We start from the raw sequence: 57,671 nt of genomic DNA, 5'->3' as shown, positions 1-57,671 counted from the left end.
ACACTGTCCGAGCGCGAGGCCGGCGTGGTGCGCCTGCGCTTCGGCCTCACCGACGGCCTGCCCCGCACCCTGGACGAGATCGGCCAGGTCTACGGCGTGACCCGTGAGCGGATTCGTCAGATCGAGTCCAAGACCATGTCAAAGCTGCGCCACCCGTCGCGCTCGCAGGTACTGCGCGACTACCTGGACTAGTAGAACGCCTCGGCTCACATACGAGTCAGGACTGGACTAACGACCCACGCCGCCATCCGAGACCGGATGCGCGGCGTGGGTCGTCCTTGCGTGGGTCGTCTCTTGTCGGTGGTGAATCGGCGCTCCCTCACCACGAACGAAGCGTGGAGATGCGCTCCCGGATCTGGTCGGCCGACGCCATCGGCACCGGAGGACCGCCACAGGCGTTACGCAGCTGTGAGTGGATCGCCCCGTGCGATTTGCCGAGTCGTCCCGAGTACACCGACACCAGTGTGTTGAGCTGCCGGCGCAGATCCTTGAGCTCGGCCGCCGTGGCCACGCGCTCGGCGGCGCCGGCATTCGCTCCGGGCCCGCTGGAGTTGCCGGGCAGCGTGGTCCCGGCCATCGCGGGATCGGCGCCCACCACGGCCACCTGGCCCGTCCCGGACGCGTGTGATGCGGAGCGGTGCTTGACCTGCTCCTTCTCACGCTGGCGGAGGAGCGCCTTCACGTCATCCGCACCCAGGAGACCGGGAAGCCCGATGTAGTCGGCCTCCTCCTCACTTCCGGCGAACGTCGCGGTGCCGTACGAGGATCCCTCGTACACGATCTGGTCGAGTTCGGCGTCGGCGCCCAGCGAGATGTAGCCGCCGTCCTCGTCGTCGTCGGTCTTCTCGTCCTGTTGCTGATTCGCCTGCGCGAGGAGCTGGTCCTCCAGCGACTCCTCGCGGTGCGGCTTCCCCAGGACGTGGTCGCGCTGGGCCTCCATCTTCGAGGCCAGGTCCAGCAGCACGGGGACGGACGGCAGGAACACCGACGCGGTCTCGCCCGGGCGTCGCGAGCGGACGAAGCGGCCGATCGCCTGCGCGAAGTACAGCGGCGTCGAGGCGCTCGTCGCGTACACGCCCACGCTCAGGCGGGGCACGTCGACGCCCTCGGACACCATGCGCACGGCGACCATCCACTCGTCGTCCGACTCCGAGAAGGCGTCGATCCGGCTCGATGCGGTCGGGTCGTCGGACAGGACGACGGTCGGGGCCGTGCCACTGATCTCGGTCAGCAGTGCGGCGTACTCGCGGGCGCGCTCCTGGTCGGTGGCGATCACCAGTCCGCCGGCGTCCGGCACTCCCCCGGCCCGGACCTGACGGAGCCGAGTGTGGGCGGCCTGCAGGACCGCGGGCATCCAGTCACCGTGGGGGTCGAGGGCGACCCGCCACGCGCGTGACGTCTGGTCGGCACTGAGCGGTTCACCGAGGCGCGCGGAAAACTCTTCGCCCGCGTTGGTACGCCACCGGGCCTCGCCCGAGTAGGCGAGGAACACGACCGGCCGCACGACACCGTCGGCCAGCGCGTCGGCGTAGCCGTACGTGTGATCAGCCTTCGAGCGCTGGTGCCCCTGCCCGTCGGGTTCGTACGTGACGAACGGGATCGGGCTGTCGTCGGACCGGAACGGGGTTCCCGTCAACGCGAGACGACGCTCGGCGTCCTCGAACGCCTCCCGGATCGCGTCACCCCAGCTCTTCGCGTCTCCGCCGTGATGGATCTCGTCGAGGACGACCAGTGTGCGCCGCGACGCCGTGCGCTGGCGGTGTTTGAACGGGTGCGCAGCGACCTGCGCGTAGGTCACCACCACGCCGTGGAACTCGGGCGGCAGGGCGCCGGAGGAGTTCGAGTACTCGGGGTCGAGGAGGATGCCGTTGCGTGCAGCCGAGGCAGCCCACTGATACTTGAGGTGCTCGGTCGGTGCCACGACTGTGATCGTGTCGATGGTCCGGTCCGCGAGCAGCTCGCTCGCTACGCGGAGTCCGAAGGTCGTCTTTCCTGCACCGGGCGTCGCCACGGCGAGGAAGTCCTTGGGCCGTGCCATGAGGTACTTGCGCAGTGCGGTGCGCTGCCAGGCACGCAGAGATCCCCCCGCGGCCGGCGTAGCGGCGGGTGCTGCGGTCTGATCCTGCGTGCCCGGGACCGCTCCGGGACTACTCACCAGGCTTCAGCGACTCGTAGACGCGCTTGCACTCAGGGCAGACCGGTGATCCGGGCTTCGCCGAACGGGTGACCGGGAAGACCTCACCGCACAGGGCGATCACATAGGTGCCCATGACCGCGCTCTCGGCGATCTTGCTCTTGTCCACGTAGTGGAAGAACTTCGGGGCGTCGTCCTCCGTCTCCTCGGTCGTAGTGACCTCGGGACGCTCGAGTGTCTTTGTCCGGGTGGTGCTCACCCCCTCATGATGCCGCACCCGACTGTCACCGCGCCAACGCTCCAGCGCCGGGGCCGGAGTAGTTTGGGATCCATGGCACCCGAGTTCCGGCGACACCGGTCCGACGATCGGGACGACACCTCCCGTCCCGTCGTCATCACCGGGGCACGCGAGTCCTACCGGGACGAACTCGCCGCTCGTAAGAAGCGGTACTTCCTGCTGATGAGCATCCGCATCCCGGCACTCCTGCTGGCCGCCGGGTCCCTCGCGATCTGGAACAACCCGTGGATCGCGTTGGCGATCGTGGGCGGGTCCATCCCCATCCCCTGGATCGCGGTGATCGGCGCCAACGACAGACCGCCGCTGCCCAAGTCCCAGGCGAGGGCGTACACCGCCGGCAGGCTCGGCACCCCGACCCAGGTCCGGTTGCCGGCCGGTCTCACCGGCGGTCCGACGTCCTCTGAGCACGCGGCACAGGAGCGTCGCGGCGAGCGCGAAGGCGAAGGCGCGGGCACGGGCACGGGCGGAGACGAGACCGGTCGGGAGACCGGTCCCCGCGCCACCACGGACCCCGCCGACGAGCCCGCCACCACCACCACCGACGAGAGCGACACGACACAGTGACCGGTACCACCCCCTCCCTGACGGGCCTGTCCCCCGCCCTGGCCAAGGCGTTCCGCCGGCACGGTTACACGGTTCCGGGGCTCGAGGACGCGCTCGGTTCGGACGCGGTCGACGCTCTGGGCCGCTCGGACGCGGCGTTCGTCCGGCGGAGCGCACGCGGGGCCGGCGCTACCGGTGCCCTTCTCCGGCTCTTCGTCCTGGGCGACGCTCTCCCCCGGTCCGAGGTCGAGGCGCTCCTGACGGACGTGGCCGTGAGCGACGGCGTGCGCGCCGGACTGTGGGAATGCGCTGCCGACGCGGTGCGGGCGCTCGTCGATCTCCGGCCGGTCGACCTCGGTCACGGGACCCGCTGGATCTTCTCGGACGTCGACGGGTCGATGGTGCACACCGTCACACGTCCCGACCACGTCCTCGGGGTCGGCCAGGCGACCCTGTCGCTGCTCCGGATCACCCCCTCGTCGCCGGTCGGGTCGGTCCTCGATCTCGGCACCGGTAGCGGCGTGCAGCTGGTCCATGCGCTCGACTCCGGGGCCGCGGGGACGGGGACCGACATCACGCCGCGCTGTCTCGAATTGGCGGAGGCGACACTGGCGATCAACTCGCTGTCCGGGGAGCTACTCCGGGGGCCGTGGTTCGAGCCGGTCTCCGGCCGCCGGTTCGACCGGATCGTGGCCAATCCGCCGTTCGTGGTGGGCCCGCCGGAGACGGGGCACTCCTACCGGGAGTCGGGTCTGTCATTGGACGGAGCCAGCCGGACGGTCGTCTCGGAGGCGCCCGAGTTCCTCGCTGATGGCGGGACCGCGGTGATGCTCGCGTCCTGGGTCGAGCGCGAGGAGGTCGACTGGCGGACGCACGTCGCCTCGTGGATCCCGGCCGAGGGCGTGGATGCGTGGATTCTCCGCAGGGACACCTCGGATCCCGGCCTGTACGTCTGGACGTGGCTGACCGACGAGGGGATGGACCCGCGGGACGAGTCCATGTGGCGTGCCGCGGACCGCTGGCTCGACCATTTCCGCGACAACGATGTCGCGGGTATCGGGTTCGGTTACGTCTATCTGCGCAGGGTCGACGGTCCGTCATCGGTGTTGTGTGAGGATCTCTCCCACCCTTTCGATGCGGGGCTCGGGGACGAGGCGGAGGCCTACTTCGGGCGCACGGCCTGGCTGCGGGAGACCGCCGAGCGACTCGGTGGCGAGGACGTCGCCCTGAATTCGACCGTGTTCACCCTGTCCCCCGACGTCCGTCTGCACGTGTCCGAGTCCCTCGCCCCGACGCCCCTCGCCCCGACCGACGCCGAGGGCGGTCCGTCGGAGAGCGAGACAGTCGTGGTCGAGCGCGTCACCGGCGCGCGGTGGCGGCACGAGATCGATAGGTTCACCGCGACGGTGTTGCGCGGTGCGCGGACCGGGGCGTTGCCGCTGGAGGACCTGGTGATCCTCGCCGCGGCCGCGACTGGCGCCGATCCCGACGAGCTTTCCGGGCCTGTCCGTCGGGTGGTGGCCGACCTGTTCCTGCACGGTGTCCTGGTGCCCGTGGGGGTGCCGGGCCTGGTACCGCCCGGCGCGGCCGCACTGTCGGCGTCCGACAGGGCCGCGCCGCGGCAGTCCGACGAGGTCGCGCCGCGGCAGTCCGACGAATCCGACCTGCCGCCCTCAGACGAGGAGCGTGGGACGTGAAGGCGGTGATCTCGCGCGTCACCGAGGCGTCGGTCACCGTCGGGGGCGAGGTGGTGGGAGCCCTCTCCGGCCCCGGACTGTTGGTGCTGGTGGGGGTCTCGGTCGACGACGACGACGCCGACGTCGCCACGATGGTCCGCAAAATCTCCGATCTACGAATCCTGCGGGACGAACGGAGCGCCGCGGAGGTCGGAGCTCCGGTCCTCGTGGTGAGTCAGTTCACCCTGATGGGATCCACGGCCAAGGGCAGGCGCCCGTCGTGGGTGAGGGCGGCGAAGGGCGAGATCGCCGAGCCGCTGGTCGAGGCGGTGGTGACAGGCCTCCGCGACCGTGGGCTCGAGGTGTCGACCGGCTCGTTCGGCGCGATGATGCAGGTCCACTCGGTCAACGACGGTCCGTTCACAGTGCTCGTCGAGACGCCCGGCAGTCGCTGACGGACCATTTCGTCACACGCCGTGACCGAAATCATTCTCCCGGGAACATTCCGGGCACCCCCTCCGTTGTAGGTGTACGTGACCGGAATCCGGACACGAGCCTGATCCGTCCACCAGCGACCGAACGCCAGCCCCGTCACAGGGCGCGGCAGGAGGAGGAGACATGACGTCAGCCACCACCCGATCGGATCTTCGGACGGGGGCGGATTCGGAAGGCCAGAGCCCCAGCGCCGACCTCGTCCGCGTCTACCTGAACGGGATCGGCAAGACCGCTCTGCTCAAGGCAGAGGACGAGGTGGAGCTGTCGAAGCGCATCGAGGCCGGGCTGTACGCCAAGCATCTTCTCGAGACCAAGAAGCGCATGAGCCCGGTTCGTAAGGCCGATCTGGCGACCATCGTCCGGGAGGGCGAGGCGGCCCGCGCCCATCTCCTCGAGGCGAACCTGCGTCTGGTCGTCTCCCTGGCCAAGCGTTACACCGGTCGCGGTATGCCGCTTCTGGACCTGATCCAGGAGGGCAACCTGGGTCTGATCCGCGCCATGGAGAAGTTCGACTACGCGAAGGGCTTCAAGTTCTCGACCTACGCCACGTGGTGGATCCGTCAGGCCATCACGCGTGGAATGGCCGATCAGTCCCGCACCATTCGTCTCCCGGTGCACCTGGTCGAGCAGGTCAACAAGCTCGCGCGCATCAAGCGTGAGCTGCACCAGCAGCTCGGGCGTGAGTCCACTCTGGAGGAGCTTGCCGAGGAGTCCGGCATCCCGGCACACAAGATCGAGGAACTCCTCGATCACTCCCGTGACCCGGTGAGCCTGGACATGCCCGTCGGCGCCGACGAGGAGGCACCGCTCGGCGACTTCATCGAGGACGCCGAGGCGATCAGCGCCGAGAACACGGTCGTCACGAGCGTCATGCATTCCGACGTGCGTGCCGTGCTGTCGACACTCGAGGAGCGTGAGCAGCAGGTCATCACCCTGCGGTTCGGCCTCAACGACGGCCAGCCGCGGACCTTGGACCAGATCGGGAAGCGCTTCGGGCTCTCCCGCGAGCGCGTCCGCCAGATCGAGCGTGAGGTCATGGCCAAGCTCCGTGAGGGCCAGCGGGCGGACAAGCTCCGCTCCTACGCCGGCTGACCCCGGCCCGCCGGAACGCTGGCGCGCAGTTCCCTACACGCCATCCCCCTGACGCTCCGGGTAGCACTCGACCCCGTCTCGTACACACGAGGCGGGGTCGAGTCGTCGGGGGCGCTCAGCGGAGTCGGCGAGGGCCTTCGTCGATGCTGAACTGCGGCGTCGTACCGAGCGTGACGCTCGCATAGAGCACGGCCACCCCGTCGGGTGCGGCGAGCCCGGGATCCAGCGCGAGCCTGCGCATCTCCGGTACGTCCTCGGCGAGACAGGACACACGCGCCATCAGCTCGATCAGCGCCTCCCTGTCGACCGGGGTGTCCCCCGCGTATCCAGCGAGAATCGGTGCGGCGCGGGGCCGGTCCAACAGTGTGGCGGCGTCGCTCGGTGAGATCGGCAGCGTGCTGAACGCACGATCGGCGAGGAGGTCTGACAGGAGTCCGGAAAGCCCGAAGGAGATCAGGGAGCCGAAGATCGGGTGATCAGCGACGCGGATCGTCACCGCGACACCCTTGGTGGCCATCTTCTGCACATGTAGTGACCCCGAGCCTGTAGTCGACTTGAGGAAGTCGAAGGCGTGTCGGACGGCGGCGGCGTCTTCGAGGTCGAGACGGACACCGGACTGGTCGCTGCGGGTACGCCACCGTTCGCTCATGGCCTTGACCGCGACCGGGTACCCCATTTCGTCGGCCGCCATCACCGCCTGGTCGACGTCGGCCACGACCCGGTAGTCGACGATGTCGATTCTGTAGCATTCGAGCAGCGCACGCACCTGGCCCTGGGTCAGGTCAAACGCGGGGACGCCAGCGTTGGCGTGGCACAGCGAGTCGACCAGTTCTCGCGCACGGGCGCGATCGATGTCGTCGAACTCCGCGGGTTCCTGCGCCGGCCGGTCGAGCCACTCCGCATACCGTCGGGCGCGCACCAGCGCGGACACCGCTCGTTCGGGATAGGGGTATGACGGGATCGATCCGCGGGAGGCCACACCGGAGTCGTCGGTGACCGTGAGTCCTTCCGGCAGCCCCTCCCCGGCGAGGAAGGTACTGACGACGGGCTTGTCCATCCCGTCCGCCGCCGCCCGGATCGCCTCGGCGTAGCCGCCGGGTTCGGTCGCGACCGGTGGGACGAACACCGTGAGGACGGAATCGACCTCATCGAGGGCGAGCACTTCGGCGATCGCCGACCGGAAATCATCCGGTCCCGCGCTGGCGCCCAGGTCGACCGACCGCGTGACGGTGAACCCCTGCAGACGAGCGGAATCTCCACCGAGTCGGGCGACCGCCGAGGAGTTGCCGACGATGCCGAGTCGGCTGCCGGCGGGAAGGGGCTGGTACGCGAGGAACGTGGCGGTGTCGAAGAGGTCGGTGATGGAGTCGACCTGGATCAGACCCGAGTCGCGGAACAATCCGCGGATCGCGGATGCGGTGAGACCCTGGACCCCCGATTCCAGGTCATCTGCAGCGCGCCGCACCACGATGACGGGTTTGTTCCGCGCCACGCGTCGTGCGATCCGGGAGAACTTCCGCGCGTTACCGAAGCTCTCGAGATAGAGCAGGACGACCTCGGTGGCGGAGTCGGTGTCCCAGTACTGCAGTAGGTCGTTACCCGACAGGTCGGCACGGTTGCCGGCGGAGACAAAGGTCGACAGCCCGAGCCCACGACGGGCGGCCGCCGCGAGAATCGTGATGCCCAGTGCGCCGGACTGGCAGAAGAACCCGACCCGACCGGCACCCGGGACGTGCTCAGCCAGGGTCGCGTTGAGCTGCACGTCAGCCGAGGTGTTGATCACGCCCAGGGCATTGGGGCCCACCACGCGCATCCCGTGGGCCCGTGCCTCGCTCACAAGGCGTCGCTCGGAGACGACGCCCGCGCTCCCCATGTCGGAGAACCCCGCCGAGATCACCACCAGGGTGGACACGCCCTTCGACAGGCAGTCATCCAGAACTTCCGACATGGACGCGGCCGGTACAGCCACCACGGCGAGATCGACCGGATCAGGAATGTCGCGGACGCTCGCGTACGCCCGCACGGACTGAACCGATTGGGCATCGGAGTTGACCGGGTACACCGGGCCGGAGAAGCCGTTCCCGATGAGATTGCGCAGGACCGTGTGTCCGATCTTGCCCACCTGGTCGGAGGCACCGATCACGGCCACGGAGCCAGGCGTGAGTACACGCGCGACGCTGCGGGACTCGGCGGCGGCCTCTCGCGAGTTGCGGACGTTCGTGAGCGCCTCGGTCGGGTCGATAGCGAACTCGAGATGCAGGGTGGACCCGTCGAAGGACCGGGAGATCTCGTACCCCGCCCGCCGGAAGACCTGGATCATCGATCGGTTCTCCGAGAGCACCTCCGCCTCGAAGTGGTCGATTCCGCATTCGGCCGCCGCACCCGCTAGGTGCTCGAGGAAGATAGAGCCGAGTCCACGGCCCTGGTGATGATCGGAAATGGTGAACGCCACTTCCGCGAAGGTCGAATCAGGTAGACGCTCGTAGATCGCCATACCGATGACCTCCGCGCCGAGTTCGGCGACGAACGCCATCCGGTCGCGGTAATCGACGTTGGTCATCCGCTCGAGCTCGCGGTCCGACAGCACGTCCCGGGACCCGAAGTAACGGAGATACCGCGTCCGCTCGGACAGACTCGTGTGGAACCGTGCGATCTTCGGGGCGTCCTCTGGGACGATCGGTCGGATCCGCACCGCCCGACCGTCGGATCCGAGCACATCAGCTGCCCATTCATGCGGATAGCCGGGTGGGTAAGTGTCCAGGGAGGTGTCAGTCGAGGCGTGCTCGGGTGGGTCCACAGCAGGTATGTCCGACGTGCCGGGACCCGCCTCGCCCGTCGTCGAGGTACCGGCCGCCGCCTCACCGGCCACCGCCTTACCGGCCACCGCCTCACCGGCCGCCGTGTCACCGGCCGAGGTGCGGTCGGCCACGGGGTCACCGGTCGGGGTCTCGTCAGAGTTCGCCATGGGGATCCTCCTGGGGCGGTGGTCGTCGGTCGGATTCCAGGTGTGGGTCAGTCCCGCGGATCGTCGGGATCGAGCCCGTGCAAGGGGAACACTGATCGCCTGGTGTCGAGGATGGACTGGTCCAGCCGTGCCAACGACCGGTCGAATACGTTGCCCGTGTCCACACCTGCCGGTTCCCACGGCGTGAACTCCGGCACCTCTCCGTCGCCCATCGTCTCCGGGACCCTGTCGGGCAGGGTGAGACGTCCGGCCACCTGTCGCCAGGACTCCGGGATGACCGTGGACGGGTCCACCGGTGTGCCGAGTACTTCCGCGATGAGATGTGTCCAAGACCGAGGGACGACGCGGACCAGCTCGTACCCTCCACCCCCGATGGCGATGAGCCGCCCGTCGCAGAGTTCGTCCGCCAGTGCGATCACGTCCTGATAGGACCGCCGGTGTCCGTCGACGCTCAGCGATAGGTCGGCGAGCGGGTCCTCACGATGGGAGTCACACCCGGCCTGGAGGATGATGATCTGCGGTTCGAACGCCCGGAGGATCCCGGGGACGACGGCGTGAAAACCCCGCAGCCACAGGCTGTCCGTCGCCGCGGGCAGGAACGCGAGGTTCACCGCGGACCCTTCCGCCCGTCCGACACCGGTCTCGGACGCCCACCCGGTCGACGGCCACAGTGTCGCCGGATGCTGGTGCAGCGAGACGGTGAGGACCCGGGGATCCTCGTAGAAGGCGGTCTGCACCCCGTCACCGTGATGGACATCGACGTCCACATAGGCGATGCGGTCGTACCCGTTGTCGAGGAGCCAACTGATGGCGACCGCGGCATCGTTGTACACGCAGAATCCCGCCGCGGCCGACGGCATCGCGTGGTGCATCCCGCCGGCCACCGACACCGCCCTCGTGGCCACACCGTCGGCGATCGCCCTGGCCGCGGCGAGAGTGCCGCCAGCGACCGCCGCGCTCGCCTCGTGCATCGCGGGGAAGGTCGGGTTGTCCGCCGTCCCCAGTCCGTGGCTCATCCCCTCGTGTTCGCCCGGAGGGAGGGTCCCGGCGTGCTTGACCGCGTCGATGTACCGGGTGGTGTGAATCCGGAGCAGTTCGTCGTCCGACGCCGAACCGGGCTCGATCAACTCGACTCCGCGGAGCACCCCGAGTTCCGTCGCCAGGGACATCGTCAGGTCGAGGCGGCGTGGACTCATCGGATGGTCGGCGGAGTGGCGATACTCCAGCAACGACGGACTCCACACCACCGACGCATCGACCCCGTTCCGGATAGCCGCCATGGTCTCCGTCCTCCCCTTCCGCCGGGACGTTCCCGGCGCCCGGATTCCCCGTCCGAGCCACATGCACTTCCCTGGCGAATCTACGCGGCGCCCGGCAGTGCGGTTCCGGTTTGGGAGGTCCCCACCCCGACTCGGAGCACGACGGTAGGCTCGAAGGTGTCAGCCCCTGCCCGCGTGCGGCGTCCACGGCCTCGGCAGTGGACGCGGCAGCGGAATCTTTCACAACAGTCTTTCTATCCGGAGGCATGAAGCGTGACGAATCTGGTGGACACCACCGAGATGTACCTCCGCACCATCTACGAGCTGGAAGAGGAAGGCGTCATTCCGCTGCGTGCGCGGATCGCCGAGCGGCTCGAGCAGAGCGGACCGACCGTCAGCCAGACGGTTGCACGCATGGAACGTGACGGACTCGTCCTGGTGGCGCCCGACCGTCATCTCCAGCTCACTCCCACGGGCCGTGAACTCGCCGTCGGTGTGATGCGGAAACACCGGCTCGCCGAGCGGCTCCTGGTCGATGTGATCGGCCTCGAGCTGGAGAAGGTCCACGCCGAGGCGTGCCGGTGGGAACACGTGATGAGTGACGACGTCGAGCGACGCCTCGTCGAGGTTCTCAACGACCCCCGCACCTCGCCGTACGGCAATCCGATCCCGGGTCTCGAACTGATCGGCTTCGCCTCGGACCCGGTCGATAAGTCGTATACGCGACTGTCCGAGCTCGAGGCCGACGTCACCCACCAGGTCCGGGTCCAGGCGATCGGCGAGAACATCCAGATCGACACCGAGTTGATCTCCGAGTTCCGTGCTGCGGGAGTCGAGCCGCTCAAGACTGTCACCGCCACTCGTCGTGGCCATCTCGTCGAGCTCGAGTCCGATGCCGGCCTCAAGGTCGAGATCGATGGAGACCACGCCCACGCCATCCAGGTGGAGATCCTCTCGTGAAACTTCTCGTCACCGGTGGTGCCGGCTACGTCGGGGGAGTCTGTGCCACGGTCCTGATCGAACGGGGTCACGAGGTCGTGATCCTCGACGACCTGTCGACGGGAAACCGCGACGCCGTCGCCGACGGCGCGACCTTCATCGAGGGGGATGTCGCGGACAAGGCAGCCGAGGTCCTCGATTCGTCCTTCGACGGAGTCGTCCACTTCGCCGCCCGGTCCCTGGTGGGCGAATCGGTCGAGAAGCCCGAGGAGTACTGGCAGGGCAACGTGGTCACGTCGCTGACCCTTCTCGACGCCATGCGGTCCGCAGGCGTCGGAAACCTCGTCTTCTCCTCCACCGCGGCGACCTACGGCGAGCCCGAACAGGTGCCGATCACCGAGGACATGCCCACGCGTCCGACGAACACCTACGGTGCGACCAAACTCGCGATCGACCACGCCATCACCTCGTACGCCGTCGCCCACGGGCTCGCGGCTACGAGCCTGCGCTACTTCAACGTTGCCGGGGCCTACGGAACTGCAGGTGAGAACCGCGTCGTCGAGACCCACCTCATCCCGCTAATCCTCCAGGTCGCCCTCGGCCACCGGTCGGATATCAAGGTGTTCGGCGACGACTGGCCCACCCCCGACGGGACGTGCATCCGCGATTACATCCACGTCGCGGATCTCGCGGACGCCCACCTTCTGGCACTCGAGTCGAACACTCCCGGCACCCACCGCATCCTCAACCTCGGTAGCGGCGAGGGGTTCTCTGTGCGCGAGGTGATCGACGTCTGCCGCGAGGTGACCGGGCATCCGATCCCGGATATCATCGCGCCCCGCCGCGCCGGCGACCCCGCCGTCCTGGTCGCCTCCAGCGCGAAGGCCATCGCGGAACTCGGGTGGAACCCGTCGCGGACCGACCTGCGCACGGTCGTGGAGGACGCCTGGGTGTTCACCGAGGCACTGGGCGACCGCGCGCACTCCGCACCTCGCTGACAGACCGGCTTCACGCACCGTCCTCGGCACCACATCGGCCCCGCTCCCGCACCACGCGGCGGCGGGGCCGACGTGGTCACGCCGCTGCGGTATGCCGGAGCTGATCCGGATTGAGCCCCCGCAGCACGCTCTCCAGCAGGAGCCCGGCCAGAGAATTGTGCGCATCCGCCTCCAGCGCAGCCTCGAAGGCGAACATCGCGTGCACCCCGCTTCCCGCGAAGTACGCCGTCGCCCCCAGCAGCAGAAGCGCCACCGAGCGCTCGCGTGGAGGCCGCCTGCGCGCCAGACGCCACCACAGTTCCCGGCGGCCATCGGCGTCCTGCGGCCGACGCCGTGCCAGGCCCCGATAGACCTCGTCCCGCACAGCGATGACGAGCAGACTCTGACCGATGACGGCCAGCTCGTCGTCGTCGATCTCCTCCCCCGCACCGAGACGCGCCGCCACCGCGTCGTGGCGCTCCACGTCCGCGGCCACCCTCGACTCGTCTTCCTCCCACGTCGACTCCCGCCTCGACCGGTCACGTCCCGCACGGGCACCGCGCCGTGAACCGGCGGGGTCCACATAACACGCGTCCTCGTCGCGCACGGCGTACAGCTCCGCGATCTGGCTCCGCGACTCCGCGCGGACACGCCCCTCGAACGCGTGGACCGCCGCGATCTGCGTCCCGGCGGGATCGATCTGGACACCCCTGACCATCCCGAACAGATCTACCCAGTCCCGTCCCTCGGCGAAACCCTCGACCCCGTAGGCGGCGACGACCGTGGTCCCGGCCCGCTCGAGTTCCTCTCGGAACTCCGCGGCGACGTCCTCCGCACGGAGTCCGGAGCGCAGCCCGGACGTACATCCCTCACCCACCACGATCAGAAAGGCCGCCTCCACGCCCTGACTCCGGCAGTACCGGGCGATCTCCAGCGCTTCACCCTCACCGGACGCCTTACGTGGAGCGACACCGAAGTCGGGCTCCCGATCCGGGTCATCGAGCTCGTCTCCGTCGTGGTCCCCGTAGATCCACTCGTCGAGATCGTGTTCCGGGAAACCGTCATCCCCGAGCCCGGGTACGTCGATCCGCATGACCGGACCCTGGCCACCCCCCGACATTTTGCTACAGACGATCACCACCGAGCAGGGATCCGGCGGATACCCCAGCATCGCCGGGACCGAGGCGATCAACTCCTCGGGCGAGGAGATCACCACCTGCTCCCGATCCTCGGTTCCGTTGTCGTCGAGGTGTCGTGCCGTCATTTCTCTGCCCATCCCTGTGCTTGTGCGTCCCCACCCCGGTGGTCGGCGTGGGATCCGCGGGTGGAGACCACCGGTTCCACCTTCGGGGACGGCCGATGCCGGATCGCCCGGTTGACCGGCCCCGGAGCGGAGCCCTGTGGACGCGCTGGACTCGTGTGGATTTGCTCGGGAATCAACCTGGCTGGCGTGACGTTGAGCAATGGGTGAGTACCCCGTACCGGAGGGACGAGCGGACGAACCGCACTGACCGGTACGGCGCGATACTCGACATGAGAGGAGTCGACATGGCCAGGCACAGCGATCTGTACCGACTGATTCAACCCGTTCCCGACCTCCGGTCGGCGGACGGCCGCGGACCCGTTCTCGTGCACGGACTCGAGGGGTTCACCGATGCCGGCCACGCGATCGAGGGCGCGACGGACCACCTCAAGGACTCACTCGACTCGCAGCTGATCGTGGAGTTCGACGCCGATCAGCTCATCGACTACCGGTCCCGGCGGCCACCGCTCAAGTACTCGTTCGACCACTTCGCGGGGTATGACGAGCCCACCATCCAGATGCACGCCGTCAAGGCCGCGGACGGAACCTCATTCCTGCTCCTGTCCGGCCTCGAGCCCGACCTGCGGTGGGACGGGTTCACCGAATCGGTCATCGACCTGGCCGGGTCGTTCGGTGTCCGGATGTCCATCGGACTCGGTGCGATGCCGCTCAGCGTGCCCCATACCCGCCCCACCACTTCGAGCGCCCACGCCAGCGACGTCGACCTGATCCGCGGTTTCACCGCGTGGCCGGGCGAATTCTCCGTGCCCGGGAACATCAGCTCGCTGCTCGAGCTCCGGATGTCCGAGCACGGGATCCCGTCGGCCGGGTTCACCGTGCACGTACCGCAGTACCTGGCACAGACCGCGTATCCGGCGGCCGCCCTCAACCTCGTCGGGAACATCGCGAAGATCGGCGAACTGGATCTACCGACCGGCGAGTTGGAGAAGTCCGTCGAGGAGTTCACCGCCCAGGTGGACGCTCAGATCGCGCACAGTCCGGAGATCCTGGGCGCGGTCGAGCTGATGGAGAAGCAGTACGACGAGTTCATGGAGACCCGCATGGGCTCGGACTCCCTCAACCCCGGCGGCAAGCCGCTACCGTCGGGCGACGAGATCGGTGCGGAGTTCGAGCGGTTCCTCGCCGAGCAGTCGGGCGACAACGGACCGGAGGTCTCCTGACCCGCGGGAGTGGCGGGGACGTCCGACGGTGACGATAGGCTCGGGTTCGTGCAGCTCCCCGATCTCCTCTCCGATCTCGACGACGTGCCCGCCGACCTCCATGAGGAGGCGGTGTTCGACGCGTTCGTGGCGTGGGCGGACAGCCGGGGGCTGAGCCTGTACCCGGCACAGGAGGAGGCGGTCCTCGAGATCGTCTCGGACAGCCACGTCATCCTCGCGACCCCGACCGGGTCCGGGAAGTCCCTCGTCGCCCTGGGCGCGCACTTCTCCGCGATGGCCCGCGGACAGCGCAGCTACTACACCGCACCGATCAAAGCCCTGGTGAGCGAGAAGTTTTTCGCGCTCTGTGACGTGTTCGGTGCGAAGAACGTGGGGATGGTGACCGGTGACGCGTCGGTCAACGCCGATGCCCCCATCGTCTGCGCGACCGCCGAGATCGTCGCCAACCTGGCCCTGCGCGAGGGTGCGGCCGCTGACATCGGCCAGGTGGTCATGGACGAGTTCCACTACTACTCGGAGCCGGACCGGGGGTGGGCCTGGCAGGTACCGCTCATCGAGCTACCCGATACCCAGTTCCTCCTGATGTCCGCGACTCTCGGTGACGTCGACTGGCTCCAGAGGGACCTCGAGACCCGTACCGGACGATCGTGCACGCACATCGGTGGTACCGAGCGCCCCGTGCCGCTGAGCTTCGACTACGCACTCACCGGCGTGCACGAGTCGGTAGAACTCCTGCTGCGGGACGGCAAGGCGCCCGTCTACATCGTCCACTTCACCCAGGCCGCCGCGCTGGAGCAGGCCCAGGCGCTCACCTCTCTGGCCGTCGCAGACAAGGAGCGGAAGGCGGCGATCGCCGGGGAGATCGGCGGATTCCGGTTCTCCACGGCGTTCGGGCGGACGCTGCGCAAGCTCCTCTTGCACGGCATCGGCGTCCACCACGCCGGGATGCTCCCCAAGTACCGTCGCCTGGTCGAGCGCCTGGCGCAGGACGGGCTGCTCTCCGTGATCTGCGGTACCGACACCCTCGGCGTGGGCATCAACGTCCCGATCCGGACCGTCCTGTTCACCGGTCTGACCAAGTTCGACGGTCGCCGCCAGCGCGTGCTCAAATCCCGCGAGTTCCACCAGATCGCCGGACGTGCCGGGCGCGCGGGTTTCGACACCGAGGGCTACGTGGTGGTGCTCGCCCCCGAGCACGAGATCGAGAACGTAAAGGCGGCGGCCAAGGCCGCCGCCAATCCCAAGAAGAAGGCGAAGGCGGCCAAGAAGAAGCCCCCGGAGGGTTTCGTCAACTGGTCGCGGTCCACCTTCGACAAGCTCGTCGGGGCGGCGCCCGAGAAACTCACCAGTCGCTTCGAGGTGAGCAACTCCATGCTGCTCAACGTGATCTCCCGGCCGGGCAGTTGCTACGACCACATGAAGCACCTGCTGCTGTCGTCGCACGAGACCCGGGCACGCACCCGTGGGCACATCCTGCGATCGATCGAGCTCTTCCGCGGTCTGGAGACCGCTGGGATCGTCGAACGGCTACCGGAGCCCGACGACGAGGGGCGGCACGTGCGCCTCACGGTGGAACTGCAGCGCGATTTCGCCTTGAACCAGCCGCTGGCTCCGTTCGCGATCGCGGCGATGGAGGTACTCGATCCGGAATCACCCACTCCGGAGCTGGATCTGGTGTCGGTCATCGAGTCGGTGCTCGACGACCCCCGCCCTATCCTCTACGCACAGCAACGTGCGGCACGCGGGGAGGCGATCGCCGAGCTGAAGGCCGACGGCGTCGAGTACTCCGAGCGGATGGAGCTCGTCGAAGACATCACCTGGCCCAAACCCCTGGACGACCTCCTGGCCGACGCCTACGAGGCGTACCGGGCGGGCCACCCGTGGGTCGCCGGGCTCGAGCCCTCCCCCAAGTCGGTCATCCGCGAGATGGTGGAACGCGGGATGACCTTCTCGGACCTGGTGTCGGCCTACGGACTCGGCCGCTCCGAGGGGTCGGTGCTGCGGTACCTCACCGACGCCTACCGGACTCTGCGTCAGACGGTCCCGGCCGAACTCCGCTCGGAGGAGTTCGAGGACCTCGTGGAGTGGCTCGGCGAACTGGTCCGCCAGGTCGACTCGAGTCTGCTAGATGAGTGGGAACTGCTCACCGATCCGAGCGTCTCGTCCGAGCAGGTCGCGGAACTGGCCTTCGGGGAGACCGCGGGCACGGCACGACCTGTGACCGCCAACGCCCGGGCCTTCCGGGTGATGGTCCGCAACGCGATGTTCCGCCGGGTGGAATTACTGGCCAGGGACGACATCGACACCCTCACGGTTCTCGACGAAGACGTCCCCGACCATCCCGACTGGGATTCCGAGATCGACCCCTACTGGGACGAGTACGACGAGATCGGGACCGGGCCGGCCGCTCGAGGCCCCTCCCTGTTCTCGGTGACCGAAGCAGGATCCGATGTCGAGCCCGGGACGTGGCGAGTCCGGCAGGTCCTCGACGACCCTCAGGGTGACCACGGGTGGGCGATCGAGGCAGTGGTAGATCTCGCCGCGAGCGACGAGGCCGGCGAGGCCCGGTTCGCCTCAGTGACACTGCACGGATGAGTCAGAATCGGAGCCTGCTCCGAAACCCGGATCAGCAGGTCCGTACTATGACCGGCGAGAAGTGTCGTCGTCACCCGAGGAGAGCCGTGTCCCCCCGCACCCTGTATTCGAGGCTCGCCCTGGCGGAGATGGTCACCTGGACCCTCCTGATCCTGGGCATGATCGGCAAGTACGGGTTCGGGCTCGACTGGGCCACCAGCATCGGCGGCGGGATCCACGGCTTCGTCTTCCTCTGCTACGCGGTTACGACCGTCGCCGTCTGGATCGACAAGAAGTGGCCGGCGGGAACGGGCGTCCTCGGCGTAGCCTCAGCGGTCATCCCGTACGCGACCTACCCGTTCGAGCGGTGGGTCGACCGTCGAGGCCTCCTCGAAGGGCCGTGGCGCCTGGGGCCGGACGGTGAGCCGGCCCGCTCGCTGCCCGAGAAGGTCGTCGCGTTCGCCCTCCGTTCGCCCGTGCTCGCAGCGCTCGTGACGCTCGTCCTGGTGGCGATCGTGTTCTCCCTCCTCCTGCTCGCCGGACCGCCGACCGAGTGGTTCGCGTGACCAGTACCCGCGAACCGGGTCGACGAGAGGCGAACAAGGCGGACAAGCAGCGCCGCATCCGACAGGCTGCGCGCGAACTGTTCTCCTCCCGCGGGTACTCCTCGGTCACCACGCAGGAGGTGGCGGACCTCGCCAGGGTCGGCACCGGAACACTGTTCCGCTACGCGCGGTCGAAGGGCGAACTGCTGTGCATGTTCGCCAACGAGGACCTGCGTCTGATCGTGGAGACCCCACCGGACACCGGCCATCCCCTGGACGATCTGATCACCCTGTGTGAGCCACTGTTCCTCGCACTCGAGAACCAGCCCGAGAACATCGTCGCGTATCACCGGCAGACGCTGTTCGGCGAGCCCGGCCCGCATCGCGAGGCGGCCCAGCACATTCTCAGGGAGCTGCGGGACAGCATCGGCCAGATCCTCGCCCGCCACGGCGCCGGTGACGCGGGTCCGGAGGATCTGACCGGCCGGGCGCAGACGGTGTTCGACGTCATGTACATGTCGATCGTGCGCTCCGGTGTCGACCGCACCCGTCATCCCGACCCACGGGGCGAACTACGTCGGCACGTGCAGCACGTGTTGTGCGGGGCTCTGCCGGCGGCGGCCGCAACTCCCCCGAGGCCCGTGGACGTCGGCGACGAGAACTGACGGTCCGGGTCGCCATCCCCGGGTCGCCATCCCCGGCGCGCCCTACCCCCGATGCGATGCCCCGGAGCGTGACGGGCGACACTGTGGTCATGAGCGAGAAGCACACGAACACGAGTCGTCCGGTGAAGGACGCCTCCACGGTCATGGTGGTCCGGGATTCCGACCGGGGGCCCGAGGTCTTTGTCGCCCGCCGTGTGAAGGGGATGGCGTTCGCGGCCGGGATGACCGTGTTCCCGGGCGGTGGGGTCGACGACGCCGATGACGACCCGACGGTGGCCTGGACCGGGCCGGGGCCCCATTGGTGGGCCGAGCGTTTCCGGTGCGACGAGGCCCGCGCCCGCCGACTGGTGTGTGCGGCTGCCCGGGAGACGTTCGAGGAGTGCGGCGTCCTGTTGGCCGATCACCTCGACGGGTCTCCCGTGTCCGACGCGGGGCGATTCCACTCCTCGCGAGCTGAGCTCGAGGCCCACCGGATGTCCTTCAGCCACTTCCTCGCCAGCGAGGAGCTCGCCTTGGCGGCGGGCAGGCTCCGTCCGTTCGACCACTGGATAACCCCCGTGATCGAACCCCGGCGCTACGACACGCGGTTCTTCCTGGCGGCCCTTCCCGAAGGTCAGGAGCCAGACGACCAGACCTCGGAGGTCGACCAGACGATGTGGTCTCGTCCCGCTGACCTACTCGCTGATTTCCGGGCGGGTCGATCGATGATCCTGCCTCCGACGTGGGTACAGCTCCACCGCCTGTCGGAGTTCAGCGATGTGGACGCGGCCCTGGCTTCGGAGCACTCGATCTCGCCGATCCAGCCGGAGATCCTCGAGCACGAGGGCGGCGTCCGCGTGGGGTTCGACGGGTCCGACGAGTACTGGGCGGACTATCGGCACGCCCGCGACACCGCGTCGAAGTGACGCCTGAAGCGCGGACACCGGCGAACCGCTGACGGACGGACCCGTGCGGTGGTTGACTGCGATGCATGTCGGAGTTCGAGTTCGACGTGGACGCGTCGATCGCTGCCGGGTGGGAGAGGTTCGCCTCACGCCTGGCCGGTTTCGTGCGTGACCTGGTCCCCGGTGCGACCTTCGACCTGACCGTGCCCGTCCCCGGCGTTCGCCACGATTCGACCCCGTACATCCGGTTCACCGCGATAGACCCCCATACCGGCGACGCCGGCGATTCCGGGTCGATGGAGGATGGCGTCCCCGGGACGGTGGAGGCCAGCGTCCCCGGGTCTGTGGTGGCGGTGGTGTCCGGCGGGGGTGACGACGACGAGCCGGCTCCACTCCGGCCCCACCAGTACAACATGCTCGCGGGACTCGGCTGGGAGGTCCCGCCGGTGGATCCGTACGCGCGGGGACCGCGGCTCCCGCGGATGCGTGTCCCCCTCCACGAGACATCGCACCTGGCCCATCTCGTCGCCGGGACGATCGAGCAGGTCTTCGGCATCCCCCACCCGGTCTTCCTCCACGATGTCGCCGATACCCCGTCGGGCGCACCCCTCGCCGAGACCACGCGTGCCGAGCCCGCGGCATCGACGACCTCCGCCCGGACCGCCCCGGTCACCCCGGGTCACCCGGCCACCCCGGCGTCGGATCCGGCCGACTTCCGGTCCGAACCGATCAGCGATCCGGATCAGGCCACGCGGGCCGTCCGACAGGCGCTCGACGAGGTGTACGGAGACCACGTCGAGTCCGACGACCAAGATCTCTTCACCGTGCCCGCGGGGTGTGTGGTGCTCCTCATCCGGGCCCATCGGTCGATGCCGTTGATCGTGTTCCGTAGCCCGCTCGTCTCGATGGTCGAGGACGCCGCTGCCGCGGAGACCGAGGTCGCGATACTCAATCGGGACTCCCTGTGGTGTCGGTACGTGTTCGACGGCAAGAGCATCTACGCCGAATCGGAACTGGTGGACAGGGTGTTCGTCCCGGTCAATTTCAAGATCCAGCTGGCCGAGATCTCCGCAGAACTCGATGACGTCTACCCTGATCTCGCCAGGAGGGTGTCGCCAGGACAGTGGCGTGACCTGCACTCTGCGGACGACCTCCGTTCCGACGATCAGTAACATGGGTCACCACCGGGACCGGCCCGGCTCAGCATCGTCTCAGGAGTTCCACATGCGTCGCGTCGCCATTGCCGCCATGCTCACGGCCACGATGCCGGTCACCGGCGCCTGTTCGGACTCCGACCAGCGACGTACCGCTCCCCCGGCCACTACGGCCTCGGGCCCGGTGGCCACGACCCAGCAGTTCGATCGCGCGTTCCCCGTCTCGGGCGAGAACTGGGATGCCACGGTCACACTGTCGAATCTGAGGATCGTCCCGACGAGCGCCTATGCCGACACGGTGTTCGCGCTCGACGTCCGCGTGGTCCAATCCGCGGGACAGCCGGAGTTCGGCCCCGACTCGGTCTCCGCCTACGCGCCCTCAGGCGACGAATACGTCCTCATCGAGAGCCCGGCAGGACTGGTCAACGACCCGCTGGTCCCGTCTGTGCTGACCTCGCCGGGTCAGGAGATCCAGGGGATGGTCGCGTGGAGGATGCCCGAGGGTGCCCGCATCGGTCGGGTCGAGGTGACCACGCCGGGGACGAAGGCGTCGGTCACCGTGACCCGCCAGCCGGTCGACCCGTCCGCTCTGCCGGCCGACACGGCGTCCTGAGGCCTCACCTCTCCCGCGGATCCGAGCCCTCCGTGTAGACCCAGCGGCCGCCCCGCCTCTGGAAGAGCGAGCGTTCATACAGGGTCCCGGGCCCGTCCCCGTCAATGTAGCGGGCTTCGAACTCGACCACGCCGTCGTCGTCGTCCTCATCCCCGCCGACCACCTCCACGACGGTCAGGCCGGTCCACTCCAGTCCTCCTGATGCGACCTCCCCGGGTCGGGTCCGCGGATGCCACGTCCGCCAGAGATGGTCGGGACGGTCCAGGACGAACGCCGTGTACCGCGAGCGCATCAACGCCTCCGCGGTCCGGGCCGGCACCCCGTCGTCGACCAGCGGACCGCAACAACTCCGGTACTCCGCCCCGCCACACGGACACGCGGTCATCGCTCGTCTCCCTCTCCCACGGCTCCGGCTCCGGCTCCGGCTCCGGCTCCGGCTCCGGCTCCGGCTCCGGCTCCGGCTCCGGCTCCGGCTCCGAAGAAGGCTATCCTGATCTCCGTCATGCCTTCATTGTCGTCCCTCCGGTCGGTCGCACGCCGTCGCATCGATCCCGATCTCGCCCCCATAAGGGTTCGGGCGTGCCGCGATCTCTGCAACTGGGTGAAGACCCCGGTCGAACGCCGGGGTGAACCGCTCTTCGCCTGCCAGGGCTGCGGTTCCCAGTGGGTTCCCAGCGAACACTGGACCCCGCGGGAGGCCTCCGGCGAGGTCCCCGCAGAGGTGCTGAGCATTCTCCGCGACGAAGCCTGAGCGCCCGGATCCGGCAACCTCCTCGCCGTACTAGGGTCGGTCCATGACCACACCCCCTCACCCCGTCTCCACAGCAGTCAGTTCCGGAACGGTCGACGCGACACTGCGTCGCAGCGCCTCGCGCGTCCCCACCCGGACCGCGCTGACGTTCACCGACCGCACGTGGAACTACGCCGAGCTCGACGCCGCCGTCGACCGGATCGCCACCCTTCTGCTCGATCGCGGCCTCGAGCCGGGCGCCCGTGTCGCCGCGTACGGCGTGAACTCGGACGCCTACCTCATCGCCTTCCTGGCGACCTCTCGCGCGGGACTGACCCACGTCCCCGTCAACTACGCTCTCACCGGCGGAGAACTCGAGTACCTGCTGTCCGACTCCGGTGCCTCGCTGGTGCTCGTCGATCCTGCACAAGCCGCGACTCTCGACGCGGTGATCGGGAACATTCCGGGGCTCACGTCGATCGCGCTTCAGCCAGCCGCGGGCGAAACCACTGACGGCACCGTGCTCGGAGCCGCGCTGGGCACCGGGGCGGTGACACCCGTCCACTCCCCCACCTCCGGCTCCGATCTGGCGCAGCTCCTCTACACCTCGGGCACCACCTCGCGGCCCAAGGGCGCCATGATGTCGCATACAGCCCTGCTCAGTGAGTACGTCAGCTGCATCCTCTCGCTTGACCTCGCCCTCGACGACGAGCCGCTCGTGGCGATGCCGCTCTACCACTCGGCCGCCATGCACGTGTTCGCGATGCCGTATCTCTCCCTGGGTGCCACCGTCCACCTCATGGCCGCACCCGAAATCCCGGAGATCCTCCGCCGTGTCGAACAGGACAAGATCCGGTCCCTCTTCCTCGCCCCGACCGTCTGGGTTCCCCTCGCCTCCCATCCGGACCTCGAGACCCGGGACCTGTCCAGCCTGACCAAGGCACAGTACGGCGCGTCGATCATGCCTGTCACGGTGCTGCAACGGCTCCGGGCCAAGTACCCGGACCTCGGGTTCTACAACTGCTTCGGCCAGTCGGAGATCGGGCCCCTGGCCTGCGTGTTGCGTCCGGAGGAGCACGACTCCCGCCCCGCGAGCGCAGGTCGCGCGGTGTTCTTCGTCGAGGCCCGGGTGGTGGACGACAACGGTGCCGAGGTCGCAGATGGTGAGCGCGGCGAGGTCGTGTACCGCTCGCCCCAGCTGTGCAGCGGGTACTGGAACAAGCCCGACGCCACCGAGGAGGCGTTCCGGGACGGGTGGTTCCACTCCGGCGACCTCGTCGTACGCGACTCCGAGGGCTTCCTCGAGGTGGTCGACCGCATCAAGGACGTCATCAACACCGGTGGCGTCCTCGTGGCCTCACGCGAGGTCGAGGACGCCGTATACCAGGACGAGCGGGTCGCCGAGGTCGCGGTGATCGGTACCCCTGACCCCAAGTGGATCGAGGCGGTCACCGCCGTGGTGGTGCTCAAGGACGGTGCCGAGGCGACCGAGTCCGAGATCATCGACGGGACCCGCGCTCATCTCGCACCGTTCAAGGTGCCCAAGCGCGTCGTGTTTGTCGACGAGCTGCCCCGCAACCAGTCCGGCAAGCTCCTCAAGCGCGAACTGCGTGAGGAGTAGCGCCTACGGCGTCTGACTGAACGCCCCTACCGCCGACTTGCGAGGTGGTGGGGGCGTTCACCGTATCCGGCCCAGGACCTCCGTCGCGATGAGGTCGGGGCGCGTCTCCGGCAACCAGTGCCCTTCCCCCGCCACGGGCACGAAACGGTAGTCCGCGGCCATCTGGTCGGCGGTGGCCTCGGCCCCACTTCGGGAGATCGCGAGGTCCTGCTCACCCCAGATCAGCGTCGTGGGCACCGTCACATCCGGGACCGCGTACCGCCGCATCGCCCGGTACCAGTTGAGGGCGCCGGTGAGGCCCTCCCTGTTCCCGATCATCTCGAGGTGCGCGGCCATCAGGTCCTCGGGCACGTCCCCGCCGAACATCGCCTTGAGTCGCTGTGCCCCGTCCTCGAGGAGCACATCCTCGGCTTTGCCCGCCTGCCGGAACAAGGCGAAATAAGCCGAGCGCTCCTGCTGGTCCGGATCGGCAGCCAGGGCGTCCGCAAACGCTTCGAGATGGGGAACGGACACCGCGACCATCGAGGCGAGCCGATGCGGATGGTGCCCGGCGATCCACCACGCGACGCTCGCTCCCCAATCGTGACCGAGCAGGTGCACGGGACCGAGGCCGAAGTGCTCGACGACCGTCAGCACGTCCTCGGTCAACCTCTCGATCGCGTAGTCCTCGACGGACGGTGGCCTGGCCCCGGGTGAGTATCCGCGCTGCATCGGGGCCACGACCCGGATACCGGCCGCGGCCAGTATCTCGGCGACGGACCGCCACTCCCACGCACTCTCGGGGAAGCCGTGGAGTGCCACCACGGTCGGGGCGGCCTGGTCGCCATGCGCGGGTGACTCGGCGTCCCAGACGAGGACCTCGAGCTCACCGACCCGGACGCCGACGGTCTCGGTACGAGGAGTCATGGCAGGACCATAGACCCTCCTCGTTCTCAGGGAGACCGCCTTCCCCGAGGAACCTGTATCGAGGCAGCCCACGGAGAGTTAAGTGCGCAGCGCTCGTGCCATGCGCGGACCAGCCACATCTCCACTACCAGCGGATCCACCCCGGACTGCGCGGCCCACGTATGTACCACCTCCTGGTAGCGCTCGAAACGGCGCGGGGTGAGTCGCGAGAACGAGTCCACCTCGGTCCAGCCCGCGTGGATCAGTGTCCCGACCCCCGCCGGGTCCACCGGCACGATCCACTGGTCCGACCACGCCATGGCGAGAGATGACAGATACAACGACGCCAATGGATAGCCGAGATCGGGGACGCCACCTGCACCCCGGCCCCACGGCGCACCGTACTTGAGGAGATTGAGGGCCTCGCCGGGCGAATCGACCAAGTCCACCACCTCGTACAGGACCAGGGGGAAGCCATCCGCGGAGGTGTGCTGCCACCGGCTCCCGTCGCGTCGTCGAGGAACCCGGAAGTCCGGGAAGCGGCGGGTTATCCCCGACCGCGTCGGGTGAGCCGACAGCCAGGCCGCGCACATGTAGAGCGCGGTGACGGCCTCCTCCAGGCTCCCACGGGCCCGTCGACCGGCCGCCCATAGATCGCTCCGCCGTAGATAGGCGGTGCCGGTGTCCGTCGTCTCCCCGTCCGGCCCTCCGCCCCGGAGCAGCAGGTCGATCCCGTGCAGGGCGAAACGGTCGTGCCAGAGGTCCAGATCGACCTCCACGTACTCGTCCGCCACCATCACGGTGGGTGGCTGGGCCCGGCACCAGCTGGCGCAGGCCTCAGGGAGCGGTGGAACGGTGCCGGGTCCGGTCGTCGTCATACCCGCACGGTGTCATGCGGGTACGACAACGCCGGACCGACGAGCTCCTCAGTCCTCCGCGAATGCCTCCAGCGGCGGGCAGGAGCACACCAGATTGCGGTCGCCGTAGGCGCCGTCGATCCGGCGGACGGCCGGCCACACCTTGGGGCGCCAGGACGAACCCAGCGGGTAGCCGGCCACGCTACGCGGGTACGCGTGGTCCCACTCGTCCGCCGATACGCTCTCCGCGGTGTGGGGCGCACCCCGCAGCGGGTTGTCCTCGACCGTCCACTCGCCCGCGGCCACGCGGTCGATCTCGGCCCGGATGGCGGCCATCGCGTCGCAGAACGCGTCGAGCTCCGCGAGGTTCTCGCTCTCCGTCGGCTCCACCATCAGGGTGTTGGGGACGGGGAAGCTCATCGTGGGCGCGTGGAACCCGTAGTCGGCGAGCCGCTTGGCGACATCGTCGATCGAGACGCCCACCGTGTCGATGAGCGGACGGAAGTCGAGGATGCACTCGTGAGCGACCCACCCGCCGTCACCCGAGTACAGGACCGGGAAGTGCTCGCCGATTCGGCGGGCCAGGTAGTTGGCGTTGGCGATGGCCGTCAGGGTGGCCTTCCGGAGCCCGTCCGCACCCATCATCCGGACGTACGCCCACGTGATCGGCAGGATCGACGCCGAACCGAACGGGGCCGCGGAGACCACACCGCCCGACCCGAGCCCGTCCACGTGCGGGTGACCGGGCAGGAACTCGCGCAGGTGCTCGGCCACGGCGACCGGGCCGACACCCGGTCCGCCACCACCGTGCGGGATGCAGAAGGTCTTGTGGAGGTTCAGGTGGCTCACGTCGCCACCGAAGCGACCGGGACGGGCGACGCCCACGAGCGCGTTGAGGTTCGCCCCGTCGATGTAGACCTGGCCGCCGGCATCATGGACGACCGCGCAGATCTCCTCGATGTCGTGCTCGTAGACACCGTGCGTCGACGGGTAGGTGATCATGATCGCCGCGAGTTCCGCGGCGTGCTTGTCCACCTTAGCCCGCAGGTCGTCCACGTCCACGTCGCCGTTCTCCCGGCAGGCCACCACCACGACCTTCAACCCGGCCATGACCGCCGAGGCGGCGTTGGTGCCGTGCGCCGAGGACGGGATGAGGCAGACGGTCCGCTCCTCGTCTCCGCGCGAACGGTGGTACTCACGAATCGCCAGCAGGCCCGCGTACTCACCCTGACTTCCGGCGTTGGGCTGCAAGCTCACCGCGGCGTAGCCGGTGATGTCCACCAGCCACTGCTCGACGTCCGAGACCAGCTGACGGATGCCCTCGGTCTGGTCGGCCGGCGCGAACGGGTGGAGTGCGTTGAACTCCGGCCAGGTGATCGCCTCCATCTCCGCGGTGGCGTTGAGCTTCATCGTGCAGGAACCCAGCGGGATCATGGTGCGGTCGAGCGCCATGTCCTTGTCGGACAGCGCGCGCAGGTACCGCAGCATCGCGGTCTCGGTCCGATATCGGACGAACGCCTCGTGCTCGAGGAAAGCACTCGTCCGGTCGCCGTAGGTCGGATCGACGAGCACCTCGAGCTCGGCGGCGTCGGCCACGTCCGCGACCCGGGCGCCGAATGCCTCGAGCACGAGTGCGACGTGGTCGCCGGTGGTGGCCTCGTCACACGAGACGGACACGTGGTCGTCGTCGACCTTCCACAGGTTGATCCCGCGCTCGGTGGCGGCGGCGAGCACCTCGTCGGCGCGCCCCGGAACCCGGGTCAGGACGGTGTCGAAGAACTCGTCGTGGACCACATCGACCCCGGCCATCACGAGGCCGTCAGCCAGCACCGCGGCGTGTGCGTGGACCCGCCGGGCGATCGCCGTGAGGCCCTCCGCACCGTGGTAGGAGGCGTACATCGCGGCGAGGACGGCGAGGAGCACCTGCGCGGTGCAGATGTTCGACGTGGCCTTGTCACGGCGGATGTGCTGCTCGCGCGTCTGGAGGGCGAGGCGGTAGGCAACCTTGCCGTCCGCATCGGTCGACACACCGACGAGGCGGCCGGGAAGGTTACGGGCGTGCGGGGTCCGGCACGCGAGGAAGCCGGCGTGGGGGCCGCCGAAGCCCATCGGCACGCCGAAACGCTGGGTGCTGCCGAAGCAGGCGTCCGCGCCCTTCTCCCCGGCCGGCGTGAGGACCGTGGCAGACAGGAGGTCGACGCCCGCGGCGACCATCACGCCGCGCTCGTGACACTGCTCGATCAGCTTGGAGACGTCGGCGACACGACCCGAGGAACCGGGGGTCTGCACGAGCGCGCCGAAGAAATCGCCCTCCGGGAGCCCACCGTCGATGAGGTTGGCGGTCACGAGCTCGATGCCGAGCGGCTCGGCCCGGGTGGCGAGGATCGCCGCGGTCTGGGGGAAGACGTCGACGTCGACGGCGAAGCGGGGGCTCTTGGACTTGCGGTTGGCCCGCCGCAGCATCGTCATGGCCTCAGCGGCGGCCGTGCCCTCGTCGAGCATGGAGGCGTTGGCCATGTCCATGCCGGTCAGGTCCGAGACCATGGTCTGGAAGTTGAGCAGCGCCTCGAGACGGCCCTGGCTGATCTCCGGCTGGTACGGCGTGTAACCGGTGTACCAGGCCGGGCTCTCGATGATGTTCCGGATGAGGACCGGAGGGGTGAGGGTGTCGTAGTAGCCCTGTCCGATCATCGACACGGCGACGGTGTTGCGCTTGGCGAGCTTACGCAGTGCCGCGAGGGCGTCGGCCTCCGACAGGGGCTCGGGCAGCGCGTCGATACCTGCCGCACGACCGTCCGAGCCGACCTCGTCGACGATGACCGACGGGAACGCCTTGCTCGCGATCTCGTCGAGGGACGAGACGCCGATGGTCTCGAGAATCCGGTTGAGCTCGGTGGCATCAGGGCCCAGATGGCGGGAGACAAACTCGCCTCCGGTCCGGGCGGTGTGCGGGGTCGTCGTCACAGGTGCTCCTCGAAGGGCGGGGCCACCCGGGTGGGTGACCTGCGGGCCGGTGCTAGCCTCTCCGCTCTGTCCCCTGCCGGATCCTGCCGGCGCCTGAGAGATTCACCCGGACTCGCACGCGAGCCGGGCTTTCCCCGTGGGCGGGTGGTCGGTTCCACCGCTCTCCAGAGGCGGTCAGTGACTACACGGTCCTGGTGCCTGAGAGATTCTCGGAGAGGGTTGCTCCTTCGGCGCCCACGGCATCTTCACCGCAGGACTCTCCCGTGAGTCGCGTGATCGCGCCCTCGAGTCTAGACGACGAACAGCCGTTACCCCGTACGCCGCGAGGCCCGGGCACGACGACGCGCCGCGAGTTCGTCCTCCACGGGGGCGACGACGTCCTCGTCCGAGACGGTCTCGGCCGGGAATTCGGAAATGGATCCGGCCAGCTCGCGCATGGCGCCACCGATACCGATACCGAACACACCCTGACCCCCCTGGAGGAGGTCGAACACCTCCTCCTTCGAGGTGCACTCGAACACGGTGCGACCGTCGGAGAAGAGCGTGATGGTGGCGAGATCCTGAACGCCACGGGACCGGATCTGGTCCACGGCCTTACGGATGTTCTGGAGGGAGATGCCGGTGTCGAGCAGCTGTTTGACGATCTTCAGGACCAGGATGTCCTTAAATGAGTACAGGCGCTGGCTTCCCGAACCCGCGGCGTTGCGGATCGAGGGCACCACGAGGTCGGTGCGGGCCCAGTAGTCGAGCTGCCGGTAAGTGATCCCGGCGATCTGACAGGCGATCGGGACACGGTAGCCACTCGTCCCGTCAGGGATCCCGTCATCGGGGAACAGCCCGGGTGACACCTCGTCGAACGAGCCCTGGGTGGCCTCGTCCGCCTCGCCGAAAAGGCTCTCCGCTCCGGTGATGACGGTCGGCTCCGGAACCCGGGTGTTGTCGGCCACGTTTGCTCCCTCAAGCTGTGGGTGCAGCCGCTCGTCGCAGCCGCCCTGTCCCGGGTCGAAACGACCCGGATCCTGATCTCGCGAACACCATCGGTGTAGTTCACGTGAGGGCAACGCTAGGCGTGGTGCGCCCCCCGATCAATAGGACACGCGGTAATCCTCAACCTCAACTTGAACTTTAGAGTCTGTCCCTGCCTGCGAGAAGGTAGCCGTGTGACTCCTGTGACTTCCATTTCTGCAGGTCACTGACGTTCAGGACGAGGCCCCACCGGGTTCCTCGGCAGGTCCACCCTCTCCGAGAAAATCATCCGGACTCACGTTGTCGAGGAACTCGCGGAACGCCTCGACCTCCTCGTCGCCCTGTCCCGCGAGCGAGATCCCGACCTCGTCGAGAACCTCTCTGCTCACCATCACCGGGGACGCGGTCCGCAGCGCCACCGCCACGGCGTCTGACGGCCTCGCAGACACGCGGGTCTCACCGATGACGAGCTCGGCGAAGAACGTCCCCTCGGCCACCCCGACGATCTCGACCCTGTCGAGCGGGTGCGAGAACGTGTCTAGAAGGGTCGCCACGAGGTCGTGGGTCAACGGCCGGCCCGGCCGGACCCCCTGTTGCTGGAGGCTGATCGCGGCGGCCTCGGCCGCTCCGATCCAGATCGGCACATACCGTCCCCCTTCCTTCTCGTGAAGGATCAGGACAGGTGCGTACTCGGGCTCCTCGAAACGGATTCCGACGACGTCGACCTCGCGCATGTTGCTCCCCATATTCTCCGCCTCTCGACGACTCCAGCGTAGCCCTGAATCCTGGCACGGCGAGCGGACCCGGCCCGGCGTCCGCGACACCGACCGGCCCCTGTTCCGGGTACGGCCCCGGCATCAGGATTCGAGCGCGTGTCGCACAGCGACGGTCACCAGCGTCGAGTGCAACGCCACGGACAGAGCGGCGATCTCGCGCGCCAGTTCCGCCGCGCGGTCTCGCGCATCCGCGTCGCTCTGCCTGGCGACCGGCCCGGCGATCTGCTCGATGAGACCGGTCTGCCGGTCAGCTGCGGTCCGGAACCCGCGCAGGTGACGTACATCGACACCGTGGCCAGCCAGGTCGTGTGCCGTACGGGCGATGAGAACAGCCTCCGGGTCGTAGAACCCACCCTGACCGGCCGCGATGAGCCCGGCGTCGATGAGCGAGTCGACGAGCGAGGCATCAACACCGGATTGGTCAACCACGTTTTCCCTGGTCAGCCTCTTGAGCGAATCGCTCCGGAAGTCATCCGGCTCAGAGCCCGGGACGGAGTCGGCGCCCGGCCGGGGCCTGAGCGCCGTCGTGGAACCGTCGGCGATCGCGGCGTCGAGAGCCTCGAGCTCCTCACGGATCACCTTGAGAGGCAGGTACCTGTCCCGCTGAGCGGTGAGGACGTACCGGAGACGCTCCCTGTCCTCGACACTGAAGCGCCGGTATCCGCTCGGGGTCCGTTCCGGCGTGACAAGACCTTCGTTCTCCAGGAATCGGACCTTCGACACCGTCAGGTCCGGGAACTCCGGACTGAGTAGTGCGATGACGCCGCCGATGGAGAGGTGCTTCTCCTCGGCGGCGCCGTGGCCGGCTACGGTCACTGCCCGGGCGTGCCAGTCAGGAACACCAGGCGGAACTTACCGATCTGCACCTCGTCGCCGTTCGACAGCGAAGCGGAGTCGACCGGCTCGCGATTGACGTAGGAGCCGTTCAGCGATCCGACGTCGACGACGGTGAACCCGCCGTCCTCACGCCGGAACTCGGCGTGACGGCGGCTCACGGTGACATCGTCCAGGAAGATGTCGCTGTCCGGGTGACGCCCGGCCGAGGTCGTCCCCTGGTCGAGGAGAAAACGCGAACCGGCGTTCGGTCCCCGCTTGACCACCAGCAACGCCTGGCCCTCGGGCAGCCCCTCGACACCCGTCACCGACGAATCCGACGGTGCGGACTGCTGATCGGTCTCGTTGAGGAGCTCGGCGCGGAAGACAGAGGTGGTCTCGGCGGTCGCCTCGGGCATGTTCTTGTTCTCGGTCACGTTCGTCTCTCCTCGTCTGAGCCCTGGCGTTGGGCTCACGGTGCGCTGCAATTGATTCTATGACGGACGGCCCGTCCGCGTGGGCGGGGGCGGGCTTCTGGGCCCACTCAGTCTTCGGTGACCTTGGCGTATCCGTCCGAATCGAGCGTCTGCTCCAGCTGCGCCTCGAGGTCATCGGCGTCTGCGACCTCCAGAACGATGATCCAGCCCTCGCCGTACGGATCCGAGTTGACCAGCTCCGGCGCCGCCTCGAGCGCGGAGTTGGTCTCGACGACCTTGCCGGTCAGCGGCGCGAAGAGATCCGAGACGCTCTTCGGGGACTCGACCTCACCGAACGGCTCGCCGGTCTCGGTCTCGCTGCCGACCTCGGGAAGCTGGACAAAGACGATATCGCCGAGCTTGGACTGCGCGTACTCGGTGATCCCGATACGAACCCGGGTGTCCGACACCCGCTCAACCCACTCGTGCTCGTCGGTGTACCGAAGCTGGTCGGGGATGTTCTGATCGCTCACAGGCGTGCCCTTCTCGAGTGGCTCACTGAAGAATTCCAACTGGCGACATTACACACTGTGCGGGCGGGTCCCATCAGCCGATCCGACCCGATGAGGCCGAATCGCCACTGCGATCCGACGCGCCTGCCAGAGGTAGATGCTCCCGCTCCACGCATAGAGACCCACGCCCCAGTACAGGCACGCTTCGCCTACGACCTTGAGGGCCTCCGCCCCGGCGACCCCGGCGTGACCGGCCGACAATAGCGGGAGAGACCAGAACAGCGCGAAGGTCGCCGCCTTACCCAGATATGTCACCTCGGGTTCGAGTCCCCGACGGCGATAGACCGGCAGGGTCACCACGAGCAGCGCGTCCCGGGCGAGGAGCACCACGACGACCCACAGGGGGATGTACCCGGCGATGGCGAAGGTCACGGGGACGACGGCGACGAGAATCCGATCCGCGATCGGGTCCAGCCTCTCCCCCCACGTCGACCGCATGTTCCACAGGCGCGCGATCTTGCCGTCGAGCCAGTCCGAGACGACGAGCACTCCGAGGAGCCACAACGCCAGCGTCGGGTCCTTCCAGCCGAGGATGGTGGCGACCAGGACCGGGATCAGTGCGATGCGCCCCAGTGAGATCGCGTTCGGCAGGGTCCAGAACCGATCACTGATCTCGGGTCCGCGCGCCGGATCATCGGACTCCAGACCGGGCGGGATCGCCGCGGAGAGGTGCCCTCCGCGCGGTGGCGGGATCTTGGCACCGAGGACCTTGCCCTCGCCCGTCCGCCATTCCCGGAGGTCGGTCTCCCGCTTGCCGTCGCGCGCCGCGTTCATCGGAATGTGGACATCATCCCGGAGAAGACGCTGCCCCCGGCTGCCATCGGGTTGTCATGGACCATGTAGGTCCACGTGGAGGTGGGTCGGGCCATGTCGTTCGCGGCGAGGTCCACCCCGTAATCGGTGAATTCGATGTCCGCGAATGTCTTCTCCGTCTCACGGACGGCATCGGAGGCGAGATCCCGGAAATGGTCGATCGCGATCCGGTGGAACTCGTCGAGTGGGTTCTCGCGCCCGAGCGCACGGAGGTGGATCGACTCCCTCACGTCGTTCATCGCCTCGAGGTGCTCAGCCCAACCACGGTCGAGGTGCCAGAGCGCGATCTCCCGGCATCCCCGGACCACCGCATCACGACCGTGCGCGCTGACGAGTTCCGCGCTCCTGTCCGGATCGTGCGCGGTGAGCTCGTCGAAGGCCTTCTCCGTCAGCAGCAGCGCCGAGCGTCGCTCGGCGAGGATGTCACGCTGCTCGGCGAGCAGGCGACTGTAGCGCCATGTGTTGGAGTGGATCTCCAGCATCTGCCCCTCGGTGACCCGCTGCGCGTGGTCGACGGCATCGCGCCCGCGATTCCCCTTGAGCAGGCCGGAGATCCGATCATGGGCGGTCGGGATCTTCTCGGCCTCCAGCGCGGCCGTGACGACGGGATCCTCCATCGAGGCGAAGAACACCGAACTCCCCGGATCTCCCTGGCGGCCGGCGCGGCCGCGGAGCTGGTTGTCGAGACGTTCGGTGCGGTGCCGACCGGTACCCACGACGTGGAGGCCACCCAGGTCGACCACCTCGTCACGCCGGGATTCGTCCGATCCGCCGAGTCGGATATCGGTTCCGCGTCCGGCCATCTGGGTGGAGACGGTAACGTTCCCGATATCGCCGGCCTCGGCGATGATCGTCGCCTCCTCCTCGTCGTTCTTGGCGTTGAGGACAGAACACGTGACGCCCTTCTCTGCCAGCCGACTCGCCAACTCCTCGGATTCGGCCACGTCATGGGTGCCGACCAGGACCGGCTGCCCCGTGCCGTGCACCTCGGCGATGTGGTCGACGAGCGCGCGGGTCTTGCTGTCCACGTCGATGTACGTGCGATCGGCCTCGTCGAACCGGATGTTGGGCCGGTTCGGTTCGATTTGTGAGACACCCAGGGAGTAGAACTCACGGAGCTGGGCGCCGGCGGCGAGCGCCGTCCCGGTCATCCCGCAGACCTTGGAATAGCGGCCGATGAACGCCTGGACGGTGAGACTGTCGAGGATCTTCCCGGCTTCGGAGACGGCGACCTCCTCCTTGGCCTCGACCGCGGCCTGCAGTCCGTCCGGCCAGCGCTGGAGCTCGGCGACGCGTCCTCGAGAAGCGTTGATCAGTTGTACCCGCCCGTCACGGACGATGTAGTCGACATCCCGGCGCAGCAGGAAGCAGGCGTGGAGCGCTACGTTCACCTGGACGAGAGTGGTCCCGACATGGTCCTCGTCGTACAGATCGTCTATCCCCAGTTCCGTCTCGATCGCGGCAGCGCCGTCCTCGGTGAGGAAGATGTTCCGTCGCTCGGAGTCCGTCTCGTAGTGGCGCCCCGGACGGAGCTTCCTCACCGCCGCCAACACCTCACCAGTGGGGGCCTCACCGGAGGTGGATCCGGCGAGCACGAGAGGAACCAGGGCCTCGTCCACCAGCACGGAATCCGCTTCGTCGATGATCGCCACATCCGTCGACGGGGAGATGAGATCGTCCGGGTTCGTCACCAACTGCTCACGCAGGACGTCGAACCCGATCTCCGAGACCGAGCCGTAGGTGATGTCGCAGGCGTAGGCATCCCTGCGCTCGACACGAGTAGAGGCCTCGGTGACATGACCGACGGAGAGTCCGAGGAGCTCGAACATCGGGGCCATCCACGCGGCGTCGCGGGCCGCGAGGTAGTCGTTCACCGAGATGACGTGGACGGTGTGCCCCTGGAGGGCGTAGCCCGCGGCGGCGATCGCCCCCGAGAGCGTCTTGCCCTCGCCTGTGGCCATCTCGACCACGTCGCCGGCGAACATCCGCAGTGCGCCCTGCAGCTGCACGTCGAACGGCCTCAAGTCGACCGTGCGGGTGGCGGCCTCCCGCGCCAGAGCGAGGAATCTCGCCTGGTCGTCAGCGGAGTCACCGAAAAGCGTGAGCCCGTGGGCGGCGTCGGCGAACTCGGCATCATCCAGTCCCGCCGCCCAGTCGTCGAACCCGTGGGAGGCGTCCACCGCGCTCTGCGCGCGTGACGTATCCCGGCCCTGGGTGGAGCCCATCAGCTTCCAGAAGCGGTTGGCAAATCCCACGCGCGAGGTCCTTCCCTGTCACGAACAGTTGCCACCACCGTACGCAGGCCGGGCCCGGTACGGCTGCACGGCCCACCGGTCGCTGAGCTACAGGTCAGAGTCGATCTGACCGCGTAGCCGCCGCATCGCCTCCGTCGACAGTATCCGGTCCCCGGCGCGGGCTGCCAGGCGCTCGGCAGCGAGGTCCGCCTGGCTCGAACTGTTCGGCGCAGAGTGTGGGCGCATCCCGTTCTCGCGCGCGATCCCGGCGTAGCGTTCCGCCTCGGCGACCGCTGCCTGCGCACGGGCCTCGACCGATTCGACGAGCTCGCGGAACGCGACCGCACGCTCGAGGACCTCCGCCCACGCCCCATCGATGTGGGTACCCAGCCCGGTCAACGTGGTGAACCCGTCACTCGCCGGGGCAAACGACGACGCCGCGGCGGCCTCGCGGAGCCGGCACAGGTCACCCGAGAGCCCGATCACCTCGGTCTCCGCATCGAACTGGAGCCGGATCTCCTCGACCGACCGACCTCCACGGCGATATGCCACGAGCAACCGGTCGTACAGACCACCCACCTCCATGATCATCGCGGTGTACATCTCCGGAATCCTCCGGCGATCGGCGCGGATGTGCGGGATCGCCGGCAGCGACTCGACGACCGTCTGCACCCGGTGCGGCAGAGTGACCCGACCCATCCCCCGCTGCCCGTAGGCCGCGGCCACGGTTCCCAATTCAGCGAGCGTGCGCGGGACCAGGGGCACCGGGGCCATCGTCGGAGTGGAGGCGAGGGCGTCGAAGAGTCGGCCACGATCATCGGTGTCCAGATGGACTCCCCGACGGCGATCGGCCCGGATGTCCTTCACGCGGAACGCGAACACACCGGTCCCCCGCGTGAATCCCGTCCGGAGGACCAGGTATTTGCGGTCCAACTCGGCGAGGCGGGTCCGTAGGGCCATGCGCAGCATCGACGACGCCGGGGAATCGATGATCCGCCGGAGGTCGTGACGCTGCTCCTCGATGATCCGCACCTGGTGGAAGCCCCCCACCGTGGGGAACGGGAGGTTGTGCCGAAGGCGGGTGCGCACCACGTCGACGATCCGGGGTTCGACGAGTCCGCACGCCACGAGCAGTGCTGCCCGATCCGACAGCTCAGGGACCGGGGGCTCACCTTCCCCGCGACACATCGCGTCCACATCGGACACGATCCTCCCCCGCGCCGTGCGCGACGTTCCGTCGCCGACCATGCGCCCCTCCTCGCCCCGCGCTCGAGAAGAACGCGTCGTTGTCACGGCTTACACACCCGATACAACGAGAGTCCGGGCGACGGTGTTCCACCAGGGTCTCGACTATCGGGACCATCACATCATCCCAGGAGCGCCCCGGTACACGGCGGCTCTTCTCCGCCAGGAGTGACCTCGAGCGATTCGTCCGGGCCGACTGCGGCCATGGCTACCGTGACGTGGTACCCCGGGACACCGAGACCGGGCGCGCCGGAGTCACGGTGACCGGGCGCGCCGGAGTCACCGCTCGAAACCGCGCCGGGAGTCGTCGAGGATTCTGGGCTGGTCCAGCGTGGACGGTGCCAGATCCAGCGGGCTGACGTCCCGGCCGAACTCACCTGCCGCTGCCAGCACCCCCTCGTCGAGGTATTTCAGTCCGTCCACGTCCTGCCGGAGCCGCAGAGGCGGCGGCTCCTGTCCTGTCCCCGCCAGCACGTAGCCCCAGTCACCGAAGGTGGGGACGTGGACGTGATAGGGCGTGGTGCCCCAGCCGGCCGAGCGGACCGTCGACTCGACGCGCCAGAACTGATGAGGTGTGGAGTACGGGCTGCCCGACTGCACCACCATGAGTCCGTCCTCGCTGACCACCCGCCGGATCATCGCGTAGAACTCCTGCGAGTACAGGCGGGACAGGGCCGCATTACGAGGATCCGGGAGATCGACGAGTACGGCCCCGAATCCTCCGGCCGGCACCATCCCGTCGCCTCCCCGGCGGAGCCACGTGAACGCGTCATCGGCGACCACGTCCACCCTCGGGTCATCGAGCGACCCGGCGTTGTCGTCGTACAACACCGTCCTGGCGAGTTCCAGGACGGCCGGGTCCAGTTCCACCTGGACCACCCTTCTCACACCGGGGACCTCCAGCACGTCCCGCGCCGCCAGCCCGTCACCGCCGCCGAGGATGAGCACCTCGGCTGGGCGACCCGACATCGCGGGCTGGACCAACGACTCGGTGTAGCGGTACTCGTCCAGGCTCGAGTACTGCAGTGTCCCGTCCAGATAGAGGCGCCGATCCGTACGCCCGTTGTACCTGGCGCTGGTGACGACGATCTCCTGATACGCGGACTGCGAGTGGGCCACCACGGGGTCGGGATAGAGGCGCGCCCTGGACCACTCGGTCACGTCGTCGACGGCGACGAGCAACAGACCCAGCAGGACCGCGACGACCGCCAGAGAAAATCCCGCCGCGATCGTCCGTGCACGCGGCAGGAAATGGCGGAGAACGAGTGCCAGGAGGATCGCTGCCGCGCCGATGTTGACCAAACCGGTCACCGCCGTGGCCTGCTGCATCCCCATCACCGGGAGCAGCAGGAACGGCCACACCAGACCACCCACGAGCGCCCCCAGGTAGTCGGCGGCGTTGAGATTGGCGAGGGTCCTGCCCGCCTCCTGCGCTCCGCTGCGGCGACCGGTCTGCAGGAGCGCCATGAGCAGGGGGACCTCGGCACCCACGAGCGCCCCGATCATCGCCGTGGCGAGAGCCAGCACGACGAGGGACGACTGCGTGCCGAGCGAGGTGAAGGTGACGTACAGCGCGGTCGCCGACACCCCACCGACCAACCCGAGCGCGGTCTCGATCCCCATGAACGTCGCCGCCGCGCGGTTGACGAACGGCTTGGCGAGCAGGGCGCCGAGCCCGAGGGCCGCGACGTAGCCCGCAACGATGAGGCTGGTCGCAACGATCCCACCGCCCTGGACCGTGGTGGCGAGGGTGAGCAGGGCCAGTTCGTAGATCAGGCCACACGCGGCGCAGGCGGCCACGGCGGCCAGGACGACCGGACGCCACCAGCGCCCGCCGAGAAACGGGACGACGACCTCCTCGCCCGCATCGACGGGCGGGCGGTCAGGCAATGGCTGCGGCGTTGACCGCGCCGACCGCGATGAGAGTCGCCGCGACGGCGAGCGAGGCGGTGCTGAACGTCGGCGCCGACACCAGGTCACGGAACCGACCCGGCACCACCAGTTCGAGGATCACCAACGTCACGGCCTGGAACACCACGCCGAGCAAGCCGTACACGACCACGTCGACGATTCCCCACAGCAGGTCATCGGAGGCGTTGGTCATGACGGTGACCACGATGATCGCCAGGGCCACCGACGAGGCGGCGTGGAGCGCGGCGGCATTGGGTCGATGATCGATGAAGATGTGTTGCCGGAGGCTTCCGGGGGTCAGCACGTCGAGGACGACGAAGCCGACGGCCAGTACCAGGGCGCCCACGCCGAAGTACGCCAGAGACAGCCCGATTCCGTCCAGCAGTTCGGGCAAACGGACAGCGGTGTTCACCGGTTCTCCTTCTGGTCGTGGCCACCTGGGCCGGTCGTGTGGGTCACTTGGCTCCGAACCCGCCGGAGCTCCCGCCCGACGAACTGGCCGGGCTCCGGGGTCCGAACGATCCGCCGAGGAACAGGAAGCCGCCGGATTGCAGAGTCCGGGAGTTCTCGTCGAGCTGGACCCGACACCCGAGTCCCCCGGAGGGGCCGACGATGATCATGTCGTCGCCGTAGCGCAGGTACTCGGTCTCGCCCTGCTTCTGGCTCGCGTCGGGACGTTCGTGGTCCCTGATGTCGGCGACGGTCGCGTCAACGTCACCACGGCAGTCGTAGGTGTTGGCGGCCTGGGCCGTGGGCGTGTAGTTGTCACGCACGTAGCGCACCGCGTTCTTGCCTCCCGCCACCAGGACGAGCCCCAGCAGCACGGCCATCACGCCTCCGACCAGCGCGATGAGGAGACCTCTCCTGCCCTTCACGCCACCACCTCCATCGCCGCACCCGAGATTGCGACCTCGACTGTGGACTCGGTGGTCACCACGTCGCCACCGGCGGTCGCCGGGTACAGGTGCCAGGTCCGCCACTGCCAGCCGCGCTCGTCGGCCCGGGCCTCGACCACGGTGAGTGCGCCCGCCGCCCCCGGGAACCGGCCCGCGAGGACGTTCTCGTCCTGCTCGCCGCGGGCGGTCAGATCGTCCACCAGTTCCCGGAACGCCGCAGCGGACAGCGTCTCGACCGCACCACGCAGACGGTGGGTCCCCCACTGACCTCGACTGGACTCAGGATCCCGGGGCAGCCCGTGACCTGCCGAAGCCCGGCAGGACACCTCCTCCGTGACCGTGTCCTCTCCGTCGACCACCATCGTGATCGCGTGGGATGCCCCGAGGATCGCCGCCCTGAGCGAGACCGGGAGGTGTGGGTGCTCGAACTCCTCGGTCGCGAGGGCTGCCGGCGCGGGTTCCGTGTCGACCCGGTAGCCCAGTTCCCGGGCAGCGACGTCGTCCGGCGCCACGTCCAGGTCGTGCAGGGTCACTTGACGTACCCCGGATCGCCGGCTGCGGGCGGCGCCGGGTAGACGGTCATCTCCCCCGGTGACATCGGGCGGCCCGAGGAGAGCTCCCAGCCCGCGTCGTCCCAGTTCTCGAACGAGAGCAGCGAACTGCCGTCGCCGGTCTGGTAGTCCCGGTACCGCATGCGTCCCTGCGGGGGCAGCCCCGTCGTTCCTTCACAGGTGTAGTGGGCCTCGCCGGACTCGTCCTCGCGGTAAACGCGGTCATCCAACACGAGCTCGGGTGAGGGCTGGAGGCCGTGCCCCTTGCGGGTGGTCCACCACGTGAGTTCGAGCTGTCCCTCGTCCTCCTCCACGCCGAGCCACCGGGCGCCGTCGCCCCCGTCGAGGAGGTGCTCCCACCACACGAAGCCGCCCTGACGCAGCGTGATGCTCCCGCGCACGACGTAGTCGACCCCGCCGTAGGCGACGATCGCGCCCGGACCGAGGTTCTTCGGCCCGAACCCCTGCGCCATCTGACCGGAAGCCAGTGGATCCACACGAGCCCCCGGTCCGGCGTTCTTCCCGCTGTTCCTGGACTTGATCACGAGTCCGATGATCGCGCCTACGACGACCACCAGACCGATCACGATGAGAAGTTCTCCCACCCGGCTCAACCCCTCCGCGACGCGTCGGCCCCCGAACCCGATCCGATCCAAGGGTTTTCCTGCGCAAGGCTAACGCACCGCGCCGCGTCGATGTGGTCTGGATACCCGCCGTCCTGTAGCGCCGAGACGCTCCGAGCACGACGAAGCCCCGGGGCGGATCTCTCCGTCCCGGGGCTTCATTGTGTCGGGCTGACAGGATTTGAACCTGCGACCCCTTGACCCCCAGTCAAGTGCGCTACCAAGCTGCGCCACAGCCCGTGACCGTCTCCGCTCCTCGCGGCGACTGGACTAGATTAGCGCACCCTTTTGCGTGACTGAAATCGGGGGTCATTTGCGCTGTCGACGCTCCTTCACGCGCACGTTCACCCGCACCGGAGAACCGTCGAAACCGAAGGTCTCGCGCAATCTGCGCTCGAGGAATCGACGGTAGTTGGCCTCCAGGAAGCCGGTCGAGAAGAGCACGAACGTCGGCGGCCGGGTGGTGGCCTGGGTACAGAACCGGATTCGCGGGAGGCGACCGCCACGCATCGGCGGCGGCGTGGCCGCGACGACCTCGTTCATCCACGTGTTGAGCGGGCCGGTCGGAATCCGCTTGTCCCACGAATCGAGCGCGATCTCCATCGCCGGTACAAGCTTGTTCAGTGCACGGCCGGTATGAGCCGAGATGTTCACCCGGTGCGCCCACGTGAGGATCTTCGACAGCTCGCGGTCGATCTCCTTGTCCAGGTCGTACCGACGGTCCTCGTCAACGAGGTCCCACTTGTTGAACGCGATCACCAGAGCGCGCCCTGCGTCGGCGACCATCGAGATGACCCGGAGGTCCTGCTCCGTGATGGGCTCGGAGGCGTCGAGCATCAACACCACCACTTCGGCGGCCTCGATCGCGCCCCGGGTACGCAACGACGCGTAGTACTCGTGTCCGTAGGCCTGGTTCACCTTGCGACGCAGGCCGGCGGTGTCGACGAATCGCCACGTCTTACCGCCGAGTTCCACGAGGGAGTCGACGGGGTCGACCGTCGTTCCGGCGACGTTGTCCACCACGGACCGGTCCTCGCCGGTGAGCTTGTTGAGCAGGCTCGACTTACCCACGTTCGGCTTTCCCACCAGGGCGACGCGGCGGGGCGCGTCGGTGACCTCGCGCATGGTCGCCTTGGACGGCAGCTTGGAGACGATCTCGTCGAGCAGGTCGCCGGTACCGCGACCGTGGGCTGCCGAGATGGCGAACGGCATGTCCAAGCCGAGGCCCCAGAACTCGGCGGACTCGAGTTCCGCCTTCTCGCTGTCCACCTTGTTCACCGCGAGGATCACCGGGGTCTTTGACCGGCGCAGTGTCTTGGCCACGGTCTCGTCACCGGCGGTGATCCCCACGGTGCCGTCGCAGACCAACACGATGAGGTCGGCGGTCCCCATGGCGATCTCGGCCTGCTGCGCGATCGAGCGGTGCATGCCCTTCGCGTCCTGCTCCCAGCCGCCGGTGTCCTGCACCATGAACGATCGACCGTTCCACAGTCCCTCGTACGACACGCGGTCGCGCGTCACGCCGGGGACGTCCTCGACGACCGCCTCGCGGCGGCCGATGATCCTGTTGACGAGGGTGGACTTGCCGACGTTGGGTCGCCCGACGATCGCGACGGTCGGGAGCACCTCGACGCCCTCGACCTCCGCCCGGATCTCGTCGGCGAAATCCGAGGCGATCGCGTCCCAGTCGGTGTCGTCGTCCCAGCTGTCCTCGATGGTCTCCTCACCGGGTCCGGTGGGCAGGTCGAAGTCCTCGGTACCGGTCACTGTGCGTTCCCTTCTGCGGTGGCGCCCTGAGACGCCTCGGTTCCCTCGGCGAGGGCGACCAACTTCTCGAGCACCTCGTCGAGCGTGAGGTCAGAGGTGTCGATCACCACGGCGTCCTCAGCGGGGCGCAGCGGACTGGCCGCGCGGGTGGAGTCCTTGCGGTCGCGCTCGATCACGGCGGCGAGGACCTCGTCATAGTCCGCCTCCCGCCCCGCGGCCAGGTCCTGGTCCGTGCGGCGCCGCGCACGCACCTCCGGGCTGGCGGTGAGATAGATCTTGACCTCGGCATCGGGGAGCACGACGGTGCCGATGTCCCGGCCCTCGAGAACCACGATGCCGCCCTCGGCAGCCAGCTTCCGCTGGAGCCGGACGAGGTTCTCGCGTACCTCCGGCACCGCCGACACGGCGGAGACGTTCGCGGTGACCCACGCGGTGCGAATCTCCTCGCTCACGTCCTCGGAGTCCAGCAGGATGCGTTCGGCGCCGGCGTCGGTACCGATCTCCAACGGCAGATCGGCGGTTGCGCTGATCACCGCGGCGGCGTCCTCGGGATCGATCCCGGCACGGAGTACTTGCAGAGTCGCGACGCGGTACATGGCGCCGGTGTCGAGGTAGGCCCCGTCGACCCGTCCGGCGAGCGTGCGGGCGAGCGTGGACTTTCCGGTCCCGGCGGGACCGTCGATCGCGATGCGCCGGCTCGGACGCGCGGCGCTCACAGCCCGACCGCCGTGAACAGATCGGAGATCTCGGTGCGGTTGAGCTTGCGGAACGATCCCGGGCGCTGGTCACCGAGCGCGACCGAACCGAAGCGGGTACGCACCAGGTCCTCGACGGGGAACCCGGCCTCGGCGAGGAGGCGGCGGACGATGTGCTTGCGGCCCTCGTGCAGGACGACCTTGACCAGCGAGCGTCCGTCGTGGACGTCGAGGAGGGAGAACTGGTCGACCTTCGCCGGGCCGTCCTCCAGCTCGATGCCCTCGCGCAGCTGCTTGCCGAGTCCCTTGCCCACGACGCCGGTCACGGTCGCCATGTAGGTCTTGGACACCTTGTACGAGGGGTGCATGAGGCGGTGCGCCAGCTCGCCGTCGTTCGTCACCAGCAGCAGTCCCTCGGTGTCGGCGTCGAGGCGTCCGACGTGGAACAGCCGCTGCCCGGCGTCGATCCGGTCGGCCACGAGATCGCCGACGCAGGGGCGCCCGCGCTCGTCGGACATGGTCGTGTGGACACCGCGCGGCTTGTTCAGCGCGAGGTAGACCATCTTCTCGTCGAGGACGATCCGGGTGCCGTCGACGCGGATCACCGCGGTGGCGGGATCGACCTTGAGACCCATCTCGCGGACGATCTTGCCATTCACCTCGACCCGGCCCCGGGCGATGAGGTCCTCGGAGGCGCGCCGTGAGGCGACTCCTGCCTGCGCGAGGATCTTCTGGAGCCGGACCGGTGCGCCTTCTCGGCCAGCGGATTCTGTCATGGGGACGTCACATCTCTTCGTCGTCGGTGGTGGGTGTGTCTGGTTCGGGGTCCGCCGCCCTGCGGCGCCGTCCCACGGGAATCCGCGGATCCTCCGCGGGGTCGTCACTCATCTCGTCGACCAGGTCGACATCCGGCAGCAACGGGGCGATGTCCGGAAGCTCGTCGAGCGACGCGAGGCCCAATCTTTCCAGAAAGAGCTCTGTCGTCCTATACAGCATGCCCCCGGTGTCCGCGTCGGTGCCGCATTCGATCGCGAGTCCGCGCGCCACGAGGGTGCGCATCACGCCGTCCACGTTGACGCCGCGCACGGCCGCGACCCGCGACCGGGTGACCGGCTGACGGTAGGCGATCACGGCCAGAGTCTCGAGCGCCGCCCGGGTCAACGTGGCGCGGGTGCCGTCCGTGAGCAGCCGCTCGACGTACGGGGCGAGTTCGCGGCGGGTGTAGAGTCGCCAGCCCTCGCCTGTGCGCCGCAGGTCCATGCCACTGCCGCTCGCCGTCAGGTCGTCGCGCCAGGCACGGAGTTCGGCATCGACCTCGCCCGCGGTGGCACCGGCGGCCGTCGCGAGGATCCCCTCGGCCGTCGGCTGGTCGACGACGAGGAGGAGCGCCTCGAGGCGGGCCCTCAGTGGCGGCACGTCGGGGTCGATGCTCAGCGTGTCGTCGTTGTCGTCGTTGCTGTCGTTGTCGTCGTCGGCCAGCGTGCCGGCGTCGCCCCCGCCCCCGTCAGGGTCGCCCGTCACACCCACCCCGTCCGGTTCCGACGACACGTCCGGGACCTCCGGGCGGTCCCCGACCGGCACGTCGTCACTCACGTCCATTCGTCCCTCCCCCTCGTCACCTGGTCGCCGTCCTCACCCGTCCAGCTCACCAACAGGTCCCCCAGCGCCTCTTCCTGGGTGAGCGCGACCGCGCGCGCCCGGTACAACTCCAACAGGGCGAGAAACCGGGCGACGACGACGAGGCTCTCCTCACAGCCGGCCACCAGTTCCCGAAAATCTACCCACTGACCGCGTCCCCGGAACTTCAACAGTTCCAGGACCCGACCGGCCTGCTCGGGAACCGAAACGACCGGCGCGTGGATGTGGGCCACCCCCACCTCGTCGACCGGACGCGGGCGGAACGCCACCGCGGCGATCGTGGCGAGCTGCTCGGCGTCCACGCCCAGTTCGACCTCCGGCAGGATCCCCAGGAACTCGTCGTCCGGCCCCGCGGTCCGCGGATACGAGTGCCGGGCCGTGCGGTCGAGCTCGCCGAACAATTCGGCGACCTGCCGGAACGCCCGGAACTGGAGTAGGCGGGCGAAGAGCAGGTCCCGCGCCTGCAGCAATGCCAGGTCCTCCACGTCCTGGACCTCGCCGGACGGGACCAACCGTGCCGTCTTGAGGTCGAGCAACGTCGCCGCCACCACCAGGAACTCCGTGACCTCCTCGAGTCCGGCCTCCACTCCCAGGTCGCGGGTGTAGGCGATGAACTCGTCGGTCACCGCGTGCAGCGCCACCTCGGTCACGTCGAGTCGACGCGAGTCGATGAGCTTGAGGAGCAGGTCGAACGGACCCGTGAAATTGGTGAGGTGGACCCGGAACCCGCCGGTCTCGTCCGGCTCGGTGGCTGGCTCCGGCACGCCCGCCCGGTGCGGATCGGTGGGGTCGAACGGCGGCGCCACGTGCCCGTCGAGCTCGGGCGCGCCGGTCATCGGAGACCTCACCTACCGCGCTGGATGACCTCGCGGGCCAGCGCCCGGTACGCCTGGGCACCTCCCGAGCGTGGCGCCCAGGTCGTGATGGGCTCCCCGGCCACGGTCGTCTCCGGGAAGCGGACCGTGCGGGTGACGAGGGTGTCGAACACCTTGTCCCCGAACACCTCCACGACCCGGCCCAACACGTCCCGTGCGTGCACCGTGCGGCGGTCGAACATCGTGATGAGGATGCCGGTCAGGTGCAGACGAGGGTTGATCCGGTCGCGCACCTTGTCGATGGTGTCGGTGAGCAGGGCCAGGCCACGCAGCGAGAAGTACTCGCACTCCATGGGGATGAGCACGCCGTCCGAGCACGCGAGGGCGTTGACCGTGAGCAGGCCGAGTGACGGCTGGCAGTCGATCAGGACGTAGTCGTACCGGTCCAAGACCGGGTACAGGGCGCGGCCAAGGGCCTGCTCGCGACCGACCTCGTTGACCAGCTGGATCTCCGCCGCCGACAGGTCGATGTTGGCCGGGATCAGATCCACGCCCTCGACGCGGGTGCGAACCAGGACCTCTTCGGTGGACACGGTGTGGTCCACGAGGAGGTTGTAGACGGTCAGTTCCAGTTCGTGGTGCGCGATCCCCAGACCGGCGGACAGTGCACCCTGCGGATCGAGGTCCACCACGAGCACCCGGCGACCATACTCCGCGAGCGAGGCCGCGAGGTTGATGGTGCTGGTGGTCTTGCCGACCCCGCCCTTCTGGTTGCACATCGAGAGGACGACCGCCGGACCGTGCGAGGTCAGTGGCTCCGGTTCGGGGATCGCCGAGAACCCCTCACCGGCTGCAGGATCGTCAGCTCCCAGCAGTTCCGCGCGGGAGAACAGCGCGGGATCCATCGCCCCAGTGTTCTGCGCCACCCGCGTCTCCTCTCGTCGCCTTCACCCGCGCCCGGGCCGTATCCCCGGCAACGTTACCGTGCCCGGGGGTGACACTCGGCCCAGACCTCGCGGAGCGTGTCGACGGTGACGAGTGTGTAGATCTGGGTCGTGGTGACCGAGGAGTGCCCGAGCAGTTCCTGGACCACCCGAATGTCCGCCCCGCCGTCGAGGAGATGGGTCGCGAACGAATGTCGGAACGAGTGCGGCGAGACCTCCCCCTCCAGCCCCGCGCGCCGGGCCGCGGTGGTCACCACGTTCCACAGCGTCTGGCGCGTCAACCTGCCACCACGGGCGTTGAGGAACAGCGCCGGGCCGCCCTTGCCCGAGCCGCCCTTGACCGACAGTGCCGGTCGAGCGCGCACGAGGTAGGCGGCCACCGCGTCGCAGGCAGGGCGGCCCAGCGGCACGATCCGCTCCTTGCCGCCCTTACCGCGCAGGATCACCGAACCGCCACCAGGCTGGTCGAGCCCCTCGAGATCGTCCACGTCGAGGCCGATGAGTTCGGCGGCACGCGCACCGGAGGCGTACAGCAACTCGAGCATGGCCCGGTCCCGGAGCCGGGCGGGCTCGGTGTCCGTTTCGGTCCCCCCGGCGGCCTCGATCATCGCGATCATCCGGTCGACCGGAACGGCCTTGGGCAGCCGCTTCGCGGGACTCGGCGGGGTCACCGCCGCAGCCGCGTCGACAGCGGTGACCCCGTCACGGGTGAGGAACCGGTGCAGTCCCCGGACCGCCGCCAGGGACCTGGCGACCGAGCTGGAGGCGAGCGCCTCGCGTCCCGCCTCCGGGTCCGCTGTCGACAACGCGACGCGGAACCCCTCGACGTGTGACTCGCTCACCGCGGCGAGGTCCGTCACCCCCACCGAGGAGAGATGACGGCGGTACCGGTCCAGGTCACGGCGGTAGGCGGCGAGGGTGTGGGGCGACGCGCCACGTTCGACGGCGAGGTGGTCCAGGTAGCCGCGGATCGCGGTCTCGACACCGGCGTCTCCGGCCATGTCCGACTGGTCCCGCGATCAGTCCCGGGCGAGCAACGCCCGGGCCGCGAGGATCCCCGACACCGCGATCCCGTTGACGATCCGGCCGTCGAGCACGGCGTCGACGGCCTCGTCGAACGGGATTCGGACGATCTCCATGTCCGCCTCCTCGTGCGTCGCCTCCGGTCGCCCGACCTCGCGCAGTCCGGTCGCCAGATAGATGTGGACGCGCTCCGTGCTAAAGCCCGGGGACGGGACGATCTCCACCACATCCCGCCAGTCGGTCGCCTCGAACCCGGTCTCCTCGAGCAGTTCCCTGCGCCCGGTCTCGAGCGGGCGCTCGCCGTCGACGTCGCACAGGCCCGCCGGCAGCTCCCACAGGCGCTCCCCCACGGCGTGCCGGTACTGACGGACCAGGACGATCTGGTTCTCGGAGTCCACGGCCACCACGGCCACGGCGTCGTCGTGACCGCAGATCTCGCGGTCCGCGGTGCCCCCGTCCGGCATCGTCAGTGTGTCGATGCGCAGTCGGACGATCCGGCCGTCGAAGATCTCTCGACTGGAGATGGTCCGGTAGTCATGCGAACCGGGGGCACCGGAGGGCGACACGGCTCAGCTCTCGTCGACCGACGCGGCCTCGGCGGCCGCCCCGGCTGTGGCCTCTGCCTGCGCCCCCTCGTTCTGGCCCTCACGCCACGGCTCCACCGGCAGACTCATCTCGTTCTCGTAGTCCAGGGAGGCCTTGATGAACGCGGCGAACAGCGGGTGCGGCCGGGTCGGGCGCGACTTGTACTCCGGGTGCGCCTGCGTGGCGACGAAGAACGGGTGCTGATCCCGCGGGTACTCGACGAACTCGACCAGGTGGCCGTCCGGCGAGGTGCCCGAGAACTGCAGTCCCGACTCGGCGATCTTTTCGCGGTAGGCGTTGTTGACCTCGAAACGGTGACGGTGCCGCTCGGAGATCTCGGTGGAGCCGTAGGCTTCGGCCACGATCGAACCCTTGGTCAGGGTCGCGGGGTAGGCGCCGAGTCGCATGGTGCCGCCGAGGTCGGCGTTACCGGCGACGGCATCCACCTGGTCGGCCATCGTGGAGATCACCGGGTGCTCGGTGTCGGGCTCGAACTCCGTGGAGGACGCGCCGGTCAGCCCGACCGAGCGCGCCGCCTCGATGACCGAGCACTGCAGACCGAGGCACAGTCCGAGCAGCGGGATCTTGTTCTTGCGCGACCACGAGATGGCCCCGAGCTTGCCCTCGATTCCGCGGATACCGAATCCACCGGGAATGAGCATGCCGTCGACGCCGTGCAGTGCCTCCCGGGCTCCCGCCTCGGTCGCGCAGGAGTCCGACTCCACCCACCGGATGTTGACCCGGGCGTGGTGCGCGAAGCCGCCGGCGCGGAGCGCCTCGGTCACCGAGAGGTAGGCGTCGGGCAGGTCGATGTACTTGCCGACTAGGGCGATCTCGACCTCTTCGCGGGGCTCGTGGACACGCCCCAGCAGGTCGCCCCACACCGTCCAGTCCACGTCACGGAACGGGAGGTTGAGCTTGCGGATGACATGGGTGTCCAGGTGACCGTTGAACAGGACACGCGGGATGTCATAGATGCTCGGCGCGTCCGGGGTGGCCACGACACCCTCGACGTCGACGTCGCACATCAGCGCGATCTTCGCCTTGAGGGCGTCCGGCACCTCGCGGTCCGCCCGGAGGATCAGGCCGTCGGGCACGATACCGATCGAGCGGAGGGCTGCCACGGAGTGCTGCGTCGGCTTGGTCTTGAGCTCACCAGAGGGCGCGAGGTACGGCACCAGGGACACGTGGAGGAAGAAGATGTTCTCCCGACCCACCGAGTGACGCACCTGACGGCAGGCCTCGAGGAACGGCTGCGACTCGATGTCTCCGACGGTCCCGCCGACCTCGGTGATCACGACGTCGGGCCGGCGGCCATCGGCGTCCGGATCCCCCATCGCGATGATGCGTTCCTTGATCGCGTCGGTGATGTGCGGGATCACCTGGACCGTCTCGCCCAGGTACTCGCCGCGACGCTCCTTGGCGATGACCGCCGAGTACACCTGACCGGTCGTGACGTTGGCGTTGGCGCTCAGGTCTCGGTCGAGGAAGCGCTCGTAATGCCCCAGGTCGAGATCCGCCTCGGCTCCGTCCTCTGTGACGAACACCTCTCCGTGCTGGAAGGGGTTCATCGTGCCGGGGTCCACGTTGATGTAGGGGTCGAGCTTCTGCATGGTCACCCGGAGCCCGCGGGCGGTGAGCAACTGTCCCAGGCTGGAGGCGGTCAGCCCCTTACCCAGCGACGACGCCACGCCACCGGTGACGAAGATGTGCTTGGTCGCGGACCGCGATGCGGCTCGATTCAGTGCCAAGGGGACTCCCGTGTCAAGACTCCGGAATGGATGAAAGCTGGTGCGGCTCCGGTGCACCCCACGGGGCTTCAGGCTATCACCGTGTGGGGCCCGGAGGGAGCGACGGCGCCGCTGCGGTCGCATCCTGCCGCGTCCCGAAGTCGCCCTGCTCCCCGTCGAGTTGTCCGGCAAGGGCGAGGACAGTTGCCAGTCGCCCGGCATCCGAGCCCACGGTGTCGACGGTGGATACGTCGCTCTGCCCCGAGGAGCGCAGGGCCACGACGGCGTCCTGTCCTCCCCCGGACGAGATCGGGCTCACCACGACGGTCCCGGCACCCTCGGCGTCGAGGGTCCTGGAGAGCGAGGCGATGCGGGCGGCCGTCGACTCATCGTCGACCGGTCCGGTGACCACCACGGCGAGTTGCCCCGGGCGGATGGTCCCCTTCTCGTACTCGATCATCCCGGCGTCCGCGAGGGTCGTCAGGACGGTGGCCCGGTCGTCGTCCTCACGATGTGGCTTCGCGTCCTCCTTGCGCAGCAGTGCGGCGCGTCCGAGTGCGGTGCCCAGCTGGGTGCCGAGGTCCGCGTCGGCGGCCGGGGCCGTCCCGATGGGCAGATTCGCCACGAGCGCCGACAGTTCCGCGTCAGCCTCTGGGGCGACCGCCTGGTCGGTGATCCGGATCCGTCCCGCGTCCACTCCGCCGGCCTCCGAGACCGCGTCGGTGACCGCCCGCACGTCCTCGTCGGACGCGCCGGGAGACACCACCACGAGCACCGGACGGTCTTCGAGCCGATCCGCGGTGACGGCCGGCGTGAGCTCCCCGGCCAGGGCGTCGAGACGATCCGCCTCCAGCCGGGTCTGCGTCAGCTCCCGCTGCGTGATCTCGAGCTGGCCCGCGGTCGTCTCCTGACGTTCGACCAGGGAGTCCCGGATGGACGTCGCCACGGACGTGGAGCCCAGCACCACGCCGATCGCCAGTGCGAGGAAGACCGCGACCAGCGTCAGAACGTGGCGACGCAGGCTGATCACTTGAAAAATCCCTGGACCCACAAGGCGAAGGTGTTCCAGGCCTCCACGGCCCAGACGAGCAGTTCCTGGGCGGAATCGCGGGCCACGACAACGGCAGCGACGGCCAGCAGCGCGGCCAGAACGACCAGTGCCAGCCCGATCCCGGCACCACGCGAGCGGTACAGGGTCGAGCACGCCTCGGCCGAGACCAGGCGCGAGGCGACGGTGGTGTCGACCATGGTCGACGACGGCGTCGCGTCCGCGCTGAAAGCGTTTTCGAGTCCGCGGGTCCGGCCGGTGGCGACGATCATCTCGGCGCCGCCGTGGAAGGCGAGCAGGAGTGCCATGTCACGCGCGGTCGCCGCCGCGGGGAAGGTCGTGGCGCCCACGCCCAGCTCCGTGATCCGGTCCAGGCCCTCGGCCCGGCCATCCCGGTCCGCCGGGACGACGAGAACCGCGCCGTCGGTGAGGACCTCGTCGGCGACCGACGTGGGGGTGGCGACAACGACGTCGGCGCTGAGCCGGGCCGCGCGCAGGTACTCGGCACCGGCGTCCACGCCCACCAGGACGGGGCGGTACTCGCGGATGAATGGCTTGAGATCGGCGAGCTGCTCTGCCGAGCCCTCGTCGGCGGTCACCACCACGACGTGGCGGTCCGCGAACTCGATGTCGAGTTCCGGCAGGCCCTCGCCGTCGAGCAGCAACTGGTGCTCGATGCTGAGGAACTCGGTGGCGTTGGCGAGGTGCGCCAGCGCCGACTCGACGTAGGCGCTCTCGGCGGAGTCGACCTCTGACACGAGGGTGGCCGAATCGGCTTCGCGACCTCTGGCGAGCTCGTCATCGGACTTCTGCGCGTACACAACGCCCTCGTCGATGCGGACCCGGGTGCCGTCCTCGACCGTCGACAGGTCGGCGTCCTCGATGACCGGGATCGTCGACTCGGCGAGGATGCGGTACGCCGCACGCGGCAGCATCGTCTCCCCGTGCCGGGGCACGTGGACGACTGCGGCCACCTCGGCGGCGACCACGGCGCGGGCGACCTCGGCGGACGTGCGGTTGAGATCGAGCACCGCCACGTCCTTGGGCCCGAGCTTCTTGGGGACCGCAGACCCCGCGGGGATCTGACGGACGGCGCCGAGCACTCCGGCGAGGTCGGTGGAACGACGATTGAGCAGACCCGACATCTTCATGCACAGGAGTATCACGCGTGTCATTCACGCATCGACGGAGGTAGACCCGGCGTGTCGCCCTAACGGTCGAGTTGAGCTTGAGACTTCTGCCGTTGGGCCGTGTCCAGGAGCTCGCGCGCGTGGGCGAGGCCGGTGTCCGTGTCGTCCAGACCCGCGAGCATCCTCGCGAGCTCGGTGACACGGTCGGTGTCCGCAACTGCCCGCACCCCGGAGACCACGGCACCTCCGCCGCCGTTCTCCGCCGCACCCGCGTCGGTCCCCTTGTGCACCACGAGATGCGTGTCCGCGTATGCGGCGACCTGCGCGAGGTGGGTCACGGCGATCACCTGGTGCGTCCGGGCCAGCGTGGCCAGGCGCTTTCCGATACTCAACGCCGCACGGCCGCCGACCCCGGCGTCCACCTCGTCAAACACCAGGGTCCCACCCCCGGAGCGTTCGGCGAGGACCACCTCGAGTGCGAGCATCACGCGGGACAACTCACCACCGGACGCCCCCTTGCCCAGTGGAACCGCCCCGGACGGTCCGTCCAGTTCCAGGCTCACCTCGTCGAGTCCCGACTCCGTCGCCCCCGACAGTCCGTCACCGGAGGGGGTGACCTTGACGGCGAGTCGTGCACCACCCATCGACAACTCCGCCAGCTCGGCGGACACGCGATCCGCGAGGTCGGCACCGGCGGCCCGGCGGATCTCGGTGAGCGCCGCTCCCCTGTCCTCGAGTTCGGCTGCGAGCCGCGCCACCGTCGCCTCGAGTTCCGCTACCGCGGAATCGGAGGTGTCGACCTCGGTCAGGCGGACCCGCGCCTTCTCTGCCCAAGCGATCACGTCGTCGACATCCGTGCCGTACTTGCGCGTGAGAGTCCGCAGGTCGTGCCTACGCTCGAGTGCCGCATCCAGGTCAGCCGCATCGACGGGGAGTTCGGCGAGGTAGAGCCCGAGCTCCGTCGCCGCGTCTCCCAGTGCGGCGATCGCCTGGCCGAACGAGGTGGCGATGGGGTCCAGGTCGGGATCGCCGGCGCCGGAGAGCCTCTGGCGTAACTGGTCGAGCACCCCGACGAGTGGATCGGTCGACTCACCGTCGCCCGTCAGTGCCTCGTGTGCCTGCCCGGCGACCTCGCGCAGTTCCTCGGAATCGGTCAGCCGCCGGATCCGTGCGTCGAGTTCCTCCTCTTCACCGGGGTGCGGATCGAGTGCGTCGATCTCTTCGAGGCCCAAGCGGAGGAGGTCGGCTTCCCGGGCCAGCTCGCGAGCCCGTCCGGTGCGCTCGGCGAGCGACGCCGCGGCCTCCCGCCACTGCCGGAAGGTGGAACGGTAGGCGTCCAGCGCAGCCCGGGCCTCGTCTCCGCCGTGCGTGTCGACCGCGTCGCGCTGATGGTCGGCCCGGAGCAGTCGCAACTGATCATTCTGCCCGTGGACCGCCAGCACCGGAGCGCAGAACCGTGCCAGCGTTCCCGCCGGGACTGATCGACCTCCGAGCCTGGCGCGGGACCGACCGTCCGCGCCCACCCGTCGAACGGCAATCACGCTGCCGTCCTCGTCGAGTTCGGCATCCGCGTCCTCGAGGAGTTCATCGAGTTCCCGACGATGGGATTCGTCGACCGTGGCGGCGGTGGTGAGATCGAATCGCCCCTCGACGAGTGCCCGGTCCGCTCCCCGGCGTACGCGACCCGGATCCGCTCGTCCGCCCGCCAACAGCCTCAGTCCGGTGACCACCATCGTCTTTCCCGCGCCGGTCTCGCCGGTGAGCACGGACAGTCCTGGTGAGAAGTCGGCTATGGCCTCGTCGATGACGCCGAGGCCACTGATCCGGAGTTCGGTGAGCACGGTCCCACCCTAGGCGAGGGGACGGACACCTGATCGTCCGCGCCATCCCGTGACCGGCAACTCGAACTTGGTCACGAGCCGGTCCGTGAACGGCGAGTCGTCCAGTCTGACCCACTTGACCGGCCTCGATCCGCGGATCACCTCGACGCGGCTCCCCGCGGGCGCGTCGATCACGCGACGACCGTCGAGCACCACCACGGACGGCCCCGAGTCCACACCGGTCTCCACGGCGACCCTCGAGGTGGGTGCCACGACCATGGGGCGGGCGAAGAGCGCGTGCGCGTTGTTCGGGACCACCAGGATCGCATCGAGCTCGGGCCAGACGATCGGTCCTCCCGCGGAGAACGCGTACGCGGTCGACCCTGTGGGCGTCGACACGAGCATCCCGTCACATCCGTAGTCACTCACCGGCCGTCCGTCGATCTCAACGGAGGCCTGCAGGACCCCCTGGCGCGAGACCTTCTCGATGCTCACCTCGTTGAGCGCCCAGTCGTGGCCGAGACGCTTCTCGCCGTGGATGACGGTCGCCTCGACGGTCATCCTCTCGACCACCCGGTAGTCGCGATGCGCGATCTGTTCGACAACCGCGCTGAGCGAGTCGACCTCGGATTCCGCGAGGAAGCCGATGTGGCCGAGGTTGACCCCGAGAACCGGGACGTCCGCCGACGTGGCGTACTGGCATGCGCGCAGAAACGTTCCGTCGCCGCCCAACACCAGGACGAGCTCGCAGCCGTCGGCGGCGTCGGGTAGGTCGGGCACCGTCTCCACGGGCAGCGATTCGTCGACGACGACTCCGGTGTCCTCGAGCATTCGGACGGCGATGGCGTAGCTGGAGCACGCCTGGACGACCCGCTCGACCTTGGCCACGATTTCGGGCCTGCCGACGTTGGGGACGAGCAGGATACGTCGCTGTTGAGTCGGAACAGTGTCAGTCATTGAGGCCCTTCTTCCACCGCGGTCCGTATCGCGGCCTCGGCGTCATGATCGAGGCCACCGGGTGTCGCGTCGTCGACTCTGCGCAGGTGCAGAAAGTACTCGACGTTCCCCGACGGTCCCGGCAAGGGACTGGCCACGCATCCCCTCACCTGTAGGCCGAGTCCGGAAGCCTTACGAGCCACTGCGGTCACCGCCTCGATCCGAAGCGACGGGTCACGAACCACGCCACCCTGCCCGACCCGGTCCTTGCCCACTTCGAACTGGGGCTTGACCATGGGCAGCAGGTCCCCTCCCGGCCGCACGCACCGGGCCATCGCCGGGAGTACCAGTGCGAGCGAGATGAACGACAGGTCGGAGACAACGAGATCCACCTCGCCGCCGATGTCCTCGGGTCCAAGTGCACGGACGTTCGTCTTGTCGTAGACGCCGACCCGCTCGTCGTTCCGGAGCCGCCACACGAGCTGTCCGTAGCCGACGTCCACGGCTTCGACGCGCCTCGCTCCCCGCGACAGGAGCACATCTGTAAATCCGCCGGTCGAAGCCCCCGCATCAAGACAACGCAGCCCGTCTACGTCCACGTCGAACGCGTCCAGTGCCCCGACGAGCTTGTGCGCACCCCTCGACGCCCATTCGGGTTCATCCGAGGCGGTCAGCGCGATGGAGGTGGTCGGTTCGACCTGGGTCGCGGGTTTGGTCGCCGCAACACCGTTGACGATCACGCGGCCGTGGGCGATGAGATCGCGGGCACGCTCGCGGCTGTCACACATCTTCCGGCGGACGAGCTCCGCGTCGAGTCGGATTCGCTTGGCGACCATCAGTGCTGGGTATCCAGAGAGGCGAGAGCTCGAGCGAGGAGTTCGTGTGCCCCGTCGAGTGCGGCGACCTGGTCGTCTCCCACAGCCTCGGGCTCGTCCACCGCCGGCACTGCGACACCGACCGAATCCGCGAGGAGGTCATCGAAGGTCACCCGCAGCTCGTCGGTATCGAGTCCCTTGGGGCCCGGAAGTGGATGCGGTCTAGGTGTGCTCACGGAGCCCAGGTTAGTCGACAGTGAATCCCGCATCCGAGAGCCTGGACCGCACCGCCCCGGACCCGGCCACGACGAGGGACACGCCGCGCTCCCACCCCTGCCTGATCACAGCCCGTGCGAGTGGCGTGCCCACGAGACCGTCGGGAAGCTCTTCCACCACCAGGGCATCGGCCGAAGCGCTCGCGACGAGCGCCGGCGCGTTCGCGATCGAAAAATCCTCCCCGGCAACGTTGACCGCCGTCAGGTCGTCGGCGAGGTGGGTTGCACGCCTGGCCGGAGGCGCTGCGAGGAGATCCGACGGGCCGTGCACACCGGACAGCACCATCAGTGAGGGCATCCCTGCGGCCACGGCACCCTCGATGTCCGTGTCGAGACGGTCGCCCACGACTAGAGGCCGACGGGAATCGACCCGCGCGGCTGCGGCGAGGAGAACCCCGGCCGCGGGCTTGCCCGCGACCACGGGTGAACGGTCGGTGGCGGTCATCATCGCCGCGACCAGGGCTCCGTTTCCGGGGAGCAGCCCACGTTCTGTCGGCAAGGTCGCATCGGTATTCGAGGCGATCCACGGGACACCATCCCGAATCGCGAGACAGCCCTCCGCGAGATCTGCCCACGTGAGCTCTCTCGACAACCCCTGTAGGACCGCAGCGGGCCTGTTGTCCGCCGACAGCACGACCTCGTATCCCGCATCCCTGACGAGGTCACGAAAACTGTCGTGGCCGACGATGAGGATCCTGGAGCCGGCCGGTACGTGATCGCCGAGCATCACGACGGCTGCCTGCGCGCTGGTCATGACCTGGTCAGCGACCGCGGAGAAACCCATGTCACGGAGGTGGGAGGCGGTCTGCTCGGGAGCGCGGCTCGCGTTGTTTGTCACGAAAATAACAGGAAGACCCGAGGCCTCGAGCCCGGCAGACACCCCGGGGATGGGCTCGGTACCGCGGATCAGAGTGCCGTCGAGGTCAACGAGTAGCGCATCGTGCTCGGTAGCAAGGCTGGAAATGGACACGACGCTGTTCAGTCCACCAGCTCGGCAAGACGCGCTTCTGCGTCGGTGAGCTGTTCGGGGTCCGCCTCGACTGCATGTCCGAACCACTCGATCGCCTCGGCCTTGTGACCCGCGGCCAGCAACACCTCGGCGTAGGCGTAGTCCAGCCGCGCGGCTTCCTCACCGGTGGCGTCTGCCGACAACCCGGCGTCTTTGAGAGTCACCAGTGCCGCGTCGAGCTGGCCCATATCCACGCGCGCTCCGGCCTCGACGATGCGAAGTTCGATGAGGTCCTCCCCCTCGAGCATCCGCGACTCGTCCCCGCGGGCGAGTTCGATTGCACGTTGGGGCCGCTCGAGTCCACGCTCGCAATCCGCCATCATCGCCAGCAGGCCGGGGCCTCCGGAAATGCGGCGCGCGGCACGAAGCTCACCGAGCGCCTCGGACCACTCGGCGGCACGGTACGCCAGAACGCCCAGGGTCTCCCGGACCACGCCGATACGACCGGCACGGTTCTTCGCTGCCCGGCCGTGAGCGAGTGCCAGCTCGGGGTCCTCGTCGACGAAGTGCATCGCGGCGACGAGGTGCTTCGCCACGATCTCCGCGTTGGACTTGTCCAGGCTCCGCAGATCACGACGGATCTCCATGTCGAGGTCTGAGGCCTCGATGTCCTCGGGAAGCGCCGGTTCATCGGCACGCGCGGCGGCACGGACCTCTTGCCTGGGACGACCGGCTCCGTGCCTGTCAGCATCACTTCTGCGAACGGGCCCGTTGCGCCTGTCTCCAGCGTTCCGACGGTCCCCGTCGCCGCGCGAACCTTCGCGCCGGCTGTTCGTACCTCGGCCATCACTGCCCCGCTCGCCCGGACGCGACGCACGTCGCGGTCCTCCTGAGCGCTGAGCAGATCGGCCGTGGGACTGGTCTGAACTGCGGTAGCCGCCGCCTCCTGCGGAGCGACCTCCCGAACGACCGCCGGCACGCTCGCCGTCATTGCCCCGCTCGTCTCCGGCGGACCGGCCGGCACCATCCCGACGCTCACCATTCGCTGCGGAGTCTCCGCCGCGACGCGGCGAGCTTCCGTCGTAGCGCTTACCGCGGCGCTCCCCGTACGAGCTGTTGTCTCTGCGGCCTCCACTCCCGGCGCGGTCGCCACGGCGGGGGACGTCGCGATCTCCGCGGCGGGGGCTCTGGTCTGCGTTCTCTGACCGGGCATCGTTCACGACGTTCACCTTACGTGCAATGGGAAGCCAATTCGGCTTCGGGCTTCTTCCGTTCAATTACGTGGAAATGCCAGCAGCGGAAGGAACTGGTGGGTTCCTTCCGCTGCTGTG

55 protein-coding genes, 1 tRNA gene and 1 riboswitch (1 of these 57 running past the window's edge) are annotated in these 57,671 nt (G+C 68.7%); of the genes, 15 read left to right on the top strand and 41 right to left on the bottom strand.

What is annotated here, in order from left to right:
• Positions 1-192, top strand: the 3' end of a protein-coding gene (locus tag OPF83_RS11970) for an RNA polymerase sigma factor (RefSeq protein WP_264887683.1). It extends 1,215 nt beyond the left edge of the window; 192 of the gene's 1,407 nt are visible here — the last part of the coding sequence; its start codon lies beyond the left edge, outside the window; its stop codon occupies positions 190-192.
• Between the two features lie 127 nt (positions 193-319).
• On the opposite strand, the gene OPF83_RS11965 is transcribed toward OPF83_RS11970, so the two are convergent.
• Together OPF83_RS11965 and OPF83_RS11960 are read right to left on the bottom strand one after the other, a co-directional pair.
• Positions 320-2,155, bottom strand: coding sequence for a DEAD/DEAH box helicase (locus OPF83_RS11965; protein ID WP_264887682.1), 1,836 nt, complete (start codon positions 2,153-2,155; stop codon positions 320-322).
• Positions 2,148-2,393, bottom strand: coding sequence for a DUF3039 domain-containing protein (locus OPF83_RS11960; RefSeq protein ID WP_182630864.1), 246 nt, complete (start codon positions 2,391-2,393; stop codon positions 2,148-2,150). The genes OPF83_RS11965 and OPF83_RS11960 overlap by 8 nt, the downstream gene beginning before the upstream one ends.
• A gap of 72 nt (positions 2,394-2,465) precedes the next feature.
• On the opposite strand from OPF83_RS11960, the gene OPF83_RS11955 reads away from it, so the two are divergent.
• The 4 genes from OPF83_RS11955 to OPF83_RS11940 all read left to right on the top strand — a co-directional run bounded on the left by OPF83_RS11955 (position 2,466) and on the right by OPF83_RS11940 (position 6,238).
• Complete coding sequence (locus OPF83_RS11955; protein WP_264887681.1) at positions 2,466-2,996, top strand: DUF3099 domain-containing protein; 531 nt, start codon at positions 2,466-2,468, stop codon at positions 2,994-2,996.
• A complete protein-coding gene (locus OPF83_RS11950) occupies positions 2,993-4,672 on the top strand; it encodes a methyltransferase (protein ID WP_264887680.1) in 1,680 nt (559 codons plus the stop codon). The genes OPF83_RS11955 and OPF83_RS11950 overlap by 4 nt, the downstream gene beginning before the upstream one ends.
• On the top strand, positions 4,669-5,106 hold the full coding sequence (gene dtd, locus OPF83_RS11945) for a D-aminoacyl-tRNA deacylase (protein WP_264887679.1): 438 nt from the start codon (positions 4,669-4,671) through the stop codon (positions 5,104-5,106). Before OPF83_RS11950 ends, dtd begins: the two co-directional genes overlap by 4 nt.
• Positions 5,107-5,269: 163 nt before the next feature.
• Positions 5,270-6,238 carry a sigma-70 family RNA polymerase sigma factor gene (locus tag OPF83_RS11940; RefSeq protein ID WP_264887678.1) on the top strand — a complete coding sequence of 323 codons (969 nt, stop codon included), beginning with the start codon at positions 5,270-5,272 and terminating at the stop codon, positions 6,236-6,238.
• Between the two features lie 115 nt (positions 6,239-6,353).
• Here the strand turns inward: OPF83_RS11940 and OPF83_RS11935 are convergent, their stop codons facing one another.
• Both OPF83_RS11935 and OPF83_RS11930 read right to left on the bottom strand, forming a co-directional pair.
• Positions 6,354-9,203: a GNAT family N-acetyltransferase gene (locus OPF83_RS11935; RefSeq protein WP_264887677.1), complete on the bottom strand. Its 2,850-nt coding sequence runs from the start codon at positions 9,201-9,203 to the stop codon at positions 6,354-6,356.
• Positions 9,204-9,250: 47 nt separating this feature from the next.
• Entirely contained in the window at positions 9,251-10,483 is a 1,233-nt protein-coding gene (locus OPF83_RS11930) for an acetoin utilization protein AcuC (RefSeq protein ID WP_264887676.1), read from the bottom strand.
• Between the two features lie 252 nt (positions 10,484-10,735).
• Between OPF83_RS11930 and OPF83_RS11925 the strand changes: the two genes are divergently transcribed.
• Together OPF83_RS11925 and galE are read left to right on the top strand one after the other, a co-directional pair.
• Positions 10,736-11,422: a metal-dependent transcriptional regulator gene (locus OPF83_RS11925; RefSeq protein WP_264887675.1), complete on the top strand. Its 687-nt coding sequence runs from the start codon at positions 10,736-10,738 to the stop codon at positions 11,420-11,422.
• Entirely contained in the window at positions 11,419-12,399 is a 981-nt protein-coding gene (gene galE / locus OPF83_RS11920) for a UDP-glucose 4-epimerase GalE (RefSeq protein WP_264887674.1), read from the top strand. Before OPF83_RS11925 ends, galE begins: the two co-directional genes overlap by 4 nt.
• Before the next feature lie 76 nt (positions 12,400-12,475).
• Here the strand turns inward: galE and OPF83_RS11915 are convergent, their stop codons facing one another.
• The gene (locus OPF83_RS11915) at positions 12,476-13,642 is read right to left on the bottom strand and encodes a DUF4192 domain-containing protein (protein ID WP_264887673.1); all 1,167 of its coding nucleotides are present in this window, start codon (positions 13,640-13,642) and stop codon (positions 12,476-12,478) included.
• Between the two features lie 284 nt (positions 13,643-13,926).
• Between OPF83_RS11915 and OPF83_RS11910 the strand changes: the two genes are divergently transcribed.
• The 7 genes from OPF83_RS11910 to OPF83_RS11880 all read left to right on the top strand — a co-directional run bounded on the left by OPF83_RS11910 (position 13,927) and on the right by OPF83_RS11880 (position 21,297).
• Positions 13,927-14,862 (top strand): proteasome assembly chaperone family protein, encoded by a 936-nt coding sequence (locus OPF83_RS11910; RefSeq protein WP_264887672.1) that lies wholly within the window; start codon positions 13,927-13,929, stop codon positions 14,860-14,862.
• Positions 14,863-14,910: 48 nt separating this feature from the next.
• Positions 14,911-17,457 (top strand): RNA helicase, encoded by a 2,547-nt coding sequence (locus tag OPF83_RS11905; protein WP_264887671.1) that lies wholly within the window; start codon positions 14,911-14,913, stop codon positions 17,455-17,457.
• An 86-nt stretch (positions 17,458-17,543) separates the two neighbouring features.
• Entirely contained in the window at positions 17,544-18,002 is a 459-nt protein-coding gene (locus OPF83_RS11900) for a DUF3817 domain-containing protein (RefSeq protein WP_264887670.1), read from the top strand.
• On the top strand, positions 17,999-18,646 hold the full coding sequence (locus OPF83_RS11895; protein WP_264887669.1) for a TetR/AcrR family transcriptional regulator: 648 nt from the start codon (positions 17,999-18,001) through the stop codon (positions 18,644-18,646). The genes OPF83_RS11900 and OPF83_RS11895 overlap by 4 nt, the downstream gene beginning before the upstream one ends.
• An 89-nt stretch (positions 18,647-18,735) precedes the next feature.
• Positions 18,736-19,551: an NUDIX hydrolase gene (locus tag OPF83_RS11890; protein WP_264887668.1), complete on the top strand. Its 816-nt coding sequence runs from the start codon at positions 18,736-18,738 to the stop codon at positions 19,549-19,551.
• 65 nt (positions 19,552-19,616) lie between these two features.
• Positions 19,617-20,702 (top strand): hypothetical protein, encoded by a 1,086-nt coding sequence (locus OPF83_RS11885; protein ID WP_264887667.1) that lies wholly within the window; start codon positions 19,617-19,619, stop codon positions 20,700-20,702.
• Between the two features lie 52 nt (positions 20,703-20,754).
• Entirely contained in the window at positions 20,755-21,297 is a 543-nt protein-coding gene (locus tag OPF83_RS11880; protein WP_264887666.1) for a hypothetical protein, read from the top strand.
• 4 nt (positions 21,298-21,301) lie between these two features.
• Here the strand turns inward: OPF83_RS11880 and OPF83_RS11875 are convergent, their stop codons facing one another.
• Both OPF83_RS11875 and OPF83_RS11870 read right to left on the bottom strand, forming a co-directional pair.
• Positions 21,302-21,682, bottom strand: coding sequence for a YchJ family protein (locus OPF83_RS11875; RefSeq protein WP_264887665.1), 381 nt, complete (start codon positions 21,680-21,682; stop codon positions 21,302-21,304).
• Positions 21,679-21,801, bottom strand: a complete 123-nt coding sequence (locus OPF83_RS11870) for a hypothetical protein (protein WP_264887664.1) — start codon at positions 21,799-21,801, stop codon at positions 21,679-21,681. The genes OPF83_RS11875 and OPF83_RS11870 overlap by 4 nt, the downstream gene beginning before the upstream one ends.
• A 290-nt stretch (positions 21,802-22,091) precedes the next feature.
• Between OPF83_RS11870 and OPF83_RS11865 the strand changes: the two genes are divergently transcribed.
• Positions 22,092-23,648: a fatty acyl-CoA synthetase gene (locus tag OPF83_RS11865; protein ID WP_264887663.1), complete on the top strand. Its 1,557-nt coding sequence runs from the start codon at positions 22,092-22,094 to the stop codon at positions 23,646-23,648.
• A 57-nt stretch (positions 23,649-23,705) separates the two neighbouring features.
• Here OPF83_RS11865 and OPF83_RS11860 read toward each other — a convergent pair whose 3' ends face one another.
• The 34 genes from OPF83_RS11860 to OPF83_RS11695 all read right to left on the bottom strand — a co-directional run bounded on the left by OPF83_RS11860 (position 23,706) and on the right by OPF83_RS11695 (position 56,987).
• The gene (locus tag OPF83_RS11860) at positions 23,706-24,554 is read right to left on the bottom strand and encodes an alpha/beta fold hydrolase (protein ID WP_264887662.1); all 849 of its coding nucleotides are present in this window, start codon (positions 24,552-24,554) and stop codon (positions 23,706-23,708) included.
• 26 nt (positions 24,555-24,580) lie between these two features.
• A complete protein-coding gene (locus OPF83_RS11855) occupies positions 24,581-25,411 on the bottom strand; it encodes a hypothetical protein (RefSeq protein WP_264887661.1) in 831 nt (276 codons plus the stop codon).
• A 48-nt stretch (positions 25,412-25,459) separates the two neighbouring features.
• Complete coding sequence (gene gcvP / locus OPF83_RS11850; protein WP_264887660.1) at positions 25,460-28,354, bottom strand: aminomethyl-transferring glycine dehydrogenase; 2,895 nt, start codon at positions 28,352-28,354, stop codon at positions 25,460-25,462.
• 176 nt (positions 28,355-28,530) lie between these two features.
• Positions 28,531-28,628, bottom strand: a riboswitch (glycine riboswitch).
• Between the two features lie 34 nt (positions 28,629-28,662).
• Complete coding sequence (locus tag OPF83_RS11845; RefSeq protein WP_309297781.1) at positions 28,663-29,265, bottom strand: MerR family transcriptional regulator; 603 nt, start codon at positions 29,263-29,265, stop codon at positions 28,663-28,665.
• Between the two features lie 288 nt (positions 29,266-29,553).
• The gene (locus OPF83_RS11840) at positions 29,554-30,054 is read right to left on the bottom strand and encodes a bifunctional nuclease family protein (RefSeq protein ID WP_264887713.1); all 501 of its coding nucleotides are present in this window, start codon (positions 30,052-30,054) and stop codon (positions 29,554-29,556) included.
• Positions 30,055-30,177: 123 nt separating this feature from the next.
• Positions 30,178-30,912 carry a MerR family transcriptional regulator gene (locus OPF83_RS11835; RefSeq protein ID WP_264887659.1) on the bottom strand — a complete coding sequence of 245 codons (735 nt, stop codon included), beginning with the start codon at positions 30,910-30,912 and terminating at the stop codon, positions 30,178-30,180.
• The gene (locus OPF83_RS11830; RefSeq protein WP_264887712.1) at positions 30,909-31,328 is read right to left on the bottom strand and encodes an FHA domain-containing protein; all 420 of its coding nucleotides are present in this window, start codon (positions 31,326-31,328) and stop codon (positions 30,909-30,911) included. Before OPF83_RS11830 ends, OPF83_RS11835 begins: the two co-directional genes overlap by 4 nt.
• A gap of 125 nt (positions 31,329-31,453) precedes the next feature.
• Positions 31,454-31,858: a glycine cleavage system protein GcvH gene (gcvH, locus tag OPF83_RS11825; RefSeq protein WP_264887711.1), complete on the bottom strand. Its 405-nt coding sequence runs from the start codon at positions 31,856-31,858 to the stop codon at positions 31,454-31,456.
• A gap of 48 nt (positions 31,859-31,906) precedes the next feature.
• Positions 31,907-32,671, bottom strand: coding sequence for a CDP-alcohol phosphatidyltransferase family protein (locus OPF83_RS11820; RefSeq protein ID WP_264887658.1), 765 nt, complete (start codon positions 32,669-32,671; stop codon positions 31,907-31,909).
• Complete coding sequence (gene secA2, locus OPF83_RS11815) at positions 32,668-34,935, bottom strand: accessory Sec system translocase SecA2 (protein ID WP_264887710.1); 2,268 nt, start codon at positions 34,933-34,935, stop codon at positions 32,668-32,670. The genes OPF83_RS11820 and secA2 overlap by 4 nt, the downstream gene beginning before the upstream one ends.
• 117 nt (positions 34,936-35,052) lie before the next feature.
• Positions 35,053-36,192, bottom strand: coding sequence for a hypothetical protein (locus OPF83_RS11810; protein WP_264887657.1), 1,140 nt, complete (start codon positions 36,190-36,192; stop codon positions 35,053-35,055).
• A gap of 276 nt (positions 36,193-36,468) precedes the next feature.
• On the bottom strand, positions 36,469-38,079 hold the full coding sequence (locus tag OPF83_RS11805; protein WP_264887656.1) for a polyamine aminopropyltransferase: 1,611 nt from the start codon (positions 38,077-38,079) through the stop codon (positions 36,469-36,471).
• Positions 38,072-38,512 carry a DUF350 domain-containing protein gene (locus tag OPF83_RS11800; RefSeq protein ID WP_264887655.1) on the bottom strand — a complete coding sequence of 147 codons (441 nt, stop codon included), beginning with the start codon at positions 38,510-38,512 and terminating at the stop codon, positions 38,072-38,074. The genes OPF83_RS11805 and OPF83_RS11800 overlap by 8 nt, the downstream gene beginning before the upstream one ends.
• Positions 38,513-38,555: 43 nt before the next feature.
• Complete coding sequence (locus OPF83_RS11795; protein ID WP_264887654.1) at positions 38,556-38,975, bottom strand: DUF4247 domain-containing protein; 420 nt, start codon at positions 38,973-38,975, stop codon at positions 38,556-38,558.
• On the bottom strand, positions 38,972-39,529 hold the full coding sequence (locus OPF83_RS11790; protein ID WP_264887653.1) for a DUF2617 family protein: 558 nt from the start codon (positions 39,527-39,529) through the stop codon (positions 38,972-38,974). The genes OPF83_RS11795 and OPF83_RS11790 overlap by 4 nt, the downstream gene beginning before the upstream one ends.
• Positions 39,526-40,152: a DUF4178 domain-containing protein gene (locus OPF83_RS11785; protein WP_264887652.1), complete on the bottom strand. Its 627-nt coding sequence runs from the start codon at positions 40,150-40,152 to the stop codon at positions 39,526-39,528. The genes OPF83_RS11790 and OPF83_RS11785 overlap by 4 nt, the downstream gene beginning before the upstream one ends.
• A gap of 184 nt (positions 40,153-40,336) precedes the next feature.
• A tRNA-Pro gene (locus OPF83_RS11780) sits at positions 40,337-40,410 on the bottom strand.
• A gap of 69 nt (positions 40,411-40,479) precedes the next feature.
• Positions 40,480-41,937 (bottom strand): ribosome biogenesis GTPase Der, encoded by a 1,458-nt coding sequence (gene der / locus OPF83_RS11775; RefSeq protein WP_264887651.1) that lies wholly within the window; start codon positions 41,935-41,937, stop codon positions 40,480-40,482.
• On the bottom strand, positions 41,934-42,653 hold the full coding sequence (gene cmk, locus OPF83_RS11770) for a (d)CMP kinase (protein WP_264887650.1): 720 nt from the start codon (positions 42,651-42,653) through the stop codon (positions 41,934-41,936). The genes der and cmk overlap by 4 nt, the downstream gene beginning before the upstream one ends.
• Positions 42,650-43,408 (bottom strand): pseudouridine synthase, encoded by a 759-nt coding sequence (locus tag OPF83_RS11765; protein ID WP_264887649.1) that lies wholly within the window; start codon positions 43,406-43,408, stop codon positions 42,650-42,652. Before OPF83_RS11765 ends, cmk begins: the two co-directional genes overlap by 4 nt.
• A gap of 7 nt (positions 43,409-43,415) precedes the next feature.
• Positions 43,416-44,231, bottom strand: coding sequence for an SMC-Scp complex subunit ScpB (gene scpB / locus OPF83_RS11760; RefSeq protein WP_375546259.1), 816 nt, complete (start codon positions 44,229-44,231; stop codon positions 43,416-43,418).
• Entirely contained in the window at positions 44,222-45,106 is an 885-nt protein-coding gene (locus OPF83_RS11755; RefSeq protein ID WP_264887648.1) for a ScpA family protein, read from the bottom strand. The genes scpB and OPF83_RS11755 overlap by 10 nt, the downstream gene beginning before the upstream one ends.
• An 8-nt stretch (positions 45,107-45,114) precedes the next feature.
• Complete coding sequence (locus tag OPF83_RS11750) at positions 45,115-45,990, bottom strand: ParA family protein (RefSeq protein WP_264887708.1); 876 nt, start codon at positions 45,988-45,990, stop codon at positions 45,115-45,117.
• Between the two features lie 74 nt (positions 45,991-46,064).
• Positions 46,065-47,030, bottom strand: coding sequence for a site-specific tyrosine recombinase XerD (locus OPF83_RS11745; RefSeq protein WP_264887647.1), 966 nt, complete (start codon positions 47,028-47,030; stop codon positions 46,065-46,067).
• An 18-nt stretch (positions 47,031-47,048) separates the two neighbouring features.
• Positions 47,049-47,618: an NUDIX domain-containing protein gene (locus tag OPF83_RS11740; protein ID WP_264887646.1), complete on the bottom strand. Its 570-nt coding sequence runs from the start codon at positions 47,616-47,618 to the stop codon at positions 47,049-47,051.
• Between the two features lie 3 nt (positions 47,619-47,621).
• Positions 47,622-49,388, bottom strand: coding sequence for a CTP synthase (locus tag OPF83_RS11735; protein ID WP_264887645.1), 1,767 nt, complete (start codon positions 49,386-49,388; stop codon positions 47,622-47,624).
• A 76-nt stretch (positions 49,389-49,464) separates the two neighbouring features.
• Entirely contained in the window at positions 49,465-50,397 is a 933-nt protein-coding gene (locus OPF83_RS11730) for a copper transporter (RefSeq protein ID WP_264887644.1), read from the bottom strand.
• Positions 50,394-51,566, bottom strand: coding sequence for a putative cytokinetic ring protein SteA (gene steA, locus OPF83_RS11725; RefSeq protein ID WP_264887643.1), 1,173 nt, complete (start codon positions 51,564-51,566; stop codon positions 50,394-50,396). Before steA ends, OPF83_RS11730 begins: the two co-directional genes overlap by 4 nt.
• A 59-nt stretch (positions 51,567-51,625) precedes the next feature.
• Entirely contained in the window at positions 51,626-53,386 is a 1,761-nt protein-coding gene (gene recN, locus OPF83_RS11720; RefSeq protein WP_264887642.1) for a DNA repair protein RecN, read from the bottom strand.
• A 9-nt stretch (positions 53,387-53,395) separates the two neighbouring features.
• Entirely contained in the window at positions 53,396-54,322 is a 927-nt protein-coding gene (locus OPF83_RS11715) for an NAD kinase (protein WP_264887641.1), read from the bottom strand.
• Positions 54,319-55,137 (bottom strand): TlyA family RNA methyltransferase, encoded by an 819-nt coding sequence (locus tag OPF83_RS11710; RefSeq protein WP_264887640.1) that lies wholly within the window; start codon positions 55,135-55,137, stop codon positions 54,319-54,321. The genes OPF83_RS11715 and OPF83_RS11710 overlap by 4 nt, the downstream gene beginning before the upstream one ends.
• Positions 55,137-55,352 (bottom strand): hypothetical protein, encoded by a 216-nt coding sequence (locus OPF83_RS11705; RefSeq protein ID WP_264887639.1) that lies wholly within the window; start codon positions 55,350-55,352, stop codon positions 55,137-55,139. The genes OPF83_RS11710 and OPF83_RS11705 overlap by 1 nt, the downstream gene beginning before the upstream one ends.
• A gap of 10 nt (positions 55,353-55,362) precedes the next feature.
• A complete protein-coding gene (locus tag OPF83_RS11700) occupies positions 55,363-56,361 on the bottom strand; it encodes an HAD-IIA family hydrolase (RefSeq protein WP_264887638.1) in 999 nt (332 codons plus the stop codon).
• Positions 56,362-56,369: 8 nt separating this feature from the next.
• A complete protein-coding gene (locus OPF83_RS11695; RefSeq protein ID WP_309297778.1) occupies positions 56,370-56,987 on the bottom strand; it encodes a hypothetical protein in 618 nt (205 codons plus the stop codon).
• Positions 56,988-57,671: the final 684 nt, after the last annotated feature.

The organism is Dietzia sp. NCCP-2495 (genome assembly GCF_026011735.1).
In the GTDB taxonomy this organism is placed as follows: Bacteria; Actinomycetota; Actinomycetes; order Mycobacteriales; family Mycobacteriaceae; genus Dietzia.
Note: the sequence above shows the minus strand (reverse complement) of the source record. Positions and strands in the feature narration are given on the sequence as shown.

Excerpts from the sequence above, each read along its gene's own strand:
- OPF83_RS11955 (WP_264887681.1), top strand. The coding sequence starts at position 2,466 with ATGGCACCCGAGTTCCGGCGACACCGGTCCGACGATCGGGACGACACC.
- OPF83_RS11940 (WP_264887678.1), top strand. The coding sequence starts at position 5,270 with ATGACGTCAGCCACCACCCGATCGGATCTTCGGACGGGGGCGGATTCG.
- OPF83_RS11935 (WP_264887677.1), bottom strand. The coding sequence starts at position 9,203 with ATGGCGAACTCTGACGAGACCCCGACCGGTGACCCCGTGGCCGACCGC.
- OPF83_RS11930 (WP_264887676.1), bottom strand. The coding sequence starts at position 10,483 with ATGGCGGCTATCCGGAACGGGGTCGATGCGTCGGTGGTGTGGAGTCCG.
- OPF83_RS11915 (WP_264887673.1), bottom strand. The coding sequence starts at position 13,642 with ATGACGGCACGACACCTCGACGACAACGGAACCGAGGATCGGGAGCAG.
- OPF83_RS11910 (WP_264887672.1), top strand. The coding sequence starts at position 13,927 with ATGGCCAGGCACAGCGATCTGTACCGACTGATTCAACCCGTTCCCGAC.
- OPF83_RS11890 (WP_264887668.1), top strand. The coding sequence starts at position 18,736 with ATGAGCGAGAAGCACACGAACACGAGTCGTCCGGTGAAGGACGCCTCC.
- OPF83_RS11885 (WP_264887667.1), top strand. The coding sequence starts at position 19,617 with ATGTCGGAGTTCGAGTTCGACGTGGACGCGTCGATCGCTGCCGGGTGG.
- OPF83_RS11880 (WP_264887666.1), top strand. The coding sequence starts at position 20,755 with ATGCGTCGCGTCGCCATTGCCGCCATGCTCACGGCCACGATGCCGGTC.
- OPF83_RS11875 (WP_264887665.1), bottom strand. The coding sequence starts at position 21,682 with ATGACCGCGTGTCCGTGTGGCGGGGCGGAGTACCGGAGTTGTTGCGGT.
- OPF83_RS11870 (WP_264887664.1), bottom strand. The coding sequence starts at position 21,801 with ATGACGGAGATCAGGATAGCCTTCTTCGGAGCCGGAGCCGGAGCCGGA.
- OPF83_RS11865 (WP_264887663.1), top strand. The coding sequence starts at position 22,092 with ATGACCACACCCCCTCACCCCGTCTCCACAGCAGTCAGTTCCGGAACG.
- OPF83_RS11860 (WP_264887662.1), bottom strand. The coding sequence starts at position 24,554 with ATGACTCCTCGTACCGAGACCGTCGGCGTCCGGGTCGGTGAGCTCGAG.
- OPF83_RS11855 (WP_264887661.1), bottom strand. The coding sequence starts at position 25,411 with ATGACGACGACCGGACCCGGCACCGTTCCACCGCTCCCTGAGGCCTGC.
- OPF83_RS11840 (WP_264887713.1), bottom strand. The coding sequence starts at position 30,054 with ATGCGCGAGGTCGACGTCGTCGGAATCCGTTTCGAGGAGCCCGAGTAC.
- OPF83_RS11830 (WP_264887712.1), bottom strand. The coding sequence starts at position 31,328 with ATGCCCGAGGCGACCGCCGAGACCACCTCTGTCTTCCGCGCCGAGCTC.
- OPF83_RS11820 (WP_264887658.1), bottom strand. The coding sequence starts at position 32,671 with ATGAACGCGGCGCGCGACGGCAAGCGGGAGACCGACCTCCGGGAATGG.
- secA2 (WP_264887710.1), bottom strand. The coding sequence starts at position 34,935 with ATGGGCTCCACCCAGGGCCGGGATACGTCACGCGCGCAGAGCGCGGTG.
- OPF83_RS11810 (WP_264887657.1), bottom strand. The coding sequence starts at position 36,192 with ATGGTCGGCGACGGAACGTCGCGCACGGCGCGGGGGAGGATCGTGTCC.
- OPF83_RS11765 (WP_264887649.1), bottom strand. The coding sequence starts at position 43,408 with ATGACAGAATCCGCTGGCCGAGAAGGCGCACCGGTCCGGCTCCAGAAG.
- scpB (WP_375546259.1), bottom strand. The coding sequence starts at position 44,231 with ATGGACGTGAGTGACGACGTGCCGGTCGGGGACCGCCCGGAGGTCCCG.
- OPF83_RS11755 (WP_264887648.1), bottom strand. The coding sequence starts at position 45,106 with ATGACCGGCGCGCCCGAGCTCGACGGGCACGTGGCGCCGCCGTTCGAC.
- OPF83_RS11750 (WP_264887708.1), bottom strand. The coding sequence starts at position 45,990 with ATGGATCCCGCGCTGTTCTCCCGCGCGGAACTGCTGGGAGCTGACGAT.
- OPF83_RS11745 (WP_264887647.1), bottom strand. The coding sequence starts at position 47,030 with ATGGCCGGAGACGCCGGTGTCGAGACCGCGATCCGCGGCTACCTGGAC.
- steA (WP_264887643.1), bottom strand. The coding sequence starts at position 51,566 with ATGAAGATGTCGGGTCTGCTCAATCGTCGTTCCACCGACCTCGCCGGA.
- OPF83_RS11715 (WP_264887641.1), bottom strand. The coding sequence starts at position 54,322 with ATGACTGACACTGTTCCGACTCAACAGCGACGTATCCTGCTCGTCCCC.
- OPF83_RS11710 (WP_264887640.1), bottom strand. The coding sequence starts at position 55,137 with ATGGTCGCCAAGCGAATCCGACTCGACGCGGAGCTCGTCCGCCGGAAG.
- OPF83_RS11695 (WP_309297778.1), bottom strand. The coding sequence starts at position 56,987 with ATGGAGATCCGTCGTGATCTGCGGAGCCTGGACAAGTCCAACGCGGAG.